This is a genomic window from Cryomorphaceae bacterium (genome assembly GCA_007695365.1).
Classification (GTDB): domain Bacteria; phylum Bacteroidota; class Bacteroidia; order Flavobacteriales_D; family SKUL01; genus SKUL01.
Genome location: REDV01000060.1, coordinates 1 through 55962, shown reverse-complemented (window position 1 = coordinate 55962; position 55962 = coordinate 1). Strand labels below are relative to the sequence as shown.

Genomic DNA, 55962 nt, shown 5'->3' with positions numbered 1-55962 from the left:
GTCTAATTGTCTAACCGGCCTATTGGCTTATTAACCAATCACCTCACAGCGGAATATTCCCGTGCTTTTTGCGGGGCAGTTTTTCCGCCTTGTTCTTCAGCATATCAAAAGCCCGGATGAGCTTTTCGCGCGTTTTGGAAGCCGGAATCACCTCGTCAATGTATCCGCGTTTTGCGGCACGGTATGGATTGGCGAACATCTCCGCGTACAAGGCCTCCTTTTCTTTGAGCTTGGCCTCCGGGTCGGCAGCCTCCTGAATTTCGCGACGGAAAATAATCTCCGCGGCACCCTTGGCCCCCATTACGGCAATCTCTGCGGTGGGCCACGCAAAGTTCATATCGGCGCCGATATGCTTGGAGTTCATTACGTCGTATGCACCGCCATAGGCTTTGCGGGTAATCACGGTAACGCGGGGCACGGTAGCTTCGCAGAAGGCATAGAGCAATTTGGCGCCGTTGCTGATGATACCGTTCCACTCCTGGTCTGTGCCGGGTAAAAATCCTGGCACATCCTCAAACACCAGCAGCGGAATGTTGAAGGCATCGCAAAAGCGCACAAAACGGGCAGCTTTGTTGGATGCTTTAATATCGAGCACCCCCGCCAAAAAAGCCGGCTGGTTGGCCACTACGCCGATGCTTCGTCCGGCGAGGCGGGCAAAACCCACCACAATATTCTCTGCGTAGTCTTTGTGCACTTCTAAAAAAGATTGCGCATCGCAAACTTCTTCAATCACCTCGCGCATGTCATAGGGCTGGTTGGCGTTTTCCGGAATGAGGTCGTCCAGCTTGGGTCGGGTTTCGTTGCCGGGCTGGTAAGCCACCGAAGGTGGCAGTTCCTCGCAGTTTTGCGGAATATAGGTCATTACCTTTCGAAGGTGTTCCAAACACGCAGCTTCGTTCACACACGAAAAATGCGTTACCCCCGATTTAGAAGCATGCGTAGATGCGCCACCCAATTCCTCGGAGGTCACTTCCTCATGCGTCACGGTTTTTACCACGTTGGGCCCTGTAACGAACATGTAGGATGTCTTCTCAACCATGAAAATAAAGTCGGTAAGGGCAGGCGAGTACACCGCACCGCCTGCACAAGGCCCCATAATGGCCGATAACTGCGGTACTACACCCGAGGCCAGGGTATTGCGATAAAAAATGTCGGCATAACCACCCAGCGAAATAACTCCTTCCTGGATACGTGCGCCTCCGCTGTCGTTCAGCCCGATAACCGGAGCGCCGTTTTTCATGGCCAGATCCATGATGCGGCAGATTTTTTCGGCGTGTGCTTCAGCGAGTGAGCCGCCAAGCACTGTAAAGTCTTGTGAAAACACGTAAACCAAACGGCCGTGAATGGTTCCGTAGCCGGTTACCACACCATCGCCGTAAAACTGCTGTTTGTCTAACCCGAAGTTTTTGGATCGGTGGGTAACGAGCATTCCTATTTCTTCAAAAGAGCCTTTATCGAGCAGCAATTGTACCCGCTCGCGTGCGGTGAGTTTACCTTTTGCGTGTTGCGCGTCTATACGTGTCTGTCCGCCACCTAAATGGGCCTCTGCAATTTTGTCGTTGAGCTCTTTTAACCGGTCTGTCATTGCTTTTTGATTTGGGCGGGTAAAAATAGCAAATCTACAGGCCCGCGTATTCATTCGCCGAGGTACAAAAAAACGGGCAGTGCTTTCGCTACTGCCCGCAGGTTCTGTAATTATGAGGAATATTTAGAAAGCAAAGCCCAGACCCGCGTTGATGGGGAATAGCTCGGGGCCTTCGCTGCGTCTGAACATCGGTGTAAGGCCGTAGCTCGCAAAGAGCACGAAAGGTCCGTAACCCGCCCGCACCATCACTTCGGCAGTAAAGGGGTTGAGGTTGGGTATGCGCTGGGTGCTCAGGTTGTAATCCACCCCTGATTCGTGGTAGTTCTGCACGTAGGTAGAGTGCAACAAAAACCCTCCCACCACACCTACAGCAAAGTGCACGGTTTTGGCCGGGTCGAGACTGGTGTTAAACTCGAGCATCACAGGTGCCCTCAAGTAGCCGGCCTGAATGGTATTGCGGGTAAGAGCGCGCAAGGTGTCGGTTTCGAAGGACATATCATTACCAAAGCCAATGTGCGTATTTTGCCGCATTCTGTAGCTGTGAAACTGGTATCCAAGCCCGGTATAAATACCTACATAGTCTTTAATCAGCCGCAGCTTAACTTCCGGGAAGTTAAAGGCAAACATAAACGATTGGCTGTAGTCTACTTCCAGAGTGGAAATTTCTTCGGGCAACTCAATGGACTGGTTGTTTCCGATGTAGCCATTAGAACCGAAGTAAATCCCCGTCCAATGGGTAAGCTTGTTTTTGCGGTGCCACTCGGCGAATTTTTTTTCGAAACAATCTTCTTCCTTTTCGCTTTCACTCCAGCTCTTACGCGACACCCATTCATCCTCTATTTTTTTCTCAAGCAGTATTTCGTCCTTGCCCTCGCGCTCTACTATTTTCAACTGATGGCGCCCGAGGCGCACAATGGTGGTGTCGCCCGAAACGATTTTTTCAGGTTCCTGAGCGGCGGCGCTGTCCTCACCCTGCGCGAACATCAGTTGCGAGGCGAAAATCATTAAGGTTACAATGTATGCTTTCATGGTTTTTTGGTTTTGTGTTTTTGGTGAGACGGGTAGCTGCACAGAATAGTTACAGCTCCTCATCATTTTTTTGTGCGACTTCGTTGAAGCTCCAGTTGACCGAGTCTAAAGGTGGAGGTAATGAGCTCATCCTCTTCGGAATGCTCAATGCTGATCACCTGCTGTTGGCGGGAAATGAATTTCAATCGGCCGGCCATCTTCTCGCCCCAACCGGCAACATTTTCTCCCAAACCGGCCACGGCATCACCCACAAAACCGCGCTCAGGCATGTTCATCCATTGCGGGTTGGGTGCTGCGGTTTTATCCGCATTGGCCGGCATTGCGGGTAGCTTTACCTCCTCCACAACCAGGCTGACGGTATGGAGCGGTTCCAGCCACAAAGCGAGCGATGGCGGTTCTGCGGCGGTTTCCGGTTCTGAGGTTTTGAATGGTTCAGGTGACTCGGACGTGTTTTGCCCGGGAGTGCTGGCCAATAGGGTATTGGTTTCCTTCTTTTGAGCTTTGGGTTTCACGGGAGCTTTTTTTGCCACAGTGATTGCGCGCTCTGTTTGCTCGTCATTCGCTGCAAAGGTGCTTTGAGTTTCCACGGTTTCCGTTTCCCAAACCGGCATTTCGGTGGCTATTCGCGGTGAGTATTGGCCGGGGTGATTGGGATTGAACCACAGCCATGCACCAACAATCGCCGCGATGGTGGCTGCTGCTGCGGAGAACCGCAGGGCGTATATAAGGCGCACGGGTGTGTGCTTCAAGGCTTTTTTGTTGCCAAATCGCAGGCTTTCCTGGGGGCGAAGCCGGGTTTGGAGGTAGAGTTGGTAGCTGGTGTCAAGTGCGGGGTGTTGCTCCAGGCGCATTTCCATGCGCGCAGCATCGGCTGGCCCGAGTGTTCCTTCCATCAGCGCGATGAGGTCATCTTCCTCGTCGCGGTGCAGGTGAGCCTTCGTGGGCAAGGATTCTGTGGCTTCCAAAATGGGGAGTGCATCACCCTGCATTTCTTCCAGCACTTCTTTCCAATGGGGGTGTTGGGCCACAAAATCCAACAGTTTGCGGGTATCCACATCCGACAAATGGCCCTCCAGGTAGTCGAGCATCCAGGCTTCGGCGGTATGTTCGTTCAGCTGTTTCACAGGATAATGGCTGGGTTTACAAGGTATTCCTTCAAGGTTTTCCGCGCCCGGAAAATGTACACTTTCACCTGACTTTCGCTGAGTGAACAGATATCACCGATTTCCTCGTAGCTGTATCCCTCATAATCGCGAAGCAATACCACCGAGCGCTGCATTTCGGGTAATCGCTGAAGGGCTTCGTGCAGGAGGTCGTTCAAATCGCCGTGATCATTTTGTATAGAAGGTGCAGCATGGCTCTCCATGTCCACATCGGCTTGCTTTTTTTCTTTGCGGATGAGGTCTATCATGCATCGGTATCCGGTGGTAAACAGGTAGGATTTTGCCTTGGAGGCCTCTACTTCGCTGCGTTTTTCCCAAAGTCGCGTAAACGCTTCCTGCACCACATCCTGTGCGAGGTCGCGGTTACGCATGGCATGCGCGATGAACCTGTACAGGGCATCGGCATGGATATCAACGCATTGATTGTAGTCGGATACAAGCATGTTGGCCTATCAGCGAAGGTAAGACGCGCGAGCCTGCAGAAAGTTACAGAGGTAGGAAAAAAAGTTTAATCGAGCTTTAGCACGGTAAGGAATGCTTCCTGCGGCACTTCCACATTACCCACCTGGCGCATGCGCTTTTTACCCTTTTTCTGTTTTTCGAGCAGTTTGCGTTTTCGGGTGATGTCACCTCCGTAACATTTGGCGGTTACGTCTTTGCGCAGGGCGCGCACGGTTTCGCGGGCAATGACCTTGGTACCGATGGCCGCCTGAATGGCAATTTCAAATTGCTGACGCGGAATGAGTTCGCGCATTTTCAGACAGATTTTTTTACCCAGGTTAAAAGCGTTATCGCGGTGAATGAGGGCCGATAATGCGTCCACCTGATCGCCGTTGAGCATGATATCGAGCTTGATGAGGTTCGATTCGCGGTCGCCAATCGGAAAATAGTCAAAAGAAGCGTAACCCTTTGAAACGGTTTTGAGCTTGTCGTAGAAGTCAAACACAATTTCTCCCAGGGGCATTTCAAACGACAGTTCTACGCGGTTGGAGCTGAGGTACACCTGGTTTTTGAGTTCACCTCTTTTGTCGATGCACAGAGTCATAATGGCACCAATGAAGTCGCTTTTGGTGATGATCTGGGCTTTGATATACGGCTCTTCCACGCGCTCGATGCGCGAGGGGTCGGGTAGGTCAGAAGGGTTGTTGATGGTGAGTTTCTCGCCTTTTTTGGTAAAGCAGGTGTACGACACGTTGGGCACCGTTGTGATGACCGTCATATCGAATTCGCGCTCCAGGCGCTCCTGCACAATTTCCATGTGGAGCATGCCCAGAAATCCGCAGCGAAAGCCAAAGCCCAAAGCCGCCGAAGACTCGGGTTCAAAAACGAGAGAGGCATCGTTGAGCTGCAATTTCTCGAGCGATGTGCGCAGGTCTTCGTAATCTTCGGTATCTACCGGATAAATCCCGGCAAAGACCATCGGTTTAACGTCTTCAAAACCTCTGATGGCTTCGGCGCAGGGTCGCGATGTTTCGGTAATGGTATCTCCCACCTTGATATTGGCTGCGCTCTTGATGCCGGAAATAATGTAGCCTACGTTTCCGGCCCGAACTTCCTGTTTGGGGACAAGATCGAGTTTGAGAATACCCACTTCATCAGCGTCGTACTCCTTGCCGGTGTTGAAGAATTTTACGCGGGCGCCTTTGCGCATCACTCCGTTCATTACGCGGTAATAGGCTATGACCCCGCGAAAGGAGTTGTACACCGAATCAAAAATCATGGCCTGCAGGGGTGCGGTGGGATCGCCTTTGGGCGCCGGTACGCGTTCAATAACGGCTTTGAGGATGGCATCCACACCGAGGCCGGTTTTTCCGCTTGCGGGAATGACATCCTCAGGGCTACAGCCGATGAGCTCTACAATCTGGTCGGTAACTTCCTCGGCCATGGCGCTGTCCAGGTCCATCTTGTTGAGGATGGGGATGATTTCAAGGTCGTGCTCCAGTGCCAGGTATAGGTTGCTGATGGTTTGTGCCTGTATACCCTGGGTGGCATCCACAATCAGGAGAGCGCCTTCGCATGCGGCGATAGAGCGCGATACTTCATAGGAGAAATCTACGTGCCCCGGGGTGTCAATCAGGTTGAGCACGTAAGGTTTACCTTCGTAAACGTGGTCCATTTGAATCGCGTGGCTCTTGATGGTGATACCGCGCTCCCGCTCCAGGTCCATATTGTCGAGCGTTTGCTCCTGCAGTTCTCGCGAGCTGATGGTATTGGTGGTTTGCAACAGCCGATCGGCAAGTGTGCTTTTGCCGTGATCAATGTGGGCGATGATGCAGAAATTTCGGATGTTTTCCATGAAAAGCGGGCTGGGGTCATTTCAGCGCGGCAAAGATACCTTATTTTACCGCTGCATGAAATGGTTCTGAAGCAGAAAAAGCTTGGGGCTTCGGGGTATTTTGTTAATTTTGTTGCCCGACCTGATTTTTGGCTTGCAACTTGCCGGCAGGTCATGCGTCAAACAACCAGAAACAACAGTATAAAAATCACACCGATGAAAAAACTACTTACAGCACTTTCCGTTGCTCTTCTGATCCCTTTCTTCTCCATGTCACAGGCCAACGAGAAGTTACAACAGGCTCTAAGTCAGGATGAAATTGACGCCATTGCGGCACAGGGCGAAAATGAGATTGCCTTTTGGAACTACTATGCCAACCGCGCTGCTACGGTGCAAACCATGACAGGCGACCTTTCGTCTATGCCCGAGATTAGCGAGCTTAACAGCCTTCGCAAAAATCAAAACATTCCGGAGGTAAACGCCGGCAATTTCAACGCAAATGCTTTCAACCCTATGGCGTATAACCTTGACATTGATAATCAGGTGTACTACTACCGTGTTGGCAACACCGACCAGGTGGTACAAATCATGTCAGAACAGCGAATTCGCCACCTGTTTAACAACGGGTATTAATTACAAGTTGAGAATGAACTTCAGGGTGTTGCGGCAGTAGCTTCAACACCCTTTAATTTTTTACCGAAGAACCAGCCTATGACCAGAAAATTGCTTTTAAGCTTTTTGCTTGTATGCGCGTTCCAGTGGGCCGCGGCACAAACAAAAGCCAGTTATGTGATTGAGCAGGCAGGAGGAGTGAGTAACCTCGAAGCTTATCACGAAGCATTGCAGAACAAAGATCTCGACCCCTACCGGCTTATTAATCAAGACCGAACTGTGAAGTTCGATTCAGGTGTGGTGGTGCGATTGTTTTCAGCCAAACATCTTGAAGATACCTATGGACGTTTTCGCGATCACACTTTTATGAACCGCACCGGCGATGAACCCGTGTACCCGTGGTACTGGACTTTGTCTCCGCAGGGAACCATCATCGACAAGCGTATCAAAGCTGTAACACCCTAAGCCATGAGGAAGATGATGAACAAAATGCTTGTTTCCGCAATGGTTGCGGGGCTTGTTGTTGCAGGAATGGGTGTAAGTGCGCAACAGGTGGTGCTGGATGCATCTACCCACATGTCCACTATCAATACCTGTAGCGCTCAGTTTACCGATAGCGGAGCTGAAGGCAGTTACAACAACAACGAGCAATACGTAATTACCTTTTGTGCTGCTCAGGACGACCAGTGCATGCAGGCTTTTTTCGATGCATTTCAGCTTGAAGCCAACTGGGACTTTCTGGATGTGTTCGATGGTGCCGATACCCAGGCAAACCTGATTGGTAGTTATACCGGAAGCCAAAGCCCCGGGCTCGTTACATCAAGCAGCGGTTGCCTCACCTTTAGATTTACCTCCGACGGCTCGGGTACAGCACCCGGTTGGTTGGCATCCATCAGTTGCGTATCGTGCGCCGGGTTGGGTGCAGCGGGCGGCGGTGGTAGCAATGCTGCCGGTTGCCCAAATATTGATCTGGGTCCGGACTTCGACGTGGATTGCGAAGACAATTGCACAACCCTTACAGCCAGTGTGCTCGAAACGGGTCAGCCCACTGAATATACAGTGTCGGCTATTCCGTACGATCCACCCTTTCCATTCAATGAAGGCACCGGCTTCTCAATCGGTACAGACGATGTGTGGAGTCCGCTGCTGACCATCCCTTTTAATTTCTGCTATTTTGGCACAGACTATCAAGCTCTTACTGTTGGGTCCAATGGCTTGCTGTCTTTCAACGCAGCTTATGCCGGAGGGTTTTGTCCGTGGGCCTTCACCCAAAACTGTCCGAGCCCTCAATTGCCGCTCAACAGCGTGTTTGGTGTGTACCATGATATCGACCCGAGTGTTTGTGGCGATGCGAAATACGCCATCCTGGGTGAATTTCCTTGTCGTGTTTTTGTGCTGAATTTCGACAATGTATGTCATTTTTCCTGCAATCAGTTGCAATCTACCACGCAGGTGGTATTGTACGAAACCACCAACATCATTGAAGTGTATGTGCAGGACAAACCTACCTGTGCAACATGGAACAGCGGTAATGCGGTAATAGGAATACAGAACGCTGATGGCACGCAGGGTTACGTAGCACCCGGACGTCAAACTGGTCCGTGGTCGGCTTCCGAAGAAGCGTGGCGATTTACACCCAGCGGTGAACCCAATTTTGAAGTAAACTGGTACGACGAAGAAAACAACTACCTGGGCTCAGGGCTTACCCTCGATGTTTGTGTTCCTCCAACGGGTGCCTCCTACAACGCCGAGGTGATCTATACTACATGTTCCGGCTTCGAAATTGAGGAGTTTGACGAAATCAACATCGGCATTCAGTTCGACACTGACATTACGGTACAACCCGAAAGCTGCCCGGGCAACTGCGATGCGCAAATCACGGTGGGTATGCTTTCCGGAAGCGCTCCTTTTACATTCGACATTGGTGATGGCCCCCAGGATAGCGGCACTTTCACAGATCTTTGCCCCGGGGTTTACAACATTACACTCATTGATAGTATAGGCTGCCAAACTGTTCTGACCATAGAAATTGAGGAGCTGGATTTGCCCGTTCCGGGAGAGGATACAGAAATTTCCTTGTGTGAATCTGACGCTCCTGTGAACATGACTGACGAGCTTGGGGGTACTCCCAGCCCGTTCGGACAGTGGTTCGACCCCGGAATGAATCCGGTGGGCGCTGTGTTTGACCCTGCCACGGGTACCCCGGGAACCTACACATACGTTGTGGGCGCCGACCCGTGCGAGGCTTCGGCTACGCTCGAAATAACAGTGAACCCAACCTTGTTCGCTGAAATCAGTCCTGATATTTGTGAGGGGCAGAATTATAGTCTGCCTGATGGCACATCGGTCAACGAGGGTGGAACCTATGAGGTAACCATACCCTCGGTGGTAACCGGTTGCGATAGTGTAGTGACCATAAACCTCTCTGTTAACCCTGTTTGGTCGCTTGAGTTAGATGCCGCCCTTTGCGGAGACGGAAACTACACCCTCCCCGACGGAAATGAGGTGAACGAACCCGGTATATACCAGGTTGTGCTGACTACCTCAGCAGGTTGCGATAGCGTCATTACCACCAACCTCACCGTAATCTCTGTGGATGCCGGTGATTATGATCCGATTTGTACCGGGCAGTTCCTGGTGCAGATCAGCGGGAGCTCCAGCCCCGAAGACCCAACGGCCACGCTGATCTGGACGGGTGATGAAGGCATTACTTTTGGCAATGAAACCAGCCCGGTTACCACTGCCTCTGCCGAAGAAGGCGGTGCTTATACCATTGAACTTACCGACAGCCGCTGCCCGGATGATCCGGCTTCAGCCCTGCTCATCATGCGCACACCACCCGACGCGGAGTTTGGCCCTTTCCCTGAAATTTGCGTGGGCGAATCGCGCCCGCTGCAACTTGAGGTATCCGGCGATTTCGGGTCGCCCTTTGTGTGGCTCGATATGGAAGGGTTCTACCAAGATGAAACAGAATCATCCATTCAGATCAATGGTGACGACTTTGTTGATATGGTACCCGTAGAGAACTACGAAATCCAGGTTGTGATTCCGGGATTGGATCCCTGCCCCTCTGTAACAGCAACTACTGTTATCAATGTGATTGACTGCGAGATATTGATTCCAAACATCTTTACCCCAAACAACGACCCGTACAACAACACATTTGAAATTTCGGGAATTGAGAATTTCCCCGGAAGCAGGTTGGTTATATACAACCGCTGGGGAAATGTGGTGTACGAGAGCAACAGCTATGGCAGCCCATTCTGGGATGGCCGCCACTACAAAACCGGAGTGGAAGTATCTGACGGGGTTTACTTTTATGAACTCATCCTTTCGCGATTGGACATTGTGGAGAAAGGTTCGGTGACCATCGCCCGATAACAATAACGGCATTCATAACCCATTGGAAAGCGTGGCTCAGGCCGCGCTTTCGTATTTTTGTCGCCCTCAATAGTCACTGCCACAAACATGAAAATCACCCAACACCTTCAGGAAGCCAAGGGTACTTTGTTTTCTTTTGAAATCCTCCCACCCCTGAAGGGTCGTGGCATTGAATCCCTTTACGAAGGGATTGACCCGCTGATGGAGTTCGAACCGAAGTTCATCAATGTTACCTATCACCGTGAGGAGCACATGTACAAGAAAATGCCCAACGGTCTGCTCAAACGGGTTTCCTTACGACGAAGACCGGGCACGGTGGGTATTTGTGCAGCCCTGATGAACAAGTACAAGATTGACACCGTACCACACCTCATTTGTGGCGGTTTCTCGCGCGAGGAAACCGAAAGCGCTTTGATTGATCTGAGCTTTCTGGGAATCGACAACGTGCTTGCCCTGCGCGGCGACCCCATCAAAAGCGAATCTTCCTTTGTGCCCGAGCCCGAAGGAAACGCCTACGCCATTGATCTTATTTGTCAGATATCCGAACTGAACGAAGGGAAATACCTGCACCAGGAGTCGGCAGCCAATGGCACCGCATTTTGCATCGGCACCGCGGGCTACCCCGAAAAGCATTTTGAGGCCCTCAACATGAAAACCGATCTCGGCCACCTCAAGGCCAAGATTGACGGGGGCGCCGAGTACATCGTTACCCAGATGTTTTTCGACAATGACAAGTTTTTTGCCTTCGTGGATAAGTGCCGGGCGGCGGGCATCACGGTGCCCATTATTCCGGGCATCAAGCCTATCACTACGCTCAAACACATTCAATTCCTGCCCAAAACCTTTCACATTGATTTCCCGGACGAACTAGCTGACGAACTGGTGCGTTGCAAAAGCGATGAAGAGGTGAAAGAAGCAGGAATATCCTGGGCCATACGCCAGTCAAAAGAGCTGATGGAACGCAAAGCTCCGGTGATTCACTACTACACAATGGGAAAATCGGATACCGTGCAGCGCATAGCGCGCGAGGTGTTTTAAGTCCGTTTGGCATTGAGTCTTGCCAGGTACTTCCCGATAATGTCAAACTCCAGGTTCACGGGGTCGCCCACTTGCATGCTGCCGAACAGCGTGTGCTCATAGGTGTAGGGAATCACCACCACCGAAAAAGTGTTTTCATGTGAATCAACCACTGTCAGGCTGGTGCCATTTACAGTGATAGAGCCTTTGGGCACGGTCATGTGGCTCTCGTCTGTAGGTTCGTACATAAAGCTAAACTTCCAGCTCCCGTTGAGGTCTTCCGCACCTGTGCAGATGCCTGCAGTATCTACGTGCCCCTGCACGATATGGCCTTCAAAACGGTCGGTGGCTTTCATGCAGCGCTCCAGGTTTACCGGTGAGCCTTTCTGAAGAGCCCCGAGGTTGCTCCTGTTCAGGGTCTCTTGCACAGCCGTCACCCAGTACGTATCTCCGTCTAAGCCGGTTACCGTGAGGCATACACCATTGTGTGCTACGCTTTGATCTACGCGGAGTTCCCGGGCAAAAGCAGCCGAAATCCTAAAGTGAACATTGGTGTTCTCCGGGCGAACGTCTTGCACTTCGCCCATACATTCTACAATTCCTGTAAACACGATCAGTTGAAATTAACGTCTTTTCCTCCAAGCACAGTCACACTTCCTTTCAACGAGATGGCTTCAATGCCAGTTTTGCGCAAGGTATTGACAGTACAAGTGTAAAAATACACGCCATCTGTAACCATCACACCGGAGTCCATGTGGAATCCGTCCCATTGGAAATCAGGGTCGGTTGATTGAAACACGGGCTGCCCCCACCGGTTAAACACCACGAGGTCTATGCTTTCTACCCCGCAATAGGGTTGAAAGGCCTGAAAGAAATCGTTCTTACCGTCGTTGTTGGGCGTAAACACATTGGGCAACTTGTATTTGGATTCCTGATCGCAGCATATCTCATTGCTGAACTCACTCTCGTTTCTGCGGTCATTCACAAAGTCATAGTCCAACGCGGTTACCAGGTAGCAACCGGCTATTGAGTTGTTATTTTGATGGATATAGGTCGTGTTGCCGGCGCCAAAAACAGAATCAATGAGCATGAATTCTTCGCCTTCAACAGGAGTAAAATAGATGTAGTACACTTCGGTATCATCTGTGTCCTCGCAGTCGTTGGTATTGGTCCATTCCAGGATGTTGGGGGAGAGCTCACCTGTCTCGCTGTTGCACTCGCCACAACTCACGGTCAGTTCAGGTGGGCATGGAGGTACGTTGTCAAAGGGTACGTCGCATACTTCCTGGCTGAGATTAATCACCGTATCAGGGAAGGCTTCGTTAAAATACGAGCCTTCGGCAACAATCCGGTAGCAGTATTCATCGCCGTTTACAAGGCCTGTGTGCACAAAAGATGTTTCGTCCGTTTCTTCAATCAGCAGCCATTCATCCAGCGCATCGTTCCACATTTCCACCCGGTAATTGAAATTCACCCATGGATGATTGAACTGCCAGCTCAGTGTGAGTTGTTCATCGCTGGGCTCGGTGCTCAGGAAGATGGAAGACGCCACGCTTGAAAAAACCAGCGATTCACCATCATTCATCAATTCTACGCGGTAGGTATAGGCTTGATCCTCTGTATTGAGGTTCTGTACAATGTGTTCTCCGGGTAGAGTTAATAGGCTCTCACTTTCGGGGCCGGTGTGGATCAAATCGTTGGCATTGCTGAACCCGACGCCGCGGTAAACCCTGTACTGATAGGGGCCTGCAAACAGATTGGTGTCGAGGTCAAAGGGACGTTGCCATCGCACGGTGTCAATACCTGCGGTGGTGCTGGTAGCTCCTACACTATTGTGGGTTATCAGCGGGATTTCAGCGGCAATTTCTGCGCAGAACTCCACTGAGGCGTAGCTTTCTGCACCGTCGGCAAAGTAAGCGATCACCATGTAGCAGTAGTTCACGCCAAAACTGATGTCGTTGTTGTCCAGGTATGAGTTGTTATTGAGTCCGCTCAGGGTGGTGAGCAGTGAGTAACCGGTGTAAGCCGGAACACCTGTTTCGCAAGGTCCAGGTTCAAACCCGAAGGTACCGGCCCGCCTGTATATTTTGTAGCCGATGGCATTGTTGCAAGGACTCACATCCCAATTGAGTAAAATCTCGCCGAGGGCAGGCTCTGCCGTGGGGTTTTGTGGAGCAGGGGCCACAATGGTGATGGTGGACGTTTCAAAGGAAGCAAGCGGTATATTCGGGTTGTTGTCCAGGGCTTTAAACACCACTTGATAGGGGGCTAAACGCACATGACTGCAGTTGGTGTTCCAGTTAAAGGTGGCGTTGTTCGACGGGAAAATCTGGTTGTAGGAGGCAGGACTGGAGGAAACCTCAAACGGAAGTCCGCTGGCGGTAAGGGTTATCTGGTCGCCGTTGGGGTCGCTGGCAACCACCTGGAAGTTGATATTGGATCCAGCTTCCACACAAAAGTTTGGAACTGGTTGTATTTGGGGCGGGTTGTTGGAGCACACCAACACAAAGATCTGCATATCGCGCAGCACCGTGCCCACCACCTGGGGTTCGCCCGTGATGGGATTGGGGCGGTACTCGGTAATCAGAATGGCGATGTTGTAAATACCGATTTGCTGAGGAGAGTCCCAGGTGAGGGTGCCCGTTACCGGGTCAATGCTGATGTTGTTGTCGAGTCCGGGAACAATGTCCGACGGGCTCACATAAACTGCTTGCGGCCCCTGATCCAGCGGCACACCTTCCGGCCCCAAAGGAGGCGCCAATTGAAAGTGAAGGGAATCACCATCCGGATCCCATGCGCCCGGGTTATGTTGAAAAACCTGGCCCACACAGGCGTCGTCTAAAGGTGGTTCGGTGAGCTGCGCAGAGGAGTTTACCCCCATCAAGGGGTTGATATGCAGCGTAGTTTCCAACGCAAAAACAATGTTCACAGACCCCGTTCCCCCGAGATTAACAATGTCCTGAATGCGGTTGGGGTCTTCTACACAAAGGGTGTAAACCCCGGGGCCGGGGTAGGTGTGGTTCTTGATGTACACATTGGTGCGAATATCATTGGCAATGTCGTCAATGGGCGGCTGCCGAAATATGCTGTCAATAGGACTCCCGTCTCCATATTTAATGAAGAGATAAGGCCTGTCTGCAGGTGCACTCAGCTTCGTATAGGTGGTAATTTTTATTTCGTACGTGTTGCCCGAAAGGTGCATGTAGGTAATCTCACCCGCGCGGTTGTGGGTAGCCAAAGCCGATTGGACGAGAAGGAGGTTGAGCAGCAAAAGGATAACTAAGCGCATGCAGTCGGTAAATTGGAGAATAAAAGTACGTAGAAAATTTTAAACACGTATTGAATGACTTTGGTTTAGGCCATAGTTACCCGCCCTATTAACGCCTTTTGGCTTATTGCATTGCACATGGCCTCAGCACGGGCTTTCCGCGAAAAGATTAACTTTGCCGGCTATGCTATTGCAGTCCGCTATGAAGTCTGTTCTAACCCATCAAACATCCGCCGATACTCTGATTGTGCCTTTTGAAGGTGAGAGCTTTCCGGCGTTCTTAACGCTTTCCGAAAGGGAGTCGTTGCGCCTGAGCAACGCGCTGCATGCGGAGCACACCATCATCGAACTGCAACGCGATGACTACTGTGTTGTAATGGTGCAACTGGCCGGCAACCAGGAAAGCTCGCGTGAGAGGGGTGTGCAATTGTTCAAGTGTTTGGAAGAGAAAAAAATAAGTGCTGCAGATGTCCGAATGGAAGCGGGCAGCGCGGAGCAATTTTTCGCCATGCTTGAAGGGCTGATGCTCGCCTCCTACCAATACCTCGAGCTTTTTTCGAAAACAGACAAAAAAGCCAATAAGCTTCAGGAAATCAGATTGATGATTCCTGAGGAATTGCACGATGGTTACCGTGAAATGGAGGAGCTGGTTCGCGCGGTACACGTTACCCGCGATTTGGTGAACAGACCGCATTCTCACCAATCGGCATCTTTGTTTATGGAGCAAATCCGCGAGCAGGTATGTCCTTTGGGTGTGAGCATGGAGGTGCTTGAAAAGAAACAGATAGAGAGCCTCGCTATGGGGGGCTTGCTGGGAGTAAACAAGGGAAGCCTGGATCCTCCGGCCTTTGGAATCCTTACATGGAAACCCCAGGACGCCCTCAACGTCAAGCCCATCGTGCTGGTGGGTAAGGGTATTGTGTACGACACCGGAGGTTTGAGCCTCAAGCCAACCGCCAACTCCATGGATGTGATGAAGAGCGATATGGCCGGAGCTGCAGCTGTAGCCGGAGCCGTCATGGCAGCCGCAGCCAATAACTTACCTGTGCACATCATCGGACTGATTCCCGCAACCGACAACCGCCCTGGAGGGAATGCCGTTGCGCCCGGCGATGTGATTACCATGTTCAATAAAACCACCGTGGAGGTGATGAATACCGACGCCGAGGGCCGTTTGATACTGGGCGATGCCTTGGCTTTTGCCCAAAAATACGACCCTGAGTTGGTGATTGATCTCGCAACCCTTACCGGTGCTGCCATGCGGGCCATCGGCACCTACGGAATAGCCGTAATGGGAAATACCGGAGCCCACATCAAGGCACTCTCTCAATCGGGTGAAGCCGTGTACGAGCGCCTCGTTGAATTGCCGCTTTGGAAGGAATACCGAAAGGAGCTCGACTCAGATATCGCAGACCTCAAAAACCTTGGTGGGGCCAATGCCGGAGCGCAAACCGCCGGAAAATTTCTGGAGCATTTTACCGCATACCCCTGGGTGCATCTGGATATTGCCGGACCGGCTTTTCTCGATAGCGCCAGTCACTACCGTCCAAAAGGGGCCACAGGATCGGGCGTCCGATTATTGTATCATTTTTTGAAGCACTACAAGCAATGGCAGCCAAACGAATAAAGGTAGGAATCAGCATGGGCGACTGCAACGGAGTGGGCCCTGAAGTCATCTTAAAAACCTTTGCAGACCAGCGTATGCTGGCCTTTTGCACGCCCATTATCTATGGCTCCACACGGGTCATGAACTTTCATCGCAAGGCGCTAGGTATGGGAGATGTTGTGCTCAACGAGGTGCAAAGTGCGGATGAGGCAGTGAACCGAAAAGTGAACATTGTCAATATCACGGATGATGAAATCCGGGTGAGTTTTGGCGAGGCCAATGAAACATCGGGCTCACTGGCATTGAAATCGCTGGTGGCGGCTACCGAAGATCTGGCCTCCAATAAGTGCGACGTGCTCGTGACGGCGCCCATCAACAAGAAAAATGTGCAGTCAAAGGAATTTCCGTTTCCGGGGCAAACCGAATACCTGGCGCACTACAGCAACACAGACAAAGTCTTGATGCTGATGATTGGCGAGGGTCTGCGCGTGGCTGTGGCAACGGGTCATTTGCCGCTGAAAGATGTGGCAGGTAAACTGAGTAAAGACCTGATTCTTCAAAAACTCGACCTGCTCCAACAATCCATGATACGCGATTTTGGCATTGTGAAACCGCGCATTGCCGTGCTGGGGCTCAATCCGCACGCAGGTGATGACGGGTTGCTTGGCGACGAAGAGCAGCGCATTATTGAACCCGCCATTGCTGCATTTCAGTCTCAGGGCAACTACGCCTATGGTCCATACGGCTCCGACGGATTCTTCGGAACGGGGCAGCACAAGCATTTCGATGCCGTGCTTGCCATGTACCACGACCAGGGGCTGGCGCCTTTCAAGGCATTGGCTTTTGAGAGCGGGGTGAACTTTACGGCCGGGCTTCCAATCGTGCGTACATCACCCGATCACGGCCCTGCCATGGATATCGCCGGAAAGAATGAGGCAAGTTCAAACAGCTTTCGTGCAGCGGTTTATGCCGCCTGCGATATTTACAACTGGCGACGGGAATACCGCGAAATGACGGCCAACCCGCTCGAGGCCCGATCCACCAATGAAAAAAAGGCAAGGTAATTTTTTCGGCTATAGGTCTTTTTCGTACATTTGCGCTCCTTTTGCGAGCCGTTAATTGAAATCGTGGTGAATTGGAAACGCACTTATATCATTCAGTTTGAAGGACTGAAAGAGGGTTTGCACCACTACGAATTTGAGGTAAACGACACGTTCTTTGCATCAATTGAAGGTAGCCTGGTAGAGCAGGGTAACTTTGAAGTTTCGCTGAAACTGGAAAAGAAGAGCACCTTGATGGAGTTTGACTTTTCCGGTACGGGTGTTATCCGCGGTGTATGTGACCGATGTGGTGACCCGTTGGATTTTTCAGTAAGCTGGGATAAAAAGCTGATTGTGAAATACGGCAATCCCGGTGATGAAACTTCAGATGACCTGGTGTTTATTCCGCACAACGCGTATGAAATAGACATGGCTCCCTTCATTTACGAGTTGATTGTGCTGGCCATTCCGCGCAGAAATGTGCACGAAGATGGCCAATGCAACGAGGAGGCTTTGAGGCTTCTGGACGAACTCAATGCAAAGAATGATGATGTAGACCCTAGGTGGAGCAAACTGACAGATTTGAATTCATTGAACTAAAAAAAGAGATACGGTCATGGCACATCCCAAACGAAGACAATCCACTACCCGACGGGACAAAAGACGAACACACGACAAAGCAACCGCTCCTGTTGTGGCACTTTGCAAAGTAACCGGCGAACCTCACCAGTTTCATCGTGCTTATTGGTACGAAGGCAAAATGTACTACAAAGGTCAGGTGGTGATTGACACCAATGCCTAGGCTGCTTTTGCAAGCTTAGTGTCCCTGCAAAATCCTTGTTTTTACATTCTTTAGCAGAGTTGGCAGGGGTCTTATTCGGAAGATATAGCCGAAATTAAATCGTATCACATATCTTAGCAGCCGCGTTCAAAGAGCGCGGCTTTCTTATTGCCCCATGCCTATGTCGAAATTGACTGCCGCCATTACCGCCGTTCAGGGATACGTTCCCGAGTATGTCCTCAACAATGAGGAGCTCGAAAAAATGGTGGATACCAACGATGAGTGGATACAATCGCGAACCGGAATCATAGAGCGTAGAATTCTGAAAGAGCCGGGAAAAGGAACTTCCGACATGGGTGCCGAGGCCGTCAGGAGGCTGTGCGAAAAGAAAAATATCGACCCCGCAGAGATTGATGTTCTGATCTGTGCAACGGTTACCCCCGACCACCAGTTTCCTGCAACAGCCAATCTCATCGCCGATAAGGTAGGAGCAGTAAACAGTTGGAGTTTCGACATCATGGCGGCCTGCTCCGGCTTTTTGTACGCCCTCGAAACAGGCTCAAAGTTTATTGAATCGGGCAAGTACAAGAAAGTTGTGGTGGTGGGAGCAGATAAAATGTCGTCAATCATTGACTACACCGATCGTGCAACCTGTATCATTTTTGGCGATGGTGCCGGAGCAGTGCTGCTGGAACCCGACGAAACCAGTCATGGTATCATTGATTCCAGGTTGTACAGCGATGGCTCGGGGTTTGTGCATCTGCACCAAAAAGCTGGCGGTTCGGTGAAGCCGGCTTCGCATGAAACCATTGATGCCAAAGAACATTACGTTTATCAGGAAGGCAAACACGTGTTCAAGTTTGCAGTAACCCGCATGGCCGATGTGTCGGTGGAAATCATGGAGCGCAACAACCTCACCAGTGATGATGTGGCATGGCTGGTTCCGCACCAGGCCAATCTGCGCATTATTGACGCCACTGCCCAGCGTATGGGGCTCGATACGTCCAAGGTGATGATTAACATTCAACGCTACGGAAACACAACAGCAGGTACCATTCCGCTTTGTTTATGGGAATGGGAACCGCAACTCAAACGCGGAGATAATATTATCCTCTCAGCCTTTGGCGGAGGTTTTACATGGGGTGCCGTGCTCGTAAAATGGGCTTACGACACACCTCAATAACCCAATTAAGAACGATATAACACAGCGAAAATGAAGTTAGAAGAAATCCAGGACCTGATTAAGTTTGTGTCGAAATCGGGTGTGAGCGAAGTTCAGATAGAACAGAAGGACTTCAAGATCATTATCAAATCCGACAAGGAAAAGAGAACCCGTGGCGGTGCCCAGGAAGCCATGCCACAGTACATGCACCCCATGCCGCAGCAAATGATGCAGGCTCCGCAACCTGCTGCAGCCGCGGCCCCGGCGCCCACTCCGGCACCTGCCGCGGAAGCACCCAAGGCGCCCGCGGAAGATTCCAAATACGTAACCATCAAGTCGCCGATGATCGGAACCTTTTACCGCTCCCCATCGCCCGATAAGGATGCATTTGTAAATGTGGGTGATTCTGTAAAAGAAGGTAAGGTGATTTGCATCATCGAGGCCATGAAGCTCTTCAACGAAATAGAATCGGAGGTGAGCGGAAAGATTGTAAAGGTGCTGGTGGATGATTCATCACCGGTAGAGTACGATCAGCCATTGTTTTTGGTTGACCCTTCCTGATTGCTAACCGCTTAAAAAGCATTCGTCCATGTTTAAGAAAATCCTCATAGCCAATCGCGGCGAAATAGCCCTGCGCGTCATTCGTACATGCAAGGAAATGGGAATCAAAACGGTAGCCGTTTACTCAAAAGCCGATGCCGATAGTCTCCACGTGCGTTTTGCCGACGAAGCAGTATGCATTGGCCCGGCACCCAGCTCTGAATCCTACCTCAAGATTCCGAGCATTATTGCCGCTGCTGAGATCACCAACTCAGATGCCATACACCCCGGATACGGCTTCTTGTCTGAAAATGCCAAATTTTCCAGGGTTTGTCAGGAAAACAACATCAAGTTTATCGGTGCCCTACCCGAGCAGATTGAATCCATGGGCGACAAGGCCTCGGCCAAAATGACCATGAAGAAGGCCGGGGTGCCCACCGTACCCGGCTCCGATGGGTTGATTGAAGACCTTAAAGAAGCCAAAAAAATGGCTAAGGAAATTGGCTACCCCGTAATGATCAAAGCCACTGCCGGAGGGGGCGGAAAAGGCATGAAGGTGATCTGGGAGGAAAAAGAACTGGAAGAATCACTCGAAAAAGCCATGCGCGAAGCACAGGCAGCTTTTGGCAATTCGGGAATGTACATGGAGAAGTTTGTGGAGGAACCCCGCCACATTGAAATACAAATTGCAGGTGATCAGTTTGGTACCTTTTGCCACATGAGCGAGCGGGATTGCTCCATTCAGCGCCGTCACCAAAAGCTGGTGGAAGAAACTCCCTCGCCGTTTATGACCAAAGCCTTGCGCAAAGCCATGGGAGAGGCGGCCATTAAAGCTGCTGCAGCGGTAGATTACGAAGGTGTGGGAACCGTAGAGTTTTTGGTTGACAAGAACCGAAACTTCTACTTCATGGAAATGAACACTCGAATCCAGGTAGAGCACACCATTACCGAAGAGGTAATCACCTATGACCTGATCAAAGAGCAGATTAAAATTGCGGCGGGTATTCCCATTTCAGGCAAAAACTACGAGCCAACCATGCACGCCATCCAATGCCGCATCAACGCTGAAGATCCCTTCAACGATTTCCGACCTTCACCCGGTAAAATTACCGACTACCACGAGCCGGGAGGACACGGAATAAGACTGGACACCCACGTGTACGCAGGTTATACCATTCCGCCTAACTACGATTCAATGATTTCCAAACTCATTACCGTGGCGCAAACACGCGAGGAAGCAATCCTCAAAATGCAGCGCGCGCTCGATGAGTACATCATTGAGGGTATCAAAACCACGGTGCCTTTCCATCAGGCACTCTTTAAGAACGAGGAATTCCGGGCGGGCAATTACACCACCAAGTTTATGGAGTCCTTCAACATTAAAGACTACCAGTAAAACCGGGGTTTAGAAGTTCAGCACTTCAATCTTATTGCGGCCCAGCTTGATTTTACCCTGACGTTCCAGTTGTTTCAACAGGCGCGACACCACTACGCGTGAGGTGTTGAGGTCGTTGGCAATTTGCTGGTGTGTATGGGTCACCGTGGTGTCGCCCATCAGTTTTACGCGATCGTGGAGGTATTTCTCAAGGCGCTCGTCCATGCGCATAAACGCAAGGCTGTCCAGCGTTTCCATCAATTCGTTAAGTCTGATCTGGTAGGAGTCGAAAATGAAATTGCGCCAGCTCTTAAAGCGCTGCAACCACTCGTCCATTTTGTCTACTGGAATCATTACCAGCCGGGTAGGTTCTTCTGCAATGGCCCGAATTTCACTCTTTTTGTTGCCAAGGCAGCAGGATAATGACATGGTGCAGGTATCGCCGCGTTCAAGAAAGTAGAGCAACAGTTCTTTACCTTCCTGATCCTCACGCATCACCTTCATACTGCCTTTTATAAGCAAAGGCATGTGGGAGATGGATTGCCCGATATCCATAATCAATTCTCCGGACTCCACGTCCAGCAGCTGGCCTGATTCAGCAATCTCACGCACAAGCTCAGGATCAAAAATAAATCCATAGCTCTCGTTTACAACGTTATAAATATTTTCGGACATGCGGTCTAAGGTATTTGAAACATTTCTATCCGGCTATTCCGGAAAACGGCCTCCAAAAATACGCAATTCGTAAGGGGTAAATGGTGCGCGTTTTCGGCGGCCAATGGTTCCTGAAAGGTTTGACCAACATATTGGCGAAACCACTACTTTTAGCACACAAAGTCAAAAAAGCCGCGATGGACCTCATCGAAGCAAGAAATCTGCATTACAACGAAAATGAGCGCCACCCCTGGGAAAGGGCCCGCTTGAAAGTTATTCAGAGCATCATGAAAGATGTGCTGAAAACCCGTCCAAACGAGCGGTTGCACGTTCTGGATCTTGGCTGTGGGGATACTTTTGTTGTGCAGTCTTTGGCGCTCGCATCACCTCAAAACTCCTATTCAGCGGTAGATATAGCCTTTACCGATGATATGTTGAGCGAAATCCATGAGCAATTGAAAGACAAACCCATCAGGGCATATAAGTCGCTCAAAGATATTGATTACAGCACCATCCCTAAGGTGGATGTAGTGCTGCTGCTTGATGTGATTGAACATATTGAAGATGATGTGGCTTTCATGCAATGGCTGCGGAATTTTCCCTCAATTACCGATGAAACGAGGTTTATCATCACCGTGCCGGCGTATGCCTCCCTGCATACCGTGCGCGATGTGTTTTTGAAGCATTACCGCCGCTACACCTCACGCGTGCTGAAAGGTAATCTGGCATCTGCGGGTTTCGCAACGGAAAGGAGGGGTTACTTTTTTCTGAGCTTGCTGATACCGCGTTTGTTGGTGAAGATAAAAGAGCTCATTACCCGGCCAGCTCCCAACACCAACATGGGGATTGGCGTTTGGAAGGGGAGCCGTTTGCTCTCGGCTTTGATGATATCGGTATTGTACGCGGATTTCAAGATCCTCTTTGTGCTGAACAAGCTGGGCTTGCGATTGCCCGGACTTTCAACCTACGCCGTATGCAGAAAATCTGCGTAGTTATACCATGTTACAATGAGGCCAGCCGGCTACCGGTTCAGGAAATCAAACGTTTCGTGGCCCAGGCCAAGCCAGGTATTCATCTGCTGTTGGTGAACGACGGAAGCACCGACCAAACGGCGGAAGTTACAGAAAACCTTAGCCGGGATTTTCCCGATCGCATCCGCACCCTTAATCTGGAAACAAACAGTGGAAAAGCAGAGGCTGTTCGGCAGGGAGCATTGTTTTGTTTGAGTTGGAAGGAGTTTGATGGCATCGCTTATTTCGATGCGGATTTATCCACTCCCCTCAACGAATTGAGCCGCCTGCAAACAGTGATAATTCAAAATCCGGATTGTGCATTTGTTTTTGGAGCGCGAATCAAACTTTTGGGAAACCAGGTTCATCGCAATCTCACCCGTCATTACTTCGGCCGCGTTTTCTCTACACTTGCCAGCATGATCCTTGGGCTTCCGGTTTACGATACACAGTGCGGGGCCAAGCTTTTGCGCGCCTCGCTGGTGGAAGTAGTCTTCAGTAAATCGTTTTTAAGCAGATGGCTCTTTGACATTGAGGTTTTTGCGAGAATCGTTTGTGCCAGGGGCTACGCGTATGCACTTGGAAATATGCGCGAGGTTCCACTCGAAACCTGGATTGAAAAAGGTGACTCGCGCATAACTTTCACATACCTTCTCAAAGTGCCATTTGAACTATTGCGCATCTACTTTAATTATCGCCCATGTTTGAGGGCTGCCCGAAACAAAACGTATGAAAGCTGAGCATCCTGCAGAGCGCAATGGGCTTTACCTGGCGGGTGTCGGGATTTTGCTGCTGGCAGGAATTGCCTTGCGATTGTTAAATATCACGAAAGGAGGACTTTGGCTCGACGAGATTTGGTCTATGGAACACTCGGCGAGTTGGCGTTCCTTTTCAGAGGTTGTGGCGAACGCCGCCCGCGACACACACCCTCCCCTCTTTGATTTAATGTTGCACGGCTGGCTGCGGCTGTTTGGCGACACTGATCTTGCCGGACGAAGTTTGGCTTTGTTGTGGAGTGTGTTGGGGTTGTTCGCTACCTGGCGTTACGCAAAACTGATTACGGATTCGCGCCTGGTGGCGCTGGCAGCGCTTGCGCTTACATCACTGCATTTTTTTCACATCTACTACGCCACCGAGGTACGCTTTTACAGCATGATGTATGTGTTGGCTCTCGGTGCACTGGCACATGGTTATCGCGTGCTTATGGGGGCAAGCTGGAAACATGGTGTGGCGGTAGTTCTATACCTGACGTTGCTTTGCTACACCCATTATTTCGGGGTTTTTCTTTCGGTGGCAATTGGTTTTACAGCCGTTTTGATTGCTGTGTTTGTGAAGAGTGTCAGGCAGGGAGCTTTTCGGGTCATGTGGTACATGTGTGCGGTAGCATTGTTGTTTGCTCCCTGGATGCCCGTGATGTTTTCCGGGGTACCATCCGATATCTGGATAGAGAAACCTGCACCCTGGCATTTCGCAGAATACATGTACCGGTATTCGGGCAAGAACCCGGCAGAGTTTGCTTTTTGGCTGGCCGGAATGGCGATGGCTTTTGTGTGGGCCAGGCAGTTAATTCCCTTTCAATGGTGGCTGGCGGGTTTGGCCCTGATGGGCTTCTATATTCCGTTCATTGCGTCATTTGTGCTCGTGCCAATGCTGCACGAGCGCTACACGGTGATTTACCTTCCGGCACTTATCCTTCTGGTAGCCATCGGTTGGGCTGGTGTGAACAAGGCGACGAAACCATGGAGGCTGACAATCTGGGCTGTTTGGATATTGTCGGTTGGAGCCAACCTTCTTTGGTTCAATCCGCATTTTCAGGAGCCCGAAAAAGAGCCGTGGAAACGCATGGCCGCAACCATTGCCGAACTCGACCCGAAAGAGGAGCTGCCTGTGGTTGCAGAATTGGATTTGTACATCAGCTATTACCTCCACAAACACGGCCGGCTGCCAGCCACAACGACGCCTGAAAACAGCACTACCTTTTTTGTGGTTCGCACGCCCTACGACATGGAATCCCTGCACTCAGATTGGATTCCTCTTGATACCTGGGATTTTGACAAAGGCTACGTTGTGCTGCGGGTTTATTGCGAAGGGTCCGGAAGAACCAGCTCAGTGGGGCCTTCAACAAGTTCCACGTGGCAGCAATCATGACGAAGTACATAGGTTTGGCTTACCACTCGCTCGTCGTCCACCCAGCCTTCAAACAAAAATTCTTTGCCTTGCCGGTGCGAGAGCATGTTCATATGCCCGTCATTCACCAACAGGTAATGGCCTTCACCAAGAGGGTCTTCCATGGGGTTGAGCGGCGTAGAAAGGTGCGGGGCGCTAAGGGTGGCTCGGGTGAGAATCACCGGGCTGCCTGATTCGTATTGAAGTTGTACATGTATGCTTTTGAATATCATGGTGCATATCATGTCTGGCGGACACTCTTCCTTGCTGCGCTTACAAGTGGATGCAATAAGTAACATAGCAGTGACGGCGAGCAAGAGGTGTTTCATGAATGTTAGGGTGTTTGTGCGTATAAAGGTGCGTTTTTTTTGACATCTGTAATGCCCCCTGCATGGCGAATGGCTAAATTTGCTTCCATGGGCGAGGAAGAGCACTTTGATTTCAGGGAAGAGTCGAAAGCTACCGATCGGGAAGTTGACCGCGTACTCAGGCCCAAGGTTTTCGACGATTTTGCCGGTCAGCGCAGCACCACCGAAAACCTGAAAGTTTTTGTGGCAGCGGCGCTCAAGCGGGGGGAATCACTGGACCACGTGTTGCTACACGGCCCGCCCGGTCTTGGCAAAACAACTCTCGCCAACATCATCGCCAACGAAATGGGAGTAGGCATACGCATTACTTCCGGGCCGGTACTCGACAAGCCCGGTGATTTGGCTGGGCTGCTTACCAATCTTGAGCCCAACGACGTGTTGTTCATTGATGAGATACATCGTTTGAGTCCGGTGATTGAAGAGTACCTCTACTCTGCCATGGAGGATTACAAGATTGACATCATGATTGACTCCGGGCCCAATGCGCGCACGGTGCAGATTGCACTGAACCCCTTTACCTTGATAGGCGCCACCACGCGTTCGGGTTTACTAACAGCTCCGCTCAGAGCGCGTTTTGGAATCAATGCCAGGCTTGAGTACTACGATACGGAGACCCTGACCCATATTGTGCACCGCTCATCGGAGTTGCTGGATATACCCATTACCGACGAAGCTGCGTTTGAGGTAGCATCGCGCAGCCGTGGTACACCCCGTATCGCCAATGCATTGTTGCGGAGGGTGCGCGATTTTGCCCAGATTAAAGGCGATGGTACCATTGAAACCAACATCGCGCGCCATGCTCTCAATGCGCTGAATGTGGACCAACGCGGATTGGACGACATGGACAACCGCATTCTAAGGGCCATTATTGAAAAATTTGGCGGCGGACCGGTGGGTTTAACCACCATTGCCACCGCGGTGGGCGAAGATCCGGGCACCATCGAGGAAGTGTACGAGCCGTTCTTAATACAGGAGGGCTATTTAAGCAGAACGCCGCGTGGCAGACAAGCTACTCCGGCGGCGTTTGCACATTTTAATCAGGATTTACCTGCTGATCAGGGCAGGCTTTTTTAGTTAGGTTGTCATTACAGGGCGCGTCATACAGCGGCCCCAACCTGGTGGTCGAACACCTCCAGGATAATCTCGGCGTAGATGTGGCCAAATGTTGCCAGGCACCACGCCCTAAGGAGAATTAATTCATCCTTGTTCACCCAGGTTACAGCTTTGCGGAGTTCTTTGCGAAACAACTTTCGGTCGAAACTCACCTTCGATAGAATCTTCTTACTCAATTCCAGCATGATGGTAGGGTTTTGCAGTTAATTTTGGACGTTGAAGTTAGGAATTCTACGTGAAATCCGTGGTTGGGATCCCTGCTTTTAGACCAATTTAACAGAAGTGTCGTTGAGCAGGACATATGCATCCAACGAGACAGAAGCGCAAAAATTGCCTAGAATAAAAAGGTGCCGTAAAGCACAATGGCGTGGTTGTGCCGGCCGCGCAATGTGGAGATACCTCCTGCAGTGAGGGATTGCGATGGCAAAAGGGCGAGGTGATAGCGCAAACCAAGCCGAAAATTGTCGGCAGCCCTCCAACGAACTCCAGCGTTTGCGGCTACTTCCAGCAGATTGAATCCGGGTGACCCCGAGGTTTGGGCCTCCAGGTCTTCTTCGTTTTGCGAGATCAGAATGCCCAGCGACGGGCCCAGCTCCACTTCAAGCCTCGAAATACGGTACACGTAGAGAAGGGGTACATCAAGATAGTTAAGCGAAAGTCTGTAGTCGCTGAAAATGTTGAGATCCAGATTGGGTTGAATGCGCACCCCTTTTTGGAAGAAATACAGACCCGTTTCGAACGAGCTTTTTTCACTCATGGGTTTGTAGGCAATCACTCCGGCGGTAACACCAATCTTCTGAAAATTACCATCCGGGTCACCCAACAGGGCGCTGGTATTCATTCCGGCAGAGAGACCAATACGCCATGAGTCATCTGACTTTTGCGCACTGCTGGCCGTAAAAACCATAGTTAGGGTGAAGCTTAACAATGTGGTGATCGCGGTGTAAGTACGTGTCATAATTGATAAGTTATACGCCCGTTGAGGGCAGCGTTATATAATGCAACAAGCAGATCACTTAAGGGTTCATCACCCATGAATGAGCCGCTTGTATAATTTCGCGCGTTTCGGCGTGGTATAAATAGACCACCAGTTCGCAGTGTTGCTCCTTCCATGCAGGGTCCAGCGTGTATTGATAACTCAGTGTATTTTGCTGGCCCGTGTTTCCGCTGGAGAAGGCCAATGCACCCCAGGTGCCGTTGATATTGTCGCGAAGCACGTTGCGGTGCAGGTAATTTTCTACATTAACATTGTTGTTTGTTTGCCAGTCGTAGATGCTGTCTTCCACAAGGTAGGCAGTCATAAAATACTCGCCGGCTTCCATTTCTTCGATTACGTTCATGGATACATCAAAACTCAGGCTGCGGCTCCCCTGGTCATAGTTGAGATTCTCAATAAAAACATCGGCTTTCAACGGAGCTGCCAGCAGGTTGCTGATTTGCTCGGCCCATGCCTCCGAAGGAATGGTTTGCTGCCCATCGAAAAAACTGCGGCTTACAAGTCCCACGGGAAGTGAGGGCTGTCCCCAGAAATTGTAGTAGGCTTCACCTGCAACGGTACGGAAGTCAGTGTAGTAAGGGTCGTTTGGAGTAGCCCCCGTGGGAAAAGCAAACTGAAGAGACGCGTGCACGCCCACCACTACCAATTGTTCACCGAACACATTTTTGAGATTATTGGCAACAGAGTTGGCCTGTGGGCAATTGGTGCAGCGGAAACCGGTGAGTTTTTCGAGCAGTACCACACGCACGCCCGACTCGCCTCCTCCACCTCCTGAGCCATCATTGCCCGTGAACGGGTCCTCCACTTTATCGCAGGCAAACGCTGCAAGGGCCAGAGCTGCTATACAAACAATGTGCTTCATCACTGCAAAGTTAAAAAGTGCTGGTGAATTGTACCGTCAATCCATTTGACGCCGGTACCGTTCTGCAGATGCCTCCTACACAAAACACACCCGCGCGCTGCCTTCCGTAGCTTACCATAATACGGCTTCCCCCGGTGATATATCCTGCGGCCACAAAAGGAAAGTGAAAGCGCTCATCTGAATTCTTGTTTCCGTAGTTCCATTGGTTCATCACGGTAAAGAACCAACTGGGTGAGATGGTGTACTCAGCCAGTACGGTTGCCCAACTGCCGAGGTGCTGATTGGTTCGGAGGTGCTGAAGTTCAACTCGGAGGTTGTTGCTCTTGATCCGGAAGTCCATATCCACCAGGTGAATGTCGGAATACACCGTGCCACTCACTTTTTCGCCGCGGTAATCAAATGCCCCCTGTATGATGTCGTTGTTGTACACCAGGTTGATGTACATGTACTTGGCTTTTACTTTGCGGCTCAGTTTTCTTGAAACGGAGATGTTAAAATCCTGAAAGTACATATTGTCGCCTATGGCAAAAAGACGGGTTTCGTAGCCAAAGCGGCGCCCGTCCATATCATTGAGCAAGGTGGTGTCGGGCGACATTGCCACCGCGTAGTTCACCTCAATCTTGGTTCCGTACTTTCCGCCCAGTTTAGAGCCACGCTTCATGGTATAGAAGATCTCACCCATAAACGCAACTTCTCCGTTGGGTTGTGTAGCGTAAGGGTAGAGGGTGGCTGGCAGGTTGTATGTGTGCTGTACGGTGGTGGCCGGAATATAATTGATGTTGAGGTCAAAGGGGCCTGCGTTTCGGTCGCTTTGAAACGACATATTGTCGAGCGATTTGGCCGTGAGCGATGCACCAAAACCTCTGGTTGAATAGCTCATATTGATGTCAATTCCCTGTCCGGGTTTGTAGAGCCCCAGTCCCGGTGCAATTTCGCTGTCTGGCACAATCAAAGAATTTTGACGGCTTGGGTCATTGTCTTTGTAAACGTATTCGGCTCTAAGGGCAAAACCTCCGCGCAATATGCTGGCCCGTGCGGCCCATGCCCCTACGTTTTCGGGGTAGTTAAACAGCGGGTTTCGGTCTTCCTGGTACTTGCTAACAAAGCTACCTCCAACAAAAATGCGTGTTTTCGCCACACCTGCAGAATCAAAAAGCGAGGTGAGGTTTACATCGGTGTTGATACCACGCACAATTCCTGCTCCCTTTGTAAAACCGTTGTCGAAGTGCCTGCGCTGCTTACCGTAGAGGCCTGTTATGGTTACAGCACGATGGGGAGTAACTTTCAGCCGGAAACCATCTATGGCGTTGTCCACTCCTAGTCCTCTTTCTTCAAAAGCGCGCAAGATCATTCCGGTTCCGAATTGCTCGTAGAAGTTTCCGATGGTAACGTCAAACATATCAGTACTGTATTGCGCAAAACGGTAGCCTATGCCGCTGCCTGTCCACGGAAGGTCGGGGCTGGCAGGGTAGCCCAGCAGGGCCGGGGTGTAGGTTTCAAAGCGCACCCCTGCAGTGAGGTTGCCTCGTGTGTAGATAAGGTTGGCAAAACCCATCAGCCCTACCTGCTCGGGCGGGGGAATGGCATTGATCAAACTGTCCTCGCGGTAATACTGTCCATCGAGCTGTATATTGCCGTGAATGGAGCCGAGATCGGGTTTTTTGCTGTCCTGAGCCTGTAATTCGGGCAGAATAAAAAACACCAGTAATCCTGTTGCCAACAGGAGTTTTTTCATGGATTATGTGTTAAACAGGTTGGTTCAAAAGATGGGCTTTAACGCATACCCACCAGGGCTTTGATTTCTTTGTAGAGCTTGTCCTCATCGCCGGGAGCGTAGTTGTTGTGTTGCCACACTACATTGCCCGAGGCATCTACCAAAAATGTGTGGGGAACGTTGTTCACGTTCATGGCGCGCTTAAAGTCAGCATTGGAGTCAATGTACACTTCGTAATCCCAGTCGGCACCATTTACGTAGGGTATCACGCGCGATTCGCTCCTTGCATCATCAATGGAGATGGCAATCAGTTTTACACCCGTTTCATCCACCCAATCGGGATATACTTCAGCAATGTTGTTCAGCTCCCGCTTGCAGGGCATGCACCACGTAGCCCAAAAGTTGATGATCATGGGCTTGCCGTCGTTGTCAAAGTGCGATGTGTTGATCCAGTTTCCTTTCAGGTCTTTCACCTTAACGTTGGGAACCTGAAACTGCCCTGATTGAGCGTGAGAGAAAGAAGCGGCCAGTACAAGGCCCAGAATCAATGCAAAATTTTTCATGGTGATGAGTTTTAGATTGAATGTGATGTTAGGCTGCTGATTACGCAAATAGCAGACCATCGTAGAGTTCTTCTCAATGTCGGATGAGTTTTTGGGTGTTCGAAAACGACTGATTGCGGGTGGTAACCAGGTACAAGCCTGAGGGTAGGTGGCCGATATCAAGGGTACTCAAAACCGAATGTCCGTCGATTGAGGCGATATCTTTTCGCAGCCATAGCCTGCCATCCGTGCCAAACACTTCCAGGTGCACCAGCGGTTCGCGACGGTTCCATTCCATTTCTATGAACACGATATCTGAGGCAGGATTAGGGTACAGTTTTACAACGGGGCTGGGGTCGATTTCGTGAATTCCCACTGACTCGTCAAAGGTGAAAGTAACAGTGAGGGAGTCGAAGTTGAAGCTTCCGTCGTAATCAAGCTGCACGTTTCCGCCTGCGTCCTGCAGGAGAATGCTGCCGTTGGCCGCGCAAAGATTTCCCCATTGCGTTCCAAACAGACCGTCGCCGGCGGCATCGTAGAAAGTAAATGTATAGGTGCCGGTTTCGAGCCACATCGCAACAATGATTTCATCCAGTATAACCCCCGGGTAGGGCCCTCCTGAATAAATTTCGTCGTTCCACTCATCCGTAATTTTCCAGGTGTTTTCTTCGGGCCAGCAGTCGGTATGGATGGTGAGGGTGAGGTTTGAGGCCTCTGCCGTATCTCCGCGCAACACCAATTCCTGCCCTTTGACAAAGAGCGGTAGTAGAAGTCCGAAAAACAGAAGTGCTTTCAACGTATTTGAGAGGGTCTTAAAAAAAGAATCAGCAGTCCGGCGAACCGGACTACTGATTCCATTAGGTTTGATTGAATTATCTGTTCACAGTGAGTTTGCGGGTAATGCTGGTATCATTGGCCCGTAGGTTCAACAAGTACATTCCGCTGCTGAGGTTGCCAAACTGCATGGTGGTTACAAACTCACCGGCAGGCTGCATCCCAAAGTCTTGAGAGTATACGATTTTTCCGGTGAGGTCGTACACGTCAATCATCACGCGGGCATGCTCAACCATGTTGAGTTCAACTCGGAGGTCGTTCACTACAGGGTTGGGATACACGAGCAGGTTTTTGTTCAGATCGTACTCAGAAACGGAGCTTGATCCTGTGCGGGCAAACTTGCCGCTTTCCATTCCCCCAAAGTCGCCACCTTGCATCAGGATGGCATTGGTGGTAAGGTTTCGCACCGTGTAAGAGCCCTGGCCGTATTGGCAGCACATACCATCACCAAAGTAATCGAAAATTTCAAAGGTGTAACATCCGTTTGCGTCCAGCTCAACCTCATGGTTGTAGGTCTGGTTGTTGGCATAGGTACCCGTTCCGGCCGGAGGGGGGAAATTTCCGGTACCAAAGTTATTTTCTACATTGGGATTACCGCCTTCAGCTACTTTCGCACCGTCTTCGTTCAGAATACGCCAGTAGGTTTCGTCGCCATAATTGTCTGTAACTATGGTCACCAATACGCCTATACCTGCATCCGGAGCGGCAGTTAAATCGGTAGAAACGCTTGATGTTCCTTCCTCATTGGAGTTGTTGTTTGGGTTTTGAACCTCCACCTCCAGGGTGTTTGTGCCGTCCACGGCATCGAAGGTAATCGGATCCAGAGTAATGGTAGCCTCACTCATGAGGGCGAGGTTCCCTGTCCAGTTGTAGGTGGCTTGTGCTCCACCCACTGAGGCCACAATGTCGGCAGAGGTAAGGTTTTGGTTACCGGTGTTGCGGAGCGTTACCTGTGGGGAGATGGTGTTGCTTCCCACACATACATCTGCAGGAGCATTCAGATTGTAAACAATGGCCGCGTGGCTCATGGATGATTCGAGTACGGCATCATCAGCCCGTGCGGCTTGCATCACTTCCTTATTGGCATCATTTTGAACGAAAGCAACTACCGACAATTGTCCAAAATCGTAGATGTTCTGGTGCGTCCAGCTTTGGGTAAATGTCTGGCTGTCGCCGGCTACCCATGAGTTTTGAAGGTTCAGTCCGTTGGTGTTGGGCATGAATTTCTTCATAACATTGTAGAAAGTAGTTTCGCCGTTGGTTCCGGGGGCAGAAGCAAATTGAATCACCCGCTCAATGGCAGCGATTCGCAGCTTAAGGTTGTTGCCGCTAACGGATTGAGTGGCGGTTACAGTCACCTCAGCAGTAATGGCCGAAGGAGTGATAGAGTAATCGATGTCAATCTGGAAAGGAGAGGGCACGGCGTAACGATCGTTGATCATAGAAGCGGAGAAACCTGCCGGCGAACCCGCATAGCCCCCGTTGAAACCAGGGTATGCATTGGTGGGCACAACACCGTCTATCATCGCGGTAGGCACCCCATTATTACCATAATAGGTTGAGAAGCGCGCGTTTGCCTCAGTTGGGTTGTGCTGGTTCATGGGGTCAAACCCTGGAAAGTACCACTGGTAGCTGATGGCAACATGCTTGTCATCTACAGTGCTGAGCATGGAGTGAAATCCGGGGTTTTGGGCAGCACACGGACCGCAGGAGGCATTCGAGCCTTTTTCAATCAGAACCATTCGCTGGGTCTGAGCAATGGCTGTTGTGCTCAGCGCGAAAATCGCAGCAACAGCAAGAAATGAGTAAACTTTTTTCATGTGATATTGATTTAATGGTTAAAGGTTGTTTCGGATACGGTTTGTCAAAAAGTTGTTTCCAACTTCGAAGGTCAAAATTTTGTCCGAGCGGAAGTCACAAAAGTAACGTTTTGTGTGCACATAATAGCGCTTTATATTGAAGTCCTATGAGCCCTGTTTTCGCTTGTTGAAAAGCGGTAGTGCCACCTGTAAAAGGAGCGTTTAACCCCCGTCGCCGCGCCGTAAATCAAAGTTGTGAGCATCTAAAAAACAATTAGTAGCGGCTGCAAGGGGTTGCAGTGTAGCCTTGCTTCCATGGCTTCACCCTGGGTTGATATCCTATGTTTGTGTGCGCAAACGAAAGTTTGAACTACATCAGCTGGTTTTTGTTACCTTTGGTTGACCTTTGTAGGCGATAACATTTGTTTACCTCACTCTAAAACGAGATCCATGAAGAAATATCTACCTGTTTTTTTGCTTTCAGCTACTCTTTTTACCACCTCTACCTTATCTGCGCAACTTGTTGTTGACCCGACACCGGTTTTTACAACAGTGAATGAGGCCATTTTCGAATCTGTGGGATACAGTTTTGTGATTAACAATGCCGACGCAGCCGTGGAGTGCGAGTGGGAAAGAAACGTTGTGTCCATCACCGATGGATGGGAAAGTGCAGTTTGCGACAAAAACCTCTGTCACTCCTGGCCCGTTAGCAGCGCACAGTTTACGCTGAATGCAGGCGAATCCGGTACATTGGATGTCCACGTCTATCCGTTTAACAATCCCGGCGGTGCCATTATTGAGGTTTCGGTAACCGAAATAGGTAATCCCGACAATACGGACACCGGTATCTTCTACTTCAACGAAACCACCTCAGTGGCCGAGCGCCTGCGGGATGTGGTAAAACTCTACCCCAACCCTACCACCGATTTCCTGTTTGTGGAAAAAGGAGATCACGACGACATTGCCGAAGTAGCCTTCTTCAACCTGAGTGGGCAGCATGTGCTTCAGCTTTCGGTGCTTCAATCGCAAATGTTGGATATCGGCCGATTGCCCGCAGGCACGTATGTGGCGCGTCTGTTCAACAACAACGGAGAGCAGGTGTCATCCAACGTGGTAATGAAACAGTAGGTAAAAGATTGATTGAGAGAAGCCGGACTTACAAAAGTCCGGCTTTTTTTATGCCCTCACCGCATTGCCGATTTGCGCAGCACGCAACGCTCAGATTTCCTAAATTCGCAGCCTTAATCCAGAGGCATGGTGAAAATCAGAACACAGGATGCATTAGACTATCACGAACAGGACCGACCCGGAAAAATCCAGGTCGTTCCTACCAAACCCTACAGCAGCCAGCGCGATTTGTCGCTTGCCTACTCTCCTGGAGTGGCCGAGCCGGTGAAAGCCATTGCTGCCAACCCCGACGATGCGTACAGGTATACGGCAAAAGGTAACCTTGTGGCTGTTATATCCAACGGAACGGCCGTGCTCGGGCTTGGCGATCAAGGGCCACTTGCGTCCAAACCGGTGATGGAAGGAAAGGGTCTCCTGTTTAAGATTTTTGCTGATATTGATGTTTTTGATATTGAGGTGGATGCAACCGATCCGGAGCACTTTGTGTCGGTGGTGAAAGCCATAGCACCCACATTCGGGGGCATCAACCTCGAAGACATCAAAGCGCCCGAAGCCTTTGAAATTGAACGTCGCCTGAAGGAAGAACTGGACATTCCGGTGATGCACGACGATCAGCACGGCACGGCCATCATCAGCGGTGCGGCGCTTATCAATGCACTGGAGATTGCCGGCAAGGAAATCGGCAAGGTGCGCATCGTCATCAACGGAGCGGGCGCTTCGGCCATTAGCTGCGCCAAGTTGTACATTGCCCTCGGCGTGAACCCCGAGAATCTTCTGATGCTCGACAGCAAGGGCGTGATTCACACCGACAGAGAGGATCTCGATCCGGCCAAACAACCCTTTGCACGCCAAACAGCCTTTCGCAGACTTGAGGAATGCCTCCCCGGCGCCGATGTGTTTCTCGGGCTCTCTCGCGGCAATATCATGAATGGCAATATGGTGAAAACCATGGCTGAGAACCCCATCGTTTTTGCACTTGCCAATCCCGAACCGGAGATTTCGTACCGCGAAGCCACCGCTGCCCGAAAGGATATCATTATGGCTACGGGCCGAAGTGATCATCCCAACCAGGTAAACAATGTGCTGGGCTTTCCCTACATTTTTCGCGGAGCGCTTGATGTTCGGGCCAGGTCTATCAACGAGGAAATGAAGCTTGCAGCCGTTCGTGCCATTGCTTCCCTTGCAAAAGAAACCGTTCCCGAAGAGGTGAACGAAGCCTACGGTCAGCGCAATCTGGCTTTTGGACGCAATATGATCATCCCCAAGCCCCTCGACCCCCGGCTTATTACCTACGTGGCCTCCGCTGTGGCCCGTGCCGCCATGGAGTCGGGTGTGGCGCAAAACCCCATCAATGACTGGGAGGCCTACGAGCGCGAACTCAACCTCAGGCTCGGATTGGATGACAAACTCATCAAGGGAATCACCGAAAAAGCCAAAATGAACCCGCAGCGCGTGGTGTTTGCCGAAGGCGACAACTACAAAGTGCTGAAAGCCGCCCAGATTGCCCGCGACGAAGGCTTTGCGCACCCGGTGCTGCTCGGAAAGCGCGAGCGCATCCTGAAAATTATTCGCGACAACCAGCTTGAACTGGACGGGGTGGAGATCATTGACCCCCAGAGTACCGAAGAGTACGAACGCAGGCTGCAGTTTGGCGAACAGTACTACGCCATGCGCCAGCGTAAAGGGCTAACGTTGTACGAGGCCAACCAATTGATGCAACAGCGAAACTACTTTGGAGCCATGCTGGTGAAAACAGGCTTTGCCGACGCACTTATTTCGGGCGCTTCCCGTCATTACGCCGATGTGATCAGGCCGGCGCTGCAGATCATCGGAAAAGAAGACGACACGAATGTGGTGGCAGGGATGTACATCATGATCACCAAAAACAAAGGGCCGCTTTTCTTTGCCGATACCACGGTAAACATGAACCCCGATATGGAGACCGTGGTGGAAATAGCCCGCCTTACCGACCGCACCGTTCGCCGACTCAAAATAAAACCCGTGATTGGGATGCTTTCATACTCCAACTTCGGATCTTCGCGCGGCGAAAAAGCCATGAAGATGAAAAACGCAGTGAAGGCACTGCACGAAAGACACCCCGAAATGGTGGTTGACGGCGAAATGCAGGCCAACTTCGCCCTGAACAAAGCCATGCTTTCGGAGATGTTTCCCTTCTCCATTCTGAACGACCGAAAAGTGAATACACTGATCTTCCCCGACCTGGCATCCGGTAATATTGCCTATAAACTGGTTCAGGAAATCGGTCAGGTGGAGGCCATCGGGCCTGTGCTTATGGGAATGCAAAAGTCCTTTCACGTATTGCAGCTCAACAGCTCGGTTCGCGAAATCGTGAACATGGTGCGAATTGCTGTGGTAGATGCCCAAACCAAGTAAGTTATGATAGCACATCTGCAAGGTAAACTGGTTGAAAAGCAGCCCTCATACGTCATCATTGAGTGTGGCGGTGTGGGCTATGAAGTGCTGATTTCTCTTTTCACCTACGAACGCATTAGGAATGAAGAGGCCTGCAAGCTACTCATTCACTACTCGGTTTCGGTAGATGTGCGCTCCGGAGCAAGCCAGCACCAGCTGTTTGGCTTTACCACGGGGCAGGAAAGAGACCTGTTCAGGTCGTTGATCAACATTTCCGGGGTAAGCTCCAATATCGCCCGCACCATCCTTTCTTCAATGGCACCCGATGAGCTGCACAGCGCAGTCATTTCGGGCGATGTAAAAAGGTTTCGTGGCGTGAAGGGAATCGGGCCTAAACTTGCACAGCGTATTGTAGCTGATTTACAGGACAAAAAGGCAACACAGGCAGTTAGTTTGGATAATTTAACAAGTTCGCACAATACAGCGCGAGGAGAGGCGTTAATAGCCCTATGCTCGTTGGGCTTTGAGCGGCTCAAGGCAGAGCAGGCAATTGAGAAAGCACTGGCAGATAGGGGGAGTGATTTGCCGGTTGAAGACTTGATTAAGCTTGCGCTGAAGATGATGTAGCGATAAGGAAACTAGACAGTTGAGTTTACGGTGTAGGAATATTCTACTGTTCATACTGGGTATTTTGTTGATCGGATTGGCGTCCGGTACGGAAGCTGTTGCTTCGTACCACGCTTTCCCGGAGACATGGATACCTGGTGGCATATACGTGCTTCAGCCGGATTCGCCTGATGTGGATCTGCCATTCCCCTTTGGCGACAATATCAACCCTTTTGAACAGCAAGGCGGAATCAACCTGCAAGACCCCTCAAACATTGAAAGTGTGGTAGAATACGACCCCGAAACGGGCAACTATTTTATCTACCAGCGCATCGGTGATCAAATAGACTACCGCAACCCCACGGTGATGTCGTTTGAGGAGTACATGAACTACGACATGCAGAGGTCGCTGGAGGAATACTGGCGCGAAAAAGAAGCAGTACAATCCATGGCGCAGGCCGCAGAAGATGGCACAGGCGGCGGATTTGCTCCCCAGCTCAAAATTGAGTCGGAAGCCTTTGACCGCATTTTCGGAGGAAATACCATCGACATCCGCCCACAGGGTACGGCAGAGCTCATCTTTGGTATAAACATCAACAAGAACGAAAACCCACAGATTCCCGAGCGCCAGCGAAGCATTACCACCTTCGACTTCGACCAGCGTATCCAGATGAACATCATTGGAAATATTGGAGACAAAATGAAGCTCTCCACCAACTACAACACGCAGGCAACCTTCGACTTTGAAAACGAGATGCGCCTGGAGTACACAGGTTACGACGACGAAATCATCAAGCGCATTGAGGCAGGTAACGTGAGCATGCCCCTTGGCGGATCACTGATCAGTGGTAGTCAGTCGCTCTTCGGGGTAAAGGCCGAGCTTCAGTTTGGAAAACTATATACCACCACCTTGTTCTCACAACAGCGCGGTCAGCGTCAGGAAATTAACGTGGAGGGAGGTGCCCAAATCCAGGAGTTTGTGCTTTCGGCCGATAACTACGAGGCCAACCGCCACTTCTTCCTGAGCCGATTTTTCCGCAATCGCTATGACCGGGCCATGCGAAGCCTCCCCGTCGTAAACTCGGATGTGCAAATTACGCGGATTGAAGTGTGGGTGGTAAACTACCGGGCCGACGTAGAAGACAACCGTAACATCATCGCCCTGGCCGACCTCGGGGAATCGGGAGACGGTTTGAGTGATTACGGGCAGGACAATCTCGTAGTACAACCCGGAAACATTGCCAGCAACAACCGAAACAGTATTTATACGCTTTTGGACGTGCCACAGGTTCGAAACTTCAACACAGCGGCTTCCGCGCTGGCAGGGCTGGGCCTTCAGGAGGCGGTTCACTTTGAACGGATCGCCAATGCCCGACGTCTTACCGAGAACGAATTCACCTACAACTCAAAACTCGGATTTATCTCTTTGAACCAGGCGCTTAACAATGATGAGCGCCTTGCTGTTTCTTACGAGTACTTTCTCGATGGCCAGCGTTACCAGGTAGGAGACCTCTCAACCGACGGGGTCACCGGTGCCAACGCCCTCTTTGCAAAACTGCTCAAGTCATCACTCACAAACGTGTTCATTCCGCTGTGGGACCTGATGATGAAAAACGTGTACTCCATCGGAGCCTATCAGATCAACCCGCAGGACTTTATCCTCAACATCTGGTACGATGACCCCACCGAGGGTATCAACATCCCCATGATACCGCAGGCTGGGGTAGAGGATTTGCCGCTGGTGCAACTTTTGGGCCTCGACCGAATTGACGTAAACGGCGCCGCCATCCCCGACGGGCGATTCGACTTTGTTGATTTTGCCGCCACACAGGGGGGAACCATCAACTCGGCAAATGGTAGAGTCTATTTCACCACCATTGAGCCATTCGGTACCACGCTCGATCAAGCCATGGAAGAAAGGGGTGTGCCGGAGGCCGTCAGGCAACAGGTTGTTTTTCAGGCACTTTACGACTCGTCAAAAATAGCCGCTCAGCTTATGCCCGGGGTAAACCGTTTTACCATACAGGGTACCTACCAAAGTGCATCATCCGATGAAATTTCGCTCAACGCGCTGAACATTCCGCAAGGTTCGGTGACCGTAACCGCCGGTGGTGTGATGCTGCAGGAAAACGTGGATTATACCGTGGATTACAACATGGGGCGTGTACGCATCCTCAACTCCGGGCTTCTAGAGTCTAAAACGCCCATTAAAATTCAGCTTGAGAGCAATACGCTCTTTAGTATCCAAACCAAAACCCTCCTCGGGCAAAGGTTTGAATACCGGTTCAACGACAAGTTTCACCTTGGAGGTACCCTGATGCACCTCTACGAACGGCCGCTCACTCAAAAGGTAAACATTGGCGATGAGCCCGTGCGAAACACCATTTGGGGTCTGGATGGTAATTACAGCACGGAATCCAATGTGCTCACCAAAATGATTGATGCCATTCCGCTGGTCAATACCAAGGAAGTCTCCAGCATCAACATGTCGGGAGAATTTGCCCACCTGATTCCGGGTCACTCACGCGCTGTGGGTAGCGAGGGTAACGCCTACATTGATGACTTTGAAGGCAGCCAGAGCCGTATTGACCTACGGAACTTTATCGCGTGGTCTATCGCGAGTCCGCCGCAATTCAGCCCCGACTACCCCGAAGCTATGTTTGTAGATAGTTTGGTGGCTGGTTACAACCGCGCTCACATAGGTTGGCACATTGTGGACCCGCTCTTTTACCGAAACGACCCCCAAACTCCTGACAATATTTTCCCATTGCGGCACTACCAGCGCCAGGTGCTTGAGCGGGAGGTGTTTCCCAACAGGCAGCTCCCCGCGGGTATGCCCACCAATATTCCTACGCTCGACATGGCCTTTTACCCCAGTGAACGTGGTCAGTACAACTTCGACGTGCCCGGAGGTTCGGCGTATTCGGCGGGTATTAACCCCGATGGTTCTTTGATTGACCCGGCCAGCCGGTGGGGTGGTATTATGCGGAGCCTCACCACTACCGACTTTGAGCAGGCCAACATCGAATTTGTGCAGTTCTGGGTGATGGATCCGTTTAACGAAGACGCGGAGGAATTTCTGGGAACCACCCCGGGTGGTAAGCTCTATATCCACCTCGGTAACATTTCTGAGGACATTCTTCGAGATGGACTGATGAGCTTTGAAAACGGGTTGCCCGTGGATGGATCCGACGACGGGGGCGGATTGGTGACCACCTACACCAACTGGGGCCGTGTGCCGCTTTCCCAGAGTATTGTAAACGCCTTTGACAATACCACCAACTCAAACGCAACCCAGGACGTTGGTCTCGACGGACTGCCCAACCAGCGCGATGGGCTCCCCGATGAACGCAGTCACTTCAGCAACTATCTCAACCAGCTTCAAGGCTTTTTAACTCCCGCTGCTTTTCAACGCGCTTTCAATGACCCCGCCAACGACGACTACCTCTACTTTCGCAACAACACCTACGAGAACGAAGTGATCAACCCGCCGGATATCCTTGAGCGCTACAAGCGATTCAACGGATTGGAAGGGAACTCGGTGTCAACCCAGGACGCTCCGGAACCCTATCCTACGCTGGCCACTACCTTGCCCTCTACCGAAGACGTAAACCAGGATTTGACCCTCGATGCATCAGAAGCTTATTTTGAATACGCCATCGAATTTCAACCACCCGATCACCCCCTGATGCAGATCGGCTCCAATTTTATTACCGATAAGTTGGTTACCAGAGGTTCCGATGACCGTGAAGTGACCTGGTATCAGTTCAAGGTGCCGGTGCAGGGTTTTAACCGAAGGGTGAACATACAAGACTTCCGCTCCATCCGTTTTATGCGCCTGGTAATGCGCGAGTGGGAAAACCCCACCGTGCTGCGTTTTGCGCGCCTGGAGCTGATTCGCGGTGAGTGGCGACGCTACATGATGAGCCTCTCCGAAGGGGTGGAGGGGCCGGTAAATGAAAACCCCGAAACAGTATTTGACGTGGGCGCGGTGAACATTGAGGAAAACGGTGACAGAAGGCCGGTGAACTATGTGCTGCCCCCCGGTATTGAACAGCAGATTGACCTCGGGTCTGCCAACCTGCGCAACCTCAATGAGCAATCTCTGGCACTGATTGTGTGTGGACTGGAAGATGGAGATGCCCGTGCGGCATTCCGAACCACCCAGGTGGACATGCGCCTTTACAAGCGACTCAAAATGTTTATTCACGGAGAGTCGCTCGATTTGGACGACCCCATTGAGTTTGGAGATCTCTCCGTGTTTATTCGTCTGGGTTCCGATTTTGACCAGAACTTCTACGAGTACGAGGTTCCCGTATTACCCACAGATTTCAATTCTCTGAATGATCAGATAGCAAACCCGAGGGAAGTTTGGCCCGAGGAAAATGAAATGGATATTGAGCTTGACCTCCTGCTCCAGCTCAAGCTTCAGCGAGACAATGAAGTAGTTACCGGCATTCACCCGGCCAACAACATTCCATTTTACGGCAACGATGGGGACCGAAGGATGACGGTGGTGGGAAATCCCGTGTTGAGCAACGTGCGTATGATTATGATTGGGGTGCGAAACCCCAAGCGAGACGGCCCACGCGCCAACCCCTGGAAAACCGACGATGGCTTGCCCAAATGTGCGGAAATATGGGTGAATGAGTTGCGCATGACAGACTTTGATAACTCCGGGGGTTGGGCCTTGCAAGGCCAGATAAGTGCCAAGCTTGCCGACCTCGGTAACGTGGCCATATCCGGTAACTACAGCACCCCGGGTTTTGGCGGCCTCGAAAGCCGTGTTCAGGAAAGGCAGCAGGAAACCACTCGCGGGTTTGATATTTCAACCAACCTCGAATTGGGTAAGCTCCTGCCCGATGGTGCCAACGTGAAAATCCCCATGTACCTCGGTTATTCCGAGCAGGTGTCTGATCCGCGTTTCGACCCCCTTGCACCCGATATTGAGCAAACCGAGGTAGCGGCCACCCTTGACCGCGACGTGGCCAGGGAACGGCGAAGGCGGGTGCAGGATTATCAACAACGGCGAAGCATCAACTTTACCAACGTGCGGAAAGAGCGCAATCCCGACAACCAAAAAGACCCACAACCCTGGGATATCGAAAACCTGACCGCAACCTACAGCTACAGCGAGATTTACATGCGCTCGGCACAGGTGCAGCACAACACCACGAGAAACCACCGGGCTTCGCTTGCTTATACGTATATGAATCAGCCAACCAACTGGAAGCCATTTGCCAAGAGTAAGTTTTTCAGGTCTTCGCCCTTTTTGGCCCTGATCAAAGATTTCAACATCAATCTCGGTCCCAAACAACTGGCTTTCCGAACAGATGTAGATCGCTCCTACAACGAAATGCTGCTGCGCAACAACACCCAGATCACGAACTTTCCTCAACCCGAGCTGTACACCAAAACCTTTAACTGGCTCAGAAACTACGAGCTCTCATACGACATCACCAACAAACTAAGGGTGTCTTTTATGGCCACCAACCAGGCTATTGTGGGTGAAACGCCGGGCAGGGTAAACAGGTCGTTCGAGGATGAGTATCAACTGTGGCGAGACAGCGTATGGAGCAGTGTGCGGAACTTTGGTGAAACCATGGATTACAACCACGCGTTCAATCTATCGTACAAACTTCCGCTCGATAAGCTTCCCCTCACTGACTGGATGACATCTGATGTGCGCTATACCGGTACCTACAACTGGCAACGGGCACCGCTGGCCCAGGATACCCTGGGTAACAACATCCAGAACAGCATGAACGTCTCTATCAACCACCAGTTTAATTTCCTTTCGCTGTACAACAAGGTGGGCTACTTCAAAAAAGTGAACCAGAAGTTCAGGGCACAAAGCCAGGCCGGAGGTGGCCGTGGTGGGCCCCAACGGCCGGGTGCCCCCCAACCAAAAGAGGATGATAAGGACAAGGATAAAAACAAGGATCCCAATCGGTTAAGGCCATGGGATTACGGGGCCAAGCTTATCATGACGGTGAAGAATGTGAACGTGCGGTACGCCGTGAATGAAGGTACCTATGTACCGGGCTATGGGCGCTCAACCACCATGATGGGTATGGATAACCAATTCCAAGCACCGGGGGCTGCCTTTATTTTTGGTTTACAGGATGAAAACTTCATACAAAATGCCGGGCGCAGGGGCTGGCTGGTTGACAATCCCTTTGTGCAGGAACCCACAACACGCAATTACAACGAAGACTTTAACATGCGCGTAAACCTGGAGCCGCTACCCAACATGCGTATCGAGGTGACGGCCAGCAGGATGATTTCTGAGAACACAACGGAAAAATACCGATTTAACCAGGACTTACAGGATTACCTGGGCGACTCCTACCAGAAGATGGGAAACTTCAGCATGACGTATTTGCCCATCCGAACAGCGTTTATTCGCGATGGCGAAAACTTCCAGAACGACGTGTTCGACCAGTTTGTGTTTAACCGATGGGATGTGGCTAACCGACTGGCGGCTCAAAGTGATTTCAGCAACCCCGTTTTCGACAGAGCAGAATTCCCCGACGGATACGGGCCCACCCAGCAGGATGTGGTTATTCCGGCCTTCCTCGCTGCATATACGGGCCAATCGGTTGAAGAGGTGCCACTTAATCCGCTCAATTACTCTGTTCTGGACGCTTTGATGAACCCCAACTGGAACTTTAACTACGACGGATTGTCCAAAATCAAGGCCCTCAAGAAAATTTTCCGCACCGTAACGCTCAACCACGGATACCGCTCCAACCTTACCGTCGGTGGTTACACCTCTAACCCCGCATTTGAACTCACCGCCGAAGGGGCGCCCATCCGCGACCGCAGCGAAGAGCAGAGCTTTATTCACGAAACACAAATCAACATTATTACCATCACAGAGCAGTTCGCACCGTTGGTCGGATTCGATATCACGCTTAACAACTCACTCAACGCCAAGCTTGAATGGCGCAAAGACCGAAATCTCGCACTCAGTACAGCCAACTACCAGGTTACCGAAATACGCGGCGAAGAGTACGTAGCGGGCATTGGTTATACCTTTCAGCAAGTGCAATTACCCTTTGAAGTGGGGGGCAAGAAACCCAAGAGCGACCTCACCCTCCGCGTAGATTTGTCCATCCGCGACAACCTGATGATTACCCGCAGAATGGTTGAGATGACCAACCTCGTGACCTCCGGTCAAAAAGTAATCTCCATTAAAGTAGCAGCCGATTACCTGATTAGTAGAGCATTAACGGTGCGAGCGTTTTACGACCAAATGGTGAACCAGCCCCGAACCACCATCACATTCCCCACCAGTAACATCAATGCAGGTCTGAGCCTCCGGTTCACACTTTCGCAATAGATTTTCCCGCTATATTTGCCCAAAGTCAAAATACCCATCATGAACATACCAGACAATTTAAAGTACACCAAAGACCACGAGTGGATTCGCATCGAAGGCAACGAGGCCTATGTAGGCATTACCGATTTTGCCCAGGGCGAATTGGGCGATATTGTGTTTGTAGAAATTGAAACCGAAGGCGAAACCCTCGACCGCGAAGAGGTCTTCGGATCGGTTGAGGCTGTAAAAACAGTATCCGACCTCTTTATGCCTATCTCAGGTGAGGTGCTTGAAGTAAACAGCCAGCTGGAAAGCTCACCCGAAGTGGTGAACCAGGACCCCTATGGCGATGGCTGGATGGTAAAGGTTTCTGTTGGGAATCCCGATGAACTCAACGACCTACTGGACGCTGCGGCTTACCGCGAGTTGGTGGGATAACGTATAATGCTGAAGCGCTGGTGGCCGGCAGCTTTATGGGCTGCAATCATCTTTGTGCTTTGCTCCATCCCGGGCAAGGATATTCCCTCTGCCGGCTGGATGCACGCCGTGAGCCTCGATAAGTGGGTTCACTTTGTAATGTTTGCCGTGCTCAGCATCTTGGTTCTGCATGGTTTGCGGAGGTCTTCGGGCCGGGATGAATACTGGCCTTTTCAGTGGTGGTGGGTTGGCCTGGTTGTGCTGTACGGAGCACTCACCGAAGGCTATCAGCACTGGTTTCTCGAAGACCGCTATGCCGATGTGTACGATTTTGTTGCCAATACCCTCGGAGCCCTTGTGGGAACATGGATATATCACCGGTACCATCATCTTTATTATCGGCGTGTGGAATCCGGAAAAACTTTCTAATTTAGCCCCAAATACTGCGAAAGCATGGAATTGAAGAAAAACCCGGAAGTAGATTTGGAAAAACGCCGCCCCGCGTTGATGTGGATGGGGCTGCTTTTCTCACTGGCCCTCGTTCTGGTGGCTTTCGAATGGAAAATCTTTGATAAGGTAGATACAGGCCTTGGAGATCTGGAGCTGGATATGATTGAAGAAGAAATCATTCCACAAAGTATCCAGAAGCCACCACCTCCGCCACCGCCACCTGCTCCTACCACCGTCATCGAAATTGTAGATGACGACGAAGAGATTGAGGAAGAACTCGAGCTGGAAGACATGGAGATCGACCAGGATACCGAAATTGAGTTCATCGAAGAGTACGAAGAGGAAGTGGCGGAAGAAGAAATCTTCACCATTGTGGAGGAAATGCCTTCCTTTCCAGGAGGTGAAGCCAAGCTCTTCGAATACCTCGGTAAGAACATTAAATACCCGCAAATCGCCAAGGAAGCCGGTATTTCCGGTATCGTGTACGTAACCTTCGTAGTAGATTCTCAAGGTAACATTACCGAGGTGCAGGTGCTCCGTGGTATTGGTGGAGGCTGTGACGAAGAAGCTGTTCGGGTGGTGAAAAACATGCCCAAATGGACGCCGGGTAAGCAGCGCGGAAAACCTGTAAAAGTGCGCTACAACCTGCCTATACGATTCTCACTGAAATAAACATTTGGTTGCTAAACAACCTGAAAAACCGTTGGCAGAAGTCAGCGGTTTTTTTTGTGCGTCATTTTGTATTGAGCGTAGCGGGACGCTACGCTCAACACAGGACGCTACGCTCAACACAGGACGCTACGCTCAACATGGACGCTACGCTTAACATGGACGCTGCGCTTAACAAGGCGCTGCGCTTAACAAGCAAATAAAAAGGCCACCCGATTACGGATGGCCTTCAATGTGTGAGATTGAAAGTGCAGCTTATTCAGCCAGTACAGTCAATTTATTGTTGAGCATCTCAATCGTGCCACCTTTCACTTCAAAACTGTGCTGCTTTCCTTCGGCAGTTTTCACCTCGATGGTTCCGGCGCGCAGGGTGGTGATAAGCGGTGCGTGGTTGTTCAGGATACCGAGGCTACCGTCGATGCCGGGAAGCACCACAGAAGAAGCTTCTCCTTCAAAAACCTTGCTTTCCGGCTTTATGATTTCAAGATGCATACGCAGTATTATTTGGTGCTCGCAAGCATTTTCTCTCCTTCTTCAATCACCTCCTCAATAGAGCCTTTCAGGTTGAAGGCTGCTTCGGGGTACTGATCTACTTCGCCTCGCAGAATCATATTGAAGCCTTTGATACAGTCCTCAATAGATACCAGCACACCTTTCAAGCCGGTAAACTGCTCGGCCACGTGGAAAGGCTGCGAAAGGAATCGCTGAATACGACGTGCGCGGTGCACCACCAGCTTATCGTCTTCGCTCAATTCGTCCATACCAAGAATGGCGATAATATCCTGAAGTTCCTTGTATCGCTGAAGGGTTTCTTTTACGCGCTGCGCAGTGTTGTAGTGCTCGTCACCCACAATTTCGGGCGTGAGAATGCGCGAGGTAGAATCCAATGGATCCACCGCAGGGTAAATACCCAGCTCGGCAATTTTACGACTCAATACCGTGGTGGCATCCAGGTGGGCAAAGGTGGTTGCCGGTGCCGGGTCAGTCAAGTCATCCGCAGGTACATATACCGCCTGTACCGAGGTAATAGAGCCTCGCTTTGTAGAGGTGATACGCTCCTGCATGGCACCCATCTCAGAGGCCAATGTAGGCTGGTAACCCACAGCAGAGGGCATACGTCCCAAAAGTGCGGATACCTCCGATCCCGCCTGGGTAAATCGGAAAATGTTGTCAATAAAGAAAAGAATGTCGCGACCTCCGCCTTCGTCGTCACCATCGCGGAAGTACTCCGCAAGGGTAAGTCCCGAAAGGGCCACACGCGCACGTGCTCCGGGAGGCTCGTTCATCTGTCCGAACACAAAAGCCGCCTGCGATTGCTTCAGTTCTTCCCTGTCTACCTTGCTCAGGTCCCAGCCGCCTTCTTCCATGCTTTTCTTGAAAGCCTCGCCGTAGCGGATAATTCCGGCTTCAATCATTTCGCGCAGAAGGTCGTTTCCTTCGCGGGTACGCTCTCCCACACCGGCAAATACCGAGAGGCCTTCGTATCCTTTTGCAATGTTGTTGATCAGCTCCTGGATCAGTACGGTTTTACCTACACCCGCACCACCAAAGAGACCGATTTTTCCTCCTTTGGAGTAAGGCTCAATCAGGTCAATCACTTTGATACCGGTGTAGAGAATTTCTTCGCTGGTGCTCAGGTCTTCAAATCGGGGTGCTTCACGGTGGATGGAGTATCCGCCCTCTTTGCTCACATCGCCGATACCGTCAATGGTGTCGCCTACCACATTGAACAAACGTCCTTTCACCGCATCACCAATGGGCATGGTAATGGGCTGCCCGGTGGCTACTACATCCATGCCGCGGCTCAATCCGTCGGTGGCGTCCATCGAAATGGCGCGAATGGTGTCTTCACCCACGTGCTGCTGGCACTCCAGAACGATGATCTGGCCGCTGTGGCTGGTGATTTCGAGTGCGTCGAGAATGTTCGGAATGTCGGCCGAGTTCTCGAAGCGAACGTCCACAACCGGACCGATAATTTGAATGATTTTCCCTTTTACCTGAGACATATGATTTCGTTTAAAAAGTAGGCGCTTAAATCGGGCGCAAAAGTAGAATTAATTGGCAGAGTAACCAACTCAATCAGGGTGATTTTGTTTTTCTAACTTTGAGGCACGAACCACGCACAGTTCAAAGTCTTTTCAAAACACCCTAAATAGTACTTAATCAGAGCCTGCATTGAAAGTTTACCAGAGCATTGATTCCTTCGCTCCACTGGCCCACGCGGTGGTAACGCCGGGTACTTTCGACGGTGTGCACCTCGGACACAAAACCATTCTGAACCGGCTCACCGAAATTGCGGCAAAGCACAAGGGCCAATCGGTGGTGCTTACCTTTCATCCGCACCCGCGCATTGTGCTGCACGGCCCCGACACCAATATCCGCCTGCTCACCACCCTTGAGGAGAAAACCGATTTACTCGCAGAGGCCGGTATTGATCACTTCATCATCCACCCTTTTACCCCCGAATTTTCGCGCACATCGGTGGTGCACTACGTGCGCGATTTGCTGGTGAGCCAAATAGGGATGAAGCACATGGTGATCGGCTACGACCACCACTTTGGCCGCAACCGCGAAGGGAGCCTCGAAAACCTTCAGGAGCTCGCCCCGTTGTACGACTTTGATATTGAAGAAATTCCCGCGCAGGACATTGACCGGGTAAACGTGAGCTCTACCAAAATCCGCCACGCGCTGAACGAAGGTGACGTGGAACGCGCCGCTCGTTACCTGGGCTATCACTATCGCCTAACTGCATCGGTGGTAACCGGGCAGCAACTGGGCAGGCAGATAGGCTTCCCCACGGCCAACCTGGAGCTCGACAATCCCTGGAAGATGATTCCTGCGCATGGCGTGTACGCAGTAGAAGTGACCGTGAATGGAACGCACCATGCCGGAATGCTCAACATCGGCATGCGCCCCACCATCGCCGGTTCCGACAAAACCACTACCCTTGAGGTGCATTTGCTCGATTTTAAAGGCGACCTTTACGGACAGCAATTGGGCATTGGCTTTGTAGCAAGATTGCGCAACGAAACGCGTTTCAACAGCATGGAGCAGCTCAAAGAACAACTTATTGCCGACAGAGAACGGGTGCGCGAAACCCTTCAGCGAAGATGAAAAACTTCCTGACCATAGCGTTTTTACTGCTGATGGCTACCGGCTCACGGGCGCAGTTTATTGAAGACCTGCAGCAGGATTACGACTATGAATTCAGGAGTTTGCAGGAAGCCCTTCGCGACCCCGACGCGGTGTACTACCTGCGCCTCAATGTGAAAAAGGGTGAAATTCCCCCGGAGGTGTTCACCCTTACCAACCTCCGGAGCCTTACCCTGAAAAAAGGCAAAATCACCCAAATTCCGGCGGAAATTTCGGCGCTGGTGCATCTTGAAAAATTAGACCTCACCCAAAACAAGCTGGAGCGTTTTCCGGAGGAGGTTATTGGCCTGCCCCAATTGCGGATTCTCAAGCTGGGGAAAAACCCCATTTCGCGGCTGCCCGACGAAATGGTGAACATGCAAAAACTCGAAGTGCTTGATTTGTGGAGTACCCGGGTGAGCCGCTTTCCTGTGGCGATTGAAAAAATGAGCTCCCTGCGCGAAGTGGATTTGCGCATGGTAGAGGTAGATCGCGACGAGCAGAGCTGGCTCAAAGAGGCGCTGCCCAATGTAAATTTTCATTTTTCGGCTCCCTGCGATTGCCGTTAAAAACCCATCAACATGCTCAAAGCCACCGCCGAAATCAGTTTGTACCCCCTCAACCAAAACTACATACCTGCCATTGACGATTTTATTGCGCGACTCAGGGCACACCCCGGTTTTACCGTAAAGGTGAACGCCACCAGCACGCAGGTATCCGGCGACTATGACGCCCTGCTCAACGCCATTCAGCAGGAAATGAAAAGCACTTTTCTGCAGGACGGTAAGTATGTGTTTGCGGTGAAATTTCTGAAAGGCGACCTGTTGAACTGATGCGGCCGCTGCTGGAGCTGATGGAAGAATGGGCGCCTCAAATGGAGCAGGCAGCCGTGGTGTTTTCGCTGCTCTACGTTTTTCTGGCCGCCCGGCGCAGCATCTGGTGCTGGCTGTTTGGCGGACTGGCTTCGGCCATCAGCGTGGTGCTGTTTTTTACCGTGAAACTCTACGCGGAGTCTGCCTTGTACCTGTTTTATGTGGTGATGGCGGTGTACGGCTGGTGGCAGTGGAGCAAAGCCCGGGGCGACGACGGTAACTTTCGCATTGTGGAGTGGCGAACCGACAGGCACGTGTTGCTCATCGTGGTTTCGGGCATTGCCGGTATTGGCTTGTTCAGTTTGTTGAGCGAGCTGACCGACGCCGAGCTGCCCTTTGCCGACGCCATGACCACCACTTTCAGCATTGCGGCAACCTTTATGGTGGCGCGCAAGGTGCTCAGCAACTGGATTTACTGGATAGCCATTGACGCGCTTTCGGTGTGGTTGTACTACACCCGCGGACTGGATTACTTTGCCCTGCTGATGCTGCTTTATACCGGTATGGCCGCCTACGGATTTGTACAGTGGCGAAAGGAGTACCGCGCGCAGGAGCCGCTGCCGGAGCCGGAGGAACCGGAGAACCACGGCGACCCGAAGCCCGTGGTGGTGATTACCGGTCCGGAATGTTCGGGCAAAACCACCCTTGCCAAAGATTTGTCGAAGGCTACGTTTCAGCCCTGGGCCGAAGAACAGGCCCGCGCTTACCTGGAGCAGCTGGAGCAGCCCTATACCTCTGATGACCTGGTGAACATTGCGCGTATGCAGCTTGAGGCCATCCGGCAAAGCTCCCAACGCGCCGCCTTGTTTGCCATCAGCGATACCGGTCCGGAGGTGGTGTTGCTTTGGCACCGCGACAAGCTGGGGCCCGAGCCACCCGCATTGCGCGCCATGCACGAGCAGTTTACGCCCGTGTTGTACCTGCTGTGCCGTCCTGATATTCCCTACGAGGAAGACCCCCTGCGCGAGGACCCGCACCGCCGCGACGAGCTTTTTGAGCAATACCGCGCCCTGCTCAAAGACCGCCCTGTGGTAGAAATATCCGGCACCCGGAAAGAAAGAAACCAAAGTGCCATGATGGCGCTGGTGGGGTTGGTGAGGGGGGATTGAGGAGCAAACTTTCCTCAGAGCTGTATCACGAAACTTTTGTGGAGGAGGATGACGGGTTCGCAGACCTGCATCTCTCTGGGTGGACACAGGTTAAAGAGGTATTTTGCCGTAACAACGGGCTTATTTGAGATGGGTGGGTGTGGGGCGTGATGGGTACTACCGGGATCTGCACAGCCATGTTACCCGGAAAGGCTACGAGAAGCTTGTTTCGCCCCTGGATGATTTGGTAGTATAAAAAATAGGTATAACTTTGAGCCAACGACGTATATAAGCCATGCCTTCCTTCGCACATATGGGAAATATCCGCAAGTTTGGGGGGAAAGTTGCGGATATATGTACGTTAGCGGCAACCCAAAGAAACTTACTGCTATCTTGAAATCAAGAATGACAAATGAAAATTATCACAGGATTTATAATAATAGTAGTACTTTTTGTCGGAGGACTTTTACTCTATCGGTGGGACAAGGAGAAAAAGCGAAAGAAAAAAGAACTTGAAGAAAAATTAGCCAGAGAAAGAGAGGCTGCAAGACAACGCCTCTTTGATTTTTTCACTTCAAAACTCGACAGTATAAAATCATCAGTTGACCTGTTTTCAAAACATCTTGACTTTCAAAACGGCTATTTTGCTAACTATCCTTTAACTGTTTGGACAAACAAGCAGGCCACCCTTTTTAATGAAATCAAAGACAAACCCTACGAAAAAATTGGATTGTCGGATACAGAAGTTCAGACGATAAAGACTTTTCAGAATTATTTCAAAAATGCCAAAACCTTTCGCAACGACTTCAATAAACAATTTGTAAAAGATGAATTAAAGAATTACGATCGATTTTTTGACAATATTGAAGGGAGGAAACTTGACACACAACAAAGAACGGCAATAGTAACGGATGAGGACAACAATATTGTAATAGCGGGTGCAGGTTCCGGGAAAACAACAACCATAGTTGGAAAAGTGAATTATGTAATTGACCGTTACAAAATTGCCCCGGAAGAAATTTTGCTTATCTCTTTTACCAATAAATCAGCTTCTACTCTTGCAGACAGAATAGATATTGATGGAGTTGAAGCAAAAACATTTCATAAATTCGGCAAAGACGTCATTGCTGAAGTTGAAGGAAAACAGCCGAGTATTTTTGATGAAAGCCAGTTCAGGCCACTACTTACCAAGTATTTCAAAGAATTAATTCAAAACGAAAGTTACTTGCAACAAGTAACGCAATACTTTACTGATTTTTTAAAGCCAACTAAGTCGCAGTTTGAATTTGAAAATCAAGGTGATTACGTTCAATACCTCAAAGACCAGAATTTTAGAACATATAAAGTCAAAGAAATTCCAGTAAGAGGCAGAACAACTTACAAGATGGAAGTCGTAAAAAGTATTGAAGAATGCCGGATTGCAAACTTCCTTTTATTTAATAGTATCAACTACGAATATGAATATCCATACGAACACGATACGGCTACACGAGCATACAGACAATACAAGCCCGATTTTACCATAATTCAAAACGGAAGAAAGGTATATATAGAACATTTTGGCGTTTCAAGGAACGGTGATGTCCCTCATTGGTTCGCAAAAGACGGAGAAACTCAAGAAGAAGCGAAAGATAAATATTGGGACAAAATAGAATGGGCAAGAAAAATGCACGAAAGATATGGTACTTCATTGATTGAAACTTTCAGCTATGAAATGTCGGAAGACAGTCTATTTGAAAATCTAACTAAAAATTTAATTGAAGCGGGCATAACCTTAAAACCTAAATCACCAAGAGAAATATGGGAAATAATAAATGAAGCAGCACAAGAAGAAGTTAGCAGCTTTATTGCTTTGTTTCAAACCTTTATAACATTAATGAAATCCAACAGCTATACAATCAAGGACGTAATTAATAAAAACGGACAAACCCAAGACAATTTTCAAAAGAGGAGAAATGATTTATTCATTAAAATCATTGAGCCGATTTTTGAACGCTATGAAAATCGATTAGCCGAAAGAAATGAAATTGATTTTAGCGATATGATTAATAAGGCATCAAGCTATCTTACTATTGGAAGTTACAACAGAACCTTTGGTTATGTGATAATTGATGAGTTTCAAGATATTTCCATTGGCAGGTATCAACTCGTCAAAGCAATAAAAAATAATAATCCAGCCTGCAAATTATTCTGTGTTGGTGATGATTGGCAATCAATCTACCGATTTAGTGGTAGTGATATTGCCCTATTCAAAGAGTTTGAGAATTACTTTGGGTACACAGTTAAATCCAAAATTGAAACTACTTATCGTTTTCACAATCCGTTAGTAAATCTTTCCAGTGAGTTCATTCAAAAGAACCCTAACCAAGCAAGAAAGGAACTAAAGGGTAAATCCAATTTGGGCAAAACTTACTATGAAATTCATTATTCTGTCACTGACAATCAAGACGATACTTTTGCTCTAAAACAAATTTTTGATAAACTATTAGAAACGACCGATAATATTGAAAGCAAGGAAATATTTATTTTGGGTAGGTATAATTTTGATATTGACAGAGTAAAAAATGAACATCACGTTTTTCGGATTAACAAGGAAAGTGGAACACTTTCATACAACGTAAAAACAGAAGAAGGAGAAACGAGAACCATACAGGCTCAATTCCTGTCGGTTCATAAAGCGAAGGGACTTGAAGCAGATATAGTTATTATCATAAATTGCAATTCAGGGAAGCATGGATTCCCTTCTGAAATGTCAGATGACAATGTATTAAACCTACTGCTAAGTGAAGCTGACCAATTTGAAAATGGAGAAGAAAGACGACTGTTTTATGTTGCAATGACCAGAGCTAAAGAAAACGTTTTTTTCGTTGCAGACAGTTCATACAAATCAAAGTTCATCTCAGAATTGGAATTAGAAAGTGACAATTCATTGATAAAGAAATGTCCACGATGTGTAACCGCAGACCTTGTTAAAAGAAGCGGGACTAAGAACGGAAAACAATGGGCTTTTTATGGTTGCTCAAATTTCTTGTACGGTTGTGACTATCAAGAATGGGTAAATTGAAAAAACAAAAAAGGGTATGCCGCTAACAAAGTATAGAAAACATAGGGCGGACAAGGGTTGCAAAGAGTTTAGTGCTCTTAATGAACTTCCTGCTCGGCTGACAGGAAAGTGCTCCGAAAGCCCTACGTTTTTTATACAGAGCCGTTGTGGGTAATTGAAAAAGACACAAATGATAGATAAGATTGAAATATCAAGGTTTAAGAATATCGAAGAACTCGAGCTTAGACTTGACAATATAAATGTTTTGGTTGGGGGTAATAATGCTGGAAAAAGTTCAATTTTACAAGCTATTCAGTTTTCGATTTCAATTGCTCAAACTACATCACTTGCTGAATTTCGAAGAACAAATTGGAAAAATGATAGGCTCTCAACATCATTGACTCCGGAACAAATATTGTACACACCTACCAACGATATTTACACGCTGGGGAATGGCGGGTCTCTAAGTCAGAAAGTTGAAGAAGCTATTCTCGTTAAGTTTACAGAATCTGATTCAAATGAAACCGCAGAATTCACACTCAGAAAAGGCCGCAATAAAAATCTTCTTGTAGCAATTGATGGACAAGCGCTAGGACAACAAATCCGAAACATTGAAAGTCCATTTTCAATTTATGTTCCAGGGTTAGCAGGAATTGCAGCTTTTGAGCAGTTTAAAAGCGAAGGTATAGTTAGAAAAACTGCTGCTAAGGGAAACGCAAACAGTGTTTTTAGAAATATCCTATTGATTTTGTCACAAAATGCGGAGAAGTGGAGCGCATTTCATGAAGATCTCAATGATATTTTCCCAGATATATCTATAGAAATTTCATTTAACCCAAGAAGGGACGACAACATTGATGTTTATATTATCAAAGGAGATTTGAATCTGCCAATTGACACTTACGGCACTGGCGTACTTCAGACAATTCAGATTCTTTCATACTTGCATTTGTACAGACCCAAATTTTTGATTCTTGATGAACCCGACAGTCATTTACATCCACAAAATCAGAAAATCATAGCCGGAAAACTTCATGAACTAACAACAGAATTAGGGTTTCAAATCATTTTAAGTACCCACTCAAGACACCTGCTTGATTCTTTTCAAGAGGTAGCTGAGGTTCATTGGATAGTTGATGGAAAATTGAGCGAAGAAGATTACAATTTTGTCAAAGTCCTATTGGAAATTGGTGCATTAGATAAGGGTGACTTCTTGAATAATGGCAATATTAAGTGTATTGTATTGACGGAGGACTCAATCACTAAACCATTAAAAGCTATTCTCATGGCAAATGAATTTAACCTTGATGAAACTGATGTTTGGGCTTATGATGGTTGTTCAAAATTGGATACTGCTGTTGTTTTGGCCGCTTTTATCAAAAAGCATGCTCCCAATGCTCGAATTATAATACATAGGGATTCAGATTATTTAAGTGAAGATGAAAAGCGTGATATAGCTCAAAAGGCAAGTGATGCTGGGTTGGATATATTTTTCACTGCAGGAACTGATATTGAATCAAACTTTTTGAACAAGGACCATTTACAATCCATCTTCCCCGAATTAACTGATGAAAGATATAATCAGATACTTCAGGCTGCAATTGAAGAAAATAGAGTGAAGTCTATGGAGACCTACATTAATCACATGACACAGCTTGCATTGACCGAACAATACAGGGGTGGACCTAGAGTTAACAATGGACGAATTAGTACAAACTGCTTAGATAGTTTTAATACAGATAGGGTTAAACTCAGCATTGGAAAGAAGCTTTTGAAATCCATTAAAAGGCAGACGCAAGAGGAAATTGAACAAAGAGATGTTTTCAGGGCCACTGAGCACCTTAAAAATGAAAAGCTTTCGACAATTAAACAGGAGATTTGGGAATAAGAACTACCCACAACATCTAAGGCTCAAACGCACTTGCAGCCCTTCGCTCCCCTCAGGAACCTAACTGCGTTTGAGCCCT

At 49.9% G+C, this 55962-nt stretch carries 46 protein-coding genes; 28 read left to right on the top strand and 18 right to left on the bottom strand.

Annotated features, from left to right (window positions below; translation table 11 throughout):
- Positions 1–43 precede the first annotated feature (43 nt).
- The 5 genes from EA392_04125 to lepA form a co-directional block, all read right to left on the bottom strand.
- Positions 44–1585, bottom strand: a complete 1542-nt coding sequence (locus EA392_04125; protein ID TVR40441.1) for an acyl-CoA carboxylase subunit beta — start codon at positions 1583–1585, stop codon at positions 44–46.
- A gap of 123 nt (positions 1586–1708) precedes the next feature.
- Positions 1709–2680 carry a hypothetical protein gene (locus EA392_04120; GenBank protein TVR40440.1) on the bottom strand — a complete coding sequence of 324 codons (972 nt, stop codon included), beginning with the start codon at positions 2678–2680 and terminating at the stop codon, positions 1709–1711.
- On the bottom strand, positions 2677–3738 hold the full coding sequence (locus EA392_04115) for a hypothetical protein (protein TVR40439.1): 1062 nt from the start codon (positions 3736–3738) through the stop codon (positions 2677–2679). The genes EA392_04120 and EA392_04115 overlap by 4 nt, the downstream gene beginning before the upstream one ends.
- The gene (locus tag EA392_04110; GenBank protein ID TVR40438.1) at positions 3735–4220 is read right to left on the bottom strand and encodes an RNA polymerase sigma factor; all 486 of its coding nucleotides are present in this window, start codon (positions 4218–4220) and stop codon (positions 3735–3737) included. Before EA392_04110 ends, EA392_04115 begins: the two co-directional genes overlap by 4 nt.
- Positions 4221–4285: 65 nt before the next feature.
- Positions 4286–6073 carry an elongation factor 4 gene (lepA, locus tag EA392_04105; protein ID TVR40437.1) on the bottom strand — a complete coding sequence of 596 codons (1788 nt, stop codon included), beginning with the start codon at positions 6071–6073 and terminating at the stop codon, positions 4286–4288.
- Positions 6074–6133: 60 nt separating this feature from the next.
- On the opposite strand from lepA, the gene EA392_04100 reads away from it, so the two are divergent.
- The 4 genes from EA392_04100 (at position 6134) to metF (ending at position 11083) form a co-directional block, all read left to right on the top strand.
- Positions 6134–6685 (top strand): hypothetical protein, encoded by a 552-nt coding sequence (locus EA392_04100; GenBank protein TVR40436.1) that lies wholly within the window; start codon positions 6134–6136, stop codon positions 6683–6685.
- A gap of 78 nt (positions 6686–6763) precedes the next feature.
- Positions 6764–7129, top strand: a complete 366-nt coding sequence (locus EA392_04095) for a hypothetical protein (GenBank protein ID TVR40435.1) — start codon at positions 6764–6766, stop codon at positions 7127–7129.
- Between the two features lie 3 nt (positions 7130–7132).
- Positions 7133–10045 carry a hypothetical protein gene (locus tag EA392_04090; protein TVR40434.1) on the top strand — a complete coding sequence of 971 codons (2913 nt, stop codon included), beginning with the start codon at positions 7133–7135 and terminating at the stop codon, positions 10043–10045.
- An 87-nt stretch (positions 10046–10132) separates the two neighbouring features.
- A complete protein-coding gene (gene metF / locus EA392_04085; GenBank protein TVR40433.1) occupies positions 10133–11083 on the top strand; it encodes a methylenetetrahydrofolate reductase [NAD(P)H] in 951 nt (316 codons plus the stop codon).
- Here metF and EA392_04080 read toward each other — a convergent pair.
- Positions 11080–11673 carry a riboflavin synthase gene (locus tag EA392_04080; protein TVR40432.1) on the bottom strand — a complete coding sequence of 198 codons (594 nt, stop codon included), beginning with the start codon at positions 11671–11673 and terminating at the stop codon, positions 11080–11082. The genes metF and EA392_04080 overlap by 4 nt on opposite strands.
- A gap of 2 nt (positions 11674–11675) precedes the next feature.
- Positions 11676–14351 (bottom strand): hypothetical protein, encoded by a 2676-nt coding sequence (locus EA392_04075; GenBank protein TVR40431.1) that lies wholly within the window; start codon positions 14349–14351, stop codon positions 11676–11678.
- A gap of 355 nt (positions 14352–14706) precedes the next feature.
- Between EA392_04075 and EA392_04070 the strand changes: the two genes are divergently transcribed.
- The 7 genes from EA392_04070 (at position 14707) to accC (ending at position 20855) form a co-directional block, all read left to right on the top strand.
- Positions 14707–15957, top strand: a complete 1251-nt coding sequence (locus tag EA392_04070) for a peptidase M17 (protein ID TVR40444.1) — start codon at positions 14707–14709, stop codon at positions 15955–15957.
- Positions 15939–17000 (top strand): 4-hydroxythreonine-4-phosphate dehydrogenase PdxA, encoded by a 1062-nt coding sequence (gene pdxA, locus EA392_04065; protein ID TVR40430.1) that lies wholly within the window; start codon positions 15939–15941, stop codon positions 16998–17000. The genes EA392_04070 and pdxA overlap by 19 nt, the downstream gene beginning before the upstream one ends.
- Before the next feature lie 30 nt (positions 17001–17030).
- Positions 17031–17576, top strand: a complete 546-nt coding sequence (locus tag EA392_04060) for a DUF177 domain-containing protein (GenBank protein ID TVR40429.1) — start codon at positions 17031–17033, stop codon at positions 17574–17576.
- Positions 17577–17592: 16 nt separating this feature from the next.
- On the top strand, positions 17593–17778 hold the full coding sequence (gene rpmF / locus EA392_04055) for a 50S ribosomal protein L32 (protein TVR40428.1): 186 nt from the start codon (positions 17593–17595) through the stop codon (positions 17776–17778).
- Positions 17779–17938: 160 nt separating this feature from the next.
- Positions 17939–18940 (top strand): ketoacyl-ACP synthase III, encoded by a 1002-nt coding sequence (locus EA392_04050; GenBank protein ID TVR40427.1) that lies wholly within the window; start codon positions 17939–17941, stop codon positions 18938–18940.
- 30 nt (positions 18941–18970) lie between these two features.
- Positions 18971–19480, top strand: coding sequence for an acetyl-CoA carboxylase biotin carboxyl carrier protein (gene accB, locus EA392_04045; GenBank protein ID TVR40426.1), 510 nt, complete (start codon positions 18971–18973; stop codon positions 19478–19480).
- Positions 19481–19508: 28 nt separating this feature from the next.
- Entirely contained in the window at positions 19509–20855 is a 1347-nt protein-coding gene (gene accC, locus EA392_04040) for an acetyl-CoA carboxylase biotin carboxylase subunit (GenBank protein TVR40425.1), read from the top strand.
- Positions 20856–20864: 9 nt separating this feature from the next.
- Here accC and EA392_04035 read toward each other — a convergent pair whose 3' ends face one another.
- A complete protein-coding gene (locus EA392_04035; GenBank protein ID TVR40443.1) occupies positions 20865–21497 on the bottom strand; it encodes a Crp/Fnr family transcriptional regulator in 633 nt (210 codons plus the stop codon).
- A 92-nt stretch (positions 21498–21589) separates the two neighbouring features.
- Here EA392_04035 and EA392_04030 point away from each other — a divergent pair, with 92 nt between their 5' ends.
- From EA392_04030 to EA392_04020, 3 genes are read left to right on the top strand one after another with little or no spacing between them, the layout of a single operon-like run.
- The gene (locus tag EA392_04030; protein TVR40424.1) at positions 21590–22480 is read left to right on the top strand and encodes a class I SAM-dependent methyltransferase; all 891 of its coding nucleotides are present in this window, start codon (positions 21590–21592) and stop codon (positions 22478–22480) included.
- Positions 22462–23238 (top strand): glycosyltransferase, encoded by a 777-nt coding sequence (locus tag EA392_04025; GenBank protein ID TVR40423.1) that lies wholly within the window; start codon positions 22462–22464, stop codon positions 23236–23238. The genes EA392_04030 and EA392_04025 overlap by 19 nt, the downstream gene beginning before the upstream one ends.
- Complete coding sequence (locus EA392_04020; GenBank protein TVR40422.1) at positions 23228–24646, top strand: hypothetical protein; 1419 nt, start codon at positions 23228–23230, stop codon at positions 24644–24646. The genes EA392_04025 and EA392_04020 overlap by 11 nt, the downstream gene beginning before the upstream one ends.
- Here EA392_04020 and EA392_04015 read toward each other — a convergent pair.
- Complete coding sequence (locus EA392_04015; protein ID TVR40421.1) at positions 24577–24993, bottom strand: hypothetical protein; 417 nt, start codon at positions 24991–24993, stop codon at positions 24577–24579. The genes EA392_04020 and EA392_04015 overlap by 70 nt on opposite strands.
- An 87-nt stretch (positions 24994–25080) precedes the next feature.
- Here EA392_04015 and ruvB point away from each other — a divergent pair, with 87 nt between their 5' ends.
- Complete coding sequence (gene ruvB / locus EA392_04010; protein ID TVR40420.1) at positions 25081–26106, top strand: Holliday junction branch migration DNA helicase RuvB; 1026 nt, start codon at positions 25081–25083, stop codon at positions 26104–26106.
- A 23-nt stretch (positions 26107–26129) separates the two neighbouring features.
- Here ruvB and EA392_04005 read toward each other — a convergent pair whose 3' ends face one another.
- The 7 genes from EA392_04005 to EA392_03975 form a co-directional block, all read right to left on the bottom strand.
- Positions 26130–26330, bottom strand: coding sequence for a hypothetical protein (locus tag EA392_04005; protein ID TVR40419.1), 201 nt, complete (start codon positions 26328–26330; stop codon positions 26130–26132).
- 149 nt (positions 26331–26479) lie between these two features.
- Positions 26480–27103, bottom strand: a complete 624-nt coding sequence (locus EA392_04000) for a PorT family protein (protein TVR40418.1) — start codon at positions 27101–27103, stop codon at positions 26480–26482.
- A 58-nt stretch (positions 27104–27161) separates the two neighbouring features.
- Positions 27162–28004 (bottom strand): hypothetical protein, encoded by an 843-nt coding sequence (locus tag EA392_03995; protein TVR40417.1) that lies wholly within the window; start codon positions 28002–28004, stop codon positions 27162–27164.
- 10 nt (positions 28005–28014) lie between these two features.
- Positions 28015–29739: a hypothetical protein gene (locus tag EA392_03990; GenBank protein TVR40416.1), complete on the bottom strand. Its 1725-nt coding sequence runs from the start codon at positions 29737–29739 to the stop codon at positions 28015–28017.
- Between the two features lie 38 nt (positions 29740–29777).
- The gene (locus EA392_03985) at positions 29778–30281 is read right to left on the bottom strand and encodes a TlpA family protein disulfide reductase (GenBank protein ID TVR40442.1); all 504 of its coding nucleotides are present in this window, start codon (positions 30279–30281) and stop codon (positions 29778–29780) included.
- Positions 30282–30354: 73 nt separating this feature from the next.
- The gene (locus EA392_03980; GenBank protein TVR40415.1) at positions 30355–31056 is read right to left on the bottom strand and encodes a T9SS C-terminal target domain-containing protein; all 702 of its coding nucleotides are present in this window, start codon (positions 31054–31056) and stop codon (positions 30355–30357) included.
- Between the two features lie 76 nt (positions 31057–31132).
- Positions 31133–32914 carry a T9SS C-terminal target domain-containing protein gene (locus EA392_03975; protein ID TVR40414.1) on the bottom strand — a complete coding sequence of 594 codons (1782 nt, stop codon included), beginning with the start codon at positions 32912–32914 and terminating at the stop codon, positions 31133–31135.
- Positions 32915–33343: 429 nt separating this feature from the next.
- On the opposite strand from EA392_03975, the gene EA392_03970 reads away from it, so the two are divergent.
- The 7 genes from EA392_03970 (at position 33344) to EA392_03940 (ending at position 45863) form a co-directional block, all read left to right on the top strand.
- Positions 33344–34021 carry a T9SS C-terminal target domain-containing protein gene (locus EA392_03970; GenBank protein ID TVR40413.1) on the top strand — a complete coding sequence of 226 codons (678 nt, stop codon included), beginning with the start codon at positions 33344–33346 and terminating at the stop codon, positions 34019–34021.
- A 126-nt stretch (positions 34022–34147) separates the two neighbouring features.
- Complete coding sequence (locus tag EA392_03965; GenBank protein ID TVR40412.1) at positions 34148–36415, top strand: NADP-dependent malic enzyme; 2268 nt, start codon at positions 34148–34150, stop codon at positions 36413–36415.
- Between the two features lie 3 nt (positions 36416–36418).
- Positions 36419–37021 (top strand): Holliday junction branch migration protein RuvA, encoded by a 603-nt coding sequence (ruvA, locus tag EA392_03960; protein TVR40411.1) that lies wholly within the window; start codon positions 36419–36421, stop codon positions 37019–37021.
- 19 nt (positions 37022–37040) lie between these two features.
- Entirely contained in the window at positions 37041–44345 is a 7305-nt protein-coding gene (sprA, locus tag EA392_03955) for a cell surface protein SprA (GenBank protein ID TVR40410.1), read from the top strand.
- A gap of 39 nt (positions 44346–44384) precedes the next feature.
- Complete coding sequence (gene gcvH / locus EA392_03950; protein TVR40409.1) at positions 44385–44762, top strand: glycine cleavage system protein GcvH; 378 nt, start codon at positions 44385–44387, stop codon at positions 44760–44762.
- 6 nt (positions 44763–44768) lie between these two features.
- Positions 44769–45170, top strand: coding sequence for a hypothetical protein (locus EA392_03945; protein TVR40408.1), 402 nt, complete (start codon positions 44769–44771; stop codon positions 45168–45170).
- Between the two features lie 24 nt (positions 45171–45194).
- Positions 45195–45863, top strand: a complete 669-nt coding sequence (locus tag EA392_03940) for an energy transducer TonB (GenBank protein ID TVR40407.1) — start codon at positions 45195–45197, stop codon at positions 45861–45863.
- Positions 45864–46115: 252 nt separating this feature from the next.
- Here the strand turns inward: EA392_03940 and atpC are convergent, their stop codons facing one another.
- Complete coding sequence (atpC, locus tag EA392_03935) at positions 46116–46352, bottom strand: ATP synthase F1 subunit epsilon (protein ID TVR40406.1); 237 nt, start codon at positions 46350–46352, stop codon at positions 46116–46118.
- A gap of 8 nt (positions 46353–46360) precedes the next feature.
- On the bottom strand, positions 46361–47866 hold the full coding sequence (locus EA392_03930) for a F0F1 ATP synthase subunit beta (GenBank protein ID TVR40405.1): 1506 nt from the start codon (positions 47864–47866) through the stop codon (positions 46361–46363).
- Between the two features lie 169 nt (positions 47867–48035).
- Between EA392_03930 and EA392_03925 the strand changes: the two genes are divergently transcribed.
- The 6 genes from EA392_03925 to EA392_03900 all read left to right on the top strand — a co-directional run bounded on the left by EA392_03925 (position 48036) and on the right by EA392_03900 (position 55883).
- On the top strand, positions 48036–48974 hold the full coding sequence (locus EA392_03925) for a bifunctional riboflavin kinase/FAD synthetase (GenBank protein ID TVR40404.1): 939 nt from the start codon (positions 48036–48038) through the stop codon (positions 48972–48974).
- Entirely contained in the window at positions 48971–49561 is a 591-nt protein-coding gene (locus tag EA392_03920) for a leucine-rich repeat domain-containing protein (GenBank protein TVR40403.1), read from the top strand. The genes EA392_03925 and EA392_03920 overlap by 4 nt, the downstream gene beginning before the upstream one ends.
- Before the next feature lie 12 nt (positions 49562–49573).
- On the top strand, positions 49574–49825 hold the full coding sequence (locus EA392_03915) for a hypothetical protein (GenBank protein TVR40402.1): 252 nt from the start codon (positions 49574–49576) through the stop codon (positions 49823–49825).
- Positions 49825–50973 carry a hypothetical protein gene (locus EA392_03910; GenBank protein ID TVR40401.1) on the top strand — a complete coding sequence of 383 codons (1149 nt, stop codon included), beginning with the start codon at positions 49825–49827 and terminating at the stop codon, positions 50971–50973. The genes EA392_03915 and EA392_03910 overlap by 1 nt, the downstream gene beginning before the upstream one ends.
- 391 nt (positions 50974–51364) lie before the next feature.
- Entirely contained in the window at positions 51365–54016 is a 2652-nt protein-coding gene (locus EA392_03905) for a hypothetical protein (GenBank protein TVR40400.1), read from the top strand.
- A 154-nt stretch (positions 54017–54170) separates the two neighbouring features.
- On the top strand, positions 54171–55883 hold the full coding sequence (locus tag EA392_03900; protein TVR40399.1) for a DUF2813 domain-containing protein: 1713 nt from the start codon (positions 54171–54173) through the stop codon (positions 55881–55883).
- Positions 55884–55962: the final 79 nt, after the last annotated feature.

Excerpts from the sequence above, each read along its gene's own strand:
- atpC (TVR40406.1), bottom strand. The coding sequence starts at position 46,352 with ATGCATCTTGAAATCATAAAGCCGGAAAGCAAGGTTTTTGAAGGAGAA.
- accC (TVR40425.1), top strand. The coding sequence starts at position 19,509 with ATGTTTAAGAAAATCCTCATAGCCAATCGCGGCGAAATAGCCCTGCGC.
- pdxA (TVR40430.1), top strand. The coding sequence starts at position 15,939 with ATGGCAGCCAAACGAATAAAGGTAGGAATCAGCATGGGCGACTGCAAC.
- EA392_04110 (TVR40438.1), bottom strand. The coding sequence starts at position 4,220 with ATGCTTGTATCCGACTACAATCAATGCGTTGATATCCATGCCGATGCC.
- gcvH (TVR40409.1), top strand. The coding sequence starts at position 44,385 with ATGAACATACCAGACAATTTAAAGTACACCAAAGACCACGAGTGGATT.
- EA392_04075 (TVR40431.1), bottom strand. The coding sequence starts at position 14,351 with ATGCGCTTAGTTATCCTTTTGCTGCTCAACCTCCTTCTCGTCCAATCG.
- lepA (TVR40437.1), bottom strand. The coding sequence starts at position 6,073 with ATGGAAAACATCCGAAATTTCTGCATCATCGCCCACATTGATCACGGC.
- EA392_03985 (TVR40442.1), bottom strand. The coding sequence starts at position 30,281 with ATGAAAAATTTTGCATTGATTCTGGGCCTTGTACTGGCCGCTTCTTTC.
- accB (TVR40426.1), top strand. The coding sequence starts at position 18,971 with ATGAAGTTAGAAGAAATCCAGGACCTGATTAAGTTTGTGTCGAAATCG.
- metF (TVR40433.1), top strand. The coding sequence starts at position 10,133 with ATGAAAATCACCCAACACCTTCAGGAAGCCAAGGGTACTTTGTTTTCT.
- EA392_04070 (TVR40444.1), top strand. The coding sequence starts at position 14,707 with ATGGTGCAACTGGCCGGCAACCAGGAAAGCTCGCGTGAGAGGGGTGTG.
- EA392_04030 (TVR40424.1), top strand. The coding sequence starts at position 21,590 with ATGGTGCGCGTTTTCGGCGGCCAATGGTTCCTGAAAGGTTTGACCAAC.
- EA392_04125 (TVR40441.1), bottom strand. The coding sequence starts at position 1,585 with ATGACAGACCGGTTAAAAGAGCTCAACGACAAAATTGCAGAGGCCCAT.
- EA392_04120 (TVR40440.1), bottom strand. The coding sequence starts at position 2,680 with ATGATGAGGAGCTGTAACTATTCTGTGCAGCTACCCGTCTCACCAAAA.
- EA392_03930 (TVR40405.1), bottom strand. The coding sequence starts at position 47,866 with ATGTCTCAGGTAAAAGGGAAAATCATTCAAATTATCGGTCCGGTTGTG.
- EA392_03905 (TVR40400.1), top strand. The coding sequence starts at position 51,365 with ATGAAAATTATCACAGGATTTATAATAATAGTAGTACTTTTTGTCGGA.
- EA392_04095 (TVR40435.1), top strand. The coding sequence starts at position 6,764 with ATGACCAGAAAATTGCTTTTAAGCTTTTTGCTTGTATGCGCGTTCCAG.
- EA392_03915 (TVR40402.1), top strand. The coding sequence starts at position 49,574 with ATGCTCAAAGCCACCGCCGAAATCAGTTTGTACCCCCTCAACCAAAAC.
- EA392_03995 (TVR40417.1), bottom strand. The coding sequence starts at position 28,004 with ATGAAGCACATTGTTTGTATAGCAGCTCTGGCCCTTGCAGCGTTTGCC.
- EA392_03970 (TVR40413.1), top strand. The coding sequence starts at position 33,344 with ATGAAGAAATATCTACCTGTTTTTTTGCTTTCAGCTACTCTTTTTACC.
- EA392_04015 (TVR40421.1), bottom strand. The coding sequence starts at position 24,993 with ATGAAACACCTCTTGCTCGCCGTCACTGCTATGTTACTTATTGCATCC.
- EA392_04000 (TVR40418.1), bottom strand. The coding sequence starts at position 27,103 with ATGACACGTACTTACACCGCGATCACCACATTGTTAAGCTTCACCCTA.
- EA392_04090 (TVR40434.1), top strand. The coding sequence starts at position 7,133 with ATGAGGAAGATGATGAACAAAATGCTTGTTTCCGCAATGGTTGCGGGG.
- EA392_04050 (TVR40427.1), top strand. The coding sequence starts at position 17,939 with ATGTCGAAATTGACTGCCGCCATTACCGCCGTTCAGGGATACGTTCCC.
- EA392_04025 (TVR40423.1), top strand. The coding sequence starts at position 22,462 with ATGCAGAAAATCTGCGTAGTTATACCATGTTACAATGAGGCCAGCCGG.
- ruvA (TVR40411.1), top strand. The coding sequence starts at position 36,419 with ATGATAGCACATCTGCAAGGTAAACTGGTTGAAAAGCAGCCCTCATAC.
- ruvB (TVR40420.1), top strand. The coding sequence starts at position 25,081 with ATGGGCGAGGAAGAGCACTTTGATTTCAGGGAAGAGTCGAAAGCTACC.
- EA392_03990 (TVR40416.1), bottom strand. The coding sequence starts at position 29,739 with ATGAAAAAACTCCTGTTGGCAACAGGATTACTGGTGTTTTTTATTCTG.
- EA392_04100 (TVR40436.1), top strand. The coding sequence starts at position 6,134 with ATGGTTCTGAAGCAGAAAAAGCTTGGGGCTTCGGGGTATTTTGTTAAT.
- EA392_03945 (TVR40408.1), top strand. The coding sequence starts at position 44,769 with ATGCTGAAGCGCTGGTGGCCGGCAGCTTTATGGGCTGCAATCATCTTT.
- EA392_04005 (TVR40419.1), bottom strand. The coding sequence starts at position 26,330 with ATGCTGGAATTGAGTAAGAAGATTCTATCGAAGGTGAGTTTCGACCGA.
- EA392_03965 (TVR40412.1), top strand. The coding sequence starts at position 34,148 with ATGGTGAAAATCAGAACACAGGATGCATTAGACTATCACGAACAGGAC.
- EA392_04020 (TVR40422.1), top strand. The coding sequence starts at position 23,228 with ATGAAAGCTGAGCATCCTGCAGAGCGCAATGGGCTTTACCTGGCGGGT.
- EA392_03975 (TVR40414.1), bottom strand. The coding sequence starts at position 32,914 with ATGAAAAAAGTTTACTCATTTCTTGCTGTTGCTGCGATTTTCGCGCTG.
- EA392_03940 (TVR40407.1), top strand. The coding sequence starts at position 45,195 with ATGGAATTGAAGAAAAACCCGGAAGTAGATTTGGAAAAACGCCGCCCC.
- rpmF (TVR40428.1), top strand. The coding sequence starts at position 17,593 with ATGGCACATCCCAAACGAAGACAATCCACTACCCGACGGGACAAAAGA.
- EA392_03920 (TVR40403.1), top strand. The coding sequence starts at position 48,971 with ATGAAAAACTTCCTGACCATAGCGTTTTTACTGCTGATGGCTACCGGC.
- EA392_03910 (TVR40401.1), top strand. The coding sequence starts at position 49,825 with ATGCGGCCGCTGCTGGAGCTGATGGAAGAATGGGCGCCTCAAATGGAG.